At 71.3% G+C, this 56,659-nt stretch carries 54 protein-coding genes (2 of these 54 only partly in view); 31 read left to right on the plus strand and 23 right to left on the minus strand.

Features of this window, described 5'->3' with window-relative positions:
• Positions 1-630, plus strand: the 3' portion of a protein-coding gene (locus tag ACWC5C_RS24070) for an alpha/beta hydrolase family protein (RefSeq protein WP_450878392.1). Its footprint begins 213 nt before the window's first position; the window shows 630 of its 843 coding nt (coding positions 214-843); its start codon lies beyond the left edge, outside the window; the stop codon is at positions 628-630.
• Here ACWC5C_RS24070 and ACWC5C_RS24075 read toward each other — a convergent pair whose 3' ends face one another.
• On the minus strand, positions 631-1,632 hold the full coding sequence (locus ACWC5C_RS24075) for a chitinase (RefSeq protein ID WP_450878394.1): 1,002 nt from the start codon (positions 1,630-1,632) through the stop codon (positions 631-633).
• A 302-nt stretch (positions 1,633-1,934) separates the two neighbouring features.
• Here ACWC5C_RS24075 and ACWC5C_RS24080 point away from each other — a divergent pair, with 302 nt between their 5' ends.
• The 13 genes from ACWC5C_RS24080 (at position 1,935) to ACWC5C_RS24140 (ending at position 13,867) form a co-directional block, all read left to right on the plus strand.
• Positions 1,935-2,837, plus strand: coding sequence for a hypothetical protein (locus ACWC5C_RS24080; protein WP_450878396.1), 903 nt, complete (start codon positions 1,935-1,937; stop codon positions 2,835-2,837).
• A 27-nt stretch (positions 2,838-2,864) separates the two neighbouring features.
• On the plus strand, positions 2,865-3,569 hold the full coding sequence (cpaB, locus tag ACWC5C_RS24085; RefSeq protein WP_450878398.1) for a Flp pilus assembly protein CpaB: 705 nt from the start codon (positions 2,865-2,867) through the stop codon (positions 3,567-3,569).
• A gap of 28 nt (positions 3,570-3,597) precedes the next feature.
• Positions 3,598-5,349: an AAA family ATPase gene (locus tag ACWC5C_RS24090; RefSeq protein ID WP_450878400.1), complete on the plus strand. Its 1,752-nt coding sequence runs from the start codon at positions 3,598-3,600 to the stop codon at positions 5,347-5,349.
• Positions 5,350-5,363: 14 nt separating this feature from the next.
• Positions 5,364-5,864, plus strand: coding sequence for a TadE/TadG family type IV pilus assembly protein (locus ACWC5C_RS24095; RefSeq protein WP_450878402.1), 501 nt, complete (start codon positions 5,364-5,366; stop codon positions 5,862-5,864).
• Complete coding sequence (locus ACWC5C_RS24100; protein WP_450878404.1) at positions 5,861-7,249, plus strand: CpaF family protein; 1,389 nt, start codon at positions 5,861-5,863, stop codon at positions 7,247-7,249. The genes ACWC5C_RS24095 and ACWC5C_RS24100 overlap by 4 nt, the downstream gene beginning before the upstream one ends.
• A gap of 6 nt (positions 7,250-7,255) precedes the next feature.
• Positions 7,256-8,194, plus strand: coding sequence for a type II secretion system F family protein (locus ACWC5C_RS24105; RefSeq protein ID WP_450878406.1), 939 nt, complete (start codon positions 7,256-7,258; stop codon positions 8,192-8,194).
• An 11-nt stretch (positions 8,195-8,205) separates the two neighbouring features.
• Positions 8,206-9,099, plus strand: a complete 894-nt coding sequence (locus ACWC5C_RS24110; protein WP_450878408.1) for a DUF5936 domain-containing protein — start codon at positions 8,206-8,208, stop codon at positions 9,097-9,099.
• 273 nt (positions 9,100-9,372) lie between these two features.
• The gene (locus ACWC5C_RS24115) at positions 9,373-9,537 is read left to right on the plus strand and encodes a hypothetical protein (RefSeq protein WP_179936527.1); all 165 of its coding nucleotides are present in this window, start codon (positions 9,373-9,375) and stop codon (positions 9,535-9,537) included.
• A gap of 8 nt (positions 9,538-9,545) precedes the next feature.
• Complete coding sequence (locus tag ACWC5C_RS24120) at positions 9,546-10,238, plus strand: pilus assembly protein TadG-related protein (protein ID WP_450878410.1); 693 nt, start codon at positions 9,546-9,548, stop codon at positions 10,236-10,238.
• 45 nt (positions 10,239-10,283) lie between these two features.
• Positions 10,284-10,874, plus strand: a complete 591-nt coding sequence (locus tag ACWC5C_RS24125) for a hypothetical protein (RefSeq protein WP_450878412.1) — start codon at positions 10,284-10,286, stop codon at positions 10,872-10,874.
• A gap of 8 nt (positions 10,875-10,882) precedes the next feature.
• On the plus strand, positions 10,883-11,482 hold the full coding sequence (locus ACWC5C_RS24130) for an OmpA family protein (protein ID WP_450878414.1): 600 nt from the start codon (positions 10,883-10,885) through the stop codon (positions 11,480-11,482).
• Positions 11,483-12,061: 579 nt separating this feature from the next.
• Positions 12,062-13,363 carry an SLC13 family permease gene (locus ACWC5C_RS24135; protein ID WP_450878416.1) on the plus strand — a complete coding sequence of 434 codons (1,302 nt, stop codon included), beginning with the start codon at positions 12,062-12,064 and terminating at the stop codon, positions 13,361-13,363.
• A 15-nt stretch (positions 13,364-13,378) separates the two neighbouring features.
• Positions 13,379-13,867 (plus strand): universal stress protein, encoded by a 489-nt coding sequence (locus ACWC5C_RS24140; RefSeq protein WP_450878418.1) that lies wholly within the window; start codon positions 13,379-13,381, stop codon positions 13,865-13,867.
• A gap of 7 nt (positions 13,868-13,874) precedes the next feature.
• On the opposite strand, the gene ACWC5C_RS24145 is transcribed toward ACWC5C_RS24140, so the two are convergent.
• Both ACWC5C_RS24145 and ACWC5C_RS24150 read right to left on the minus strand, forming a co-directional pair.
• Positions 13,875-14,285 (minus strand): cold shock domain-containing protein, encoded by a 411-nt coding sequence (locus ACWC5C_RS24145; RefSeq protein ID WP_385447916.1) that lies wholly within the window; start codon positions 14,283-14,285, stop codon positions 13,875-13,877.
• A gap of 53 nt (positions 14,286-14,338) precedes the next feature.
• Entirely contained in the window at positions 14,339-14,725 is a 387-nt protein-coding gene (locus ACWC5C_RS24150; protein WP_450878421.1) for a DUF192 domain-containing protein, read from the minus strand.
• Positions 14,726-14,818: 93 nt separating this feature from the next.
• On the opposite strand from ACWC5C_RS24150, the gene ACWC5C_RS24155 reads away from it, so the two are divergent.
• The 5 genes from ACWC5C_RS24155 (at position 14,819) to ACWC5C_RS24175 (ending at position 21,181) form a co-directional block, all read left to right on the plus strand.
• Complete coding sequence (locus ACWC5C_RS24155; RefSeq protein WP_450878700.1) at positions 14,819-15,565, plus strand: prepilin peptidase; 747 nt, start codon at positions 14,819-14,821, stop codon at positions 15,563-15,565.
• A 358-nt stretch (positions 15,566-15,923) separates the two neighbouring features.
• On the plus strand, positions 15,924-16,685 hold the full coding sequence (locus tag ACWC5C_RS24160) for an isoprenyl transferase (protein WP_450878423.1): 762 nt from the start codon (positions 15,924-15,926) through the stop codon (positions 16,683-16,685).
• A gap of 395 nt (positions 16,686-17,080) precedes the next feature.
• Positions 17,081-18,418 (plus strand): PhoH family protein, encoded by a 1,338-nt coding sequence (locus ACWC5C_RS24165; RefSeq protein WP_385447919.1) that lies wholly within the window; start codon positions 17,081-17,083, stop codon positions 18,416-18,418.
• Positions 18,419-18,850: 432 nt separating this feature from the next.
• Entirely contained in the window at positions 18,851-19,567 is a 717-nt protein-coding gene (locus ACWC5C_RS24170) for an aggregation-promoting factor C-terminal-like domain-containing protein (protein WP_450878425.1), read from the plus strand.
• Positions 19,568-19,702: 135 nt separating this feature from the next.
• Positions 19,703-21,181 carry an AI-2E family transporter gene (locus ACWC5C_RS24175; protein WP_450878427.1) on the plus strand — a complete coding sequence of 493 codons (1,479 nt, stop codon included), beginning with the start codon at positions 19,703-19,705 and terminating at the stop codon, positions 21,179-21,181.
• A gap of 71 nt (positions 21,182-21,252) precedes the next feature.
• On the opposite strand, the gene ACWC5C_RS24180 is transcribed toward ACWC5C_RS24175, so the two are convergent.
• Complete coding sequence (locus ACWC5C_RS24180; RefSeq protein ID WP_385447926.1) at positions 21,253-21,792, minus strand: alkyl hydroperoxide reductase; 540 nt, start codon at positions 21,790-21,792, stop codon at positions 21,253-21,255.
• A gap of 12 nt (positions 21,793-21,804) precedes the next feature.
• Positions 21,805-22,359 carry a peroxiredoxin gene (locus ACWC5C_RS24185; protein WP_450878429.1) on the minus strand — a complete coding sequence of 185 codons (555 nt, stop codon included), beginning with the start codon at positions 22,357-22,359 and terminating at the stop codon, positions 21,805-21,807.
• A 136-nt stretch (positions 22,360-22,495) separates the two neighbouring features.
• On the opposite strand from ACWC5C_RS24185, the gene ACWC5C_RS24190 reads away from it, so the two are divergent.
• Complete coding sequence (locus tag ACWC5C_RS24190) at positions 22,496-23,452, plus strand: hydrogen peroxide-inducible genes activator (protein WP_450878431.1); 957 nt, start codon at positions 22,496-22,498, stop codon at positions 23,450-23,452.
• 81 nt (positions 23,453-23,533) lie between these two features.
• On the opposite strand, the gene ACWC5C_RS24195 is transcribed toward ACWC5C_RS24190, so the two are convergent.
• The 5 genes from ACWC5C_RS24195 to ACWC5C_RS24215 all read right to left on the minus strand — a co-directional run bounded on the left by ACWC5C_RS24195 (position 23,534) and on the right by ACWC5C_RS24215 (position 28,570).
• On the minus strand, positions 23,534-26,056 hold the full coding sequence (locus ACWC5C_RS24195; RefSeq protein WP_450878433.1) for an FtsX-like permease family protein: 2,523 nt from the start codon (positions 26,054-26,056) through the stop codon (positions 23,534-23,536).
• Positions 26,053-26,739: an ABC transporter ATP-binding protein gene (locus tag ACWC5C_RS24200; protein WP_450878435.1), complete on the minus strand. Its 687-nt coding sequence runs from the start codon at positions 26,737-26,739 to the stop codon at positions 26,053-26,055. Before ACWC5C_RS24200 ends, ACWC5C_RS24195 begins: the two co-directional genes overlap by 4 nt.
• Entirely contained in the window at positions 26,736-27,260 is a 525-nt protein-coding gene (locus ACWC5C_RS24205) for a PadR family transcriptional regulator (RefSeq protein WP_450878437.1), read from the minus strand. Before ACWC5C_RS24205 ends, ACWC5C_RS24200 begins: the two co-directional genes overlap by 4 nt.
• A 78-nt stretch (positions 27,261-27,338) precedes the next feature.
• A complete protein-coding gene (locus ACWC5C_RS24210) occupies positions 27,339-27,632 on the minus strand; it encodes a hypothetical protein (protein WP_450878439.1) in 294 nt (97 codons plus the stop codon).
• Positions 27,629-28,570, minus strand: coding sequence for an SPFH domain-containing protein (locus ACWC5C_RS24215; RefSeq protein ID WP_450878441.1), 942 nt, complete (start codon positions 28,568-28,570; stop codon positions 27,629-27,631). The genes ACWC5C_RS24210 and ACWC5C_RS24215 overlap by 4 nt, the downstream gene beginning before the upstream one ends.
• Before the next feature lie 217 nt (positions 28,571-28,787).
• On the opposite strand from ACWC5C_RS24215, the gene ACWC5C_RS24220 reads away from it, so the two are divergent.
• On the plus strand, positions 28,788-31,034 hold the full coding sequence (locus ACWC5C_RS24220; protein WP_450878443.1) for a transglycosylase domain-containing protein: 2,247 nt from the start codon (positions 28,788-28,790) through the stop codon (positions 31,032-31,034).
• 77 nt (positions 31,035-31,111) lie between these two features.
• Here the strand turns inward: ACWC5C_RS24220 and ACWC5C_RS24225 are convergent, their stop codons facing one another.
• From ACWC5C_RS24225 to fomD, 3 genes are all read right to left on the minus strand, one after another.
• A complete protein-coding gene (locus ACWC5C_RS24225) occupies positions 31,112-33,064 on the minus strand; it encodes a SpoIIE family protein phosphatase (RefSeq protein WP_450878702.1) in 1,953 nt (650 codons plus the stop codon).
• A gap of 474 nt (positions 33,065-33,538) precedes the next feature.
• Positions 33,539-34,258 (minus strand): class I SAM-dependent methyltransferase, encoded by a 720-nt coding sequence (locus ACWC5C_RS24230; protein ID WP_450878445.1) that lies wholly within the window; start codon positions 34,256-34,258, stop codon positions 33,539-33,541.
• Between the two features lie 134 nt (positions 34,259-34,392).
• A complete protein-coding gene (fomD, locus tag ACWC5C_RS24235; RefSeq protein ID WP_450878447.1) occupies positions 34,393-35,094 on the minus strand; it encodes a cytidylyl-2-hydroxypropylphosphonate hydrolase in 702 nt (233 codons plus the stop codon).
• Between the two features lie 321 nt (positions 35,095-35,415).
• Between fomD and ACWC5C_RS24240 the strand changes: the two genes are divergently transcribed.
• Complete coding sequence (locus ACWC5C_RS24240) at positions 35,416-36,525, plus strand: RNA-guided endonuclease InsQ/TnpB family protein (RefSeq protein WP_450878704.1); 1,110 nt, start codon at positions 35,416-35,418, stop codon at positions 36,523-36,525.
• On the opposite strand, the gene ACWC5C_RS24245 is transcribed toward ACWC5C_RS24240, so the two are convergent.
• From ACWC5C_RS24245 to ACWC5C_RS24255, 3 genes are all read right to left on the minus strand, one after another.
• Positions 36,450-37,853: a class II fumarate hydratase gene (locus ACWC5C_RS24245; protein ID WP_450878449.1), complete on the minus strand. Its 1,404-nt coding sequence runs from the start codon at positions 37,851-37,853 to the stop codon at positions 36,450-36,452. The genes ACWC5C_RS24240 and ACWC5C_RS24245 overlap by 76 nt on opposite strands.
• Before the next feature lie 78 nt (positions 37,854-37,931).
• Positions 37,932-40,037 carry a bifunctional polysaccharide deacetylase/glycosyltransferase family 2 protein gene (locus ACWC5C_RS24250; protein ID WP_450878451.1) on the minus strand — a complete coding sequence of 702 codons (2,106 nt, stop codon included), beginning with the start codon at positions 40,035-40,037 and terminating at the stop codon, positions 37,932-37,934.
• A gap of 95 nt (positions 40,038-40,132) precedes the next feature.
• Positions 40,133-41,026: a hypothetical protein gene (locus ACWC5C_RS24255; protein ID WP_450878453.1), complete on the minus strand. Its 894-nt coding sequence runs from the start codon at positions 41,024-41,026 to the stop codon at positions 40,133-40,135.
• A 138-nt stretch (positions 41,027-41,164) separates the two neighbouring features.
• Between ACWC5C_RS24255 and ACWC5C_RS24260 the strand changes: the two genes are divergently transcribed.
• The gene (locus ACWC5C_RS24260; protein ID WP_450878455.1) at positions 41,165-42,232 is read left to right on the plus strand and encodes a chitinase; all 1,068 of its coding nucleotides are present in this window, start codon (positions 41,165-41,167) and stop codon (positions 42,230-42,232) included.
• Positions 42,233-42,393: 161 nt separating this feature from the next.
• Here the strand turns inward: ACWC5C_RS24260 and ACWC5C_RS24265 are convergent, their stop codons facing one another.
• Entirely contained in the window at positions 42,394-44,070 is a 1,677-nt protein-coding gene (locus tag ACWC5C_RS24265) for a fumarate hydratase (protein WP_450878457.1), read from the minus strand.
• 181 nt (positions 44,071-44,251) lie between these two features.
• Here ACWC5C_RS24265 and ACWC5C_RS24270 point away from each other — a divergent pair, with 181 nt between their 5' ends.
• On the plus strand, positions 44,252-44,926 hold the full coding sequence (locus ACWC5C_RS24270) for a DUF1707 SHOCT-like domain-containing protein (RefSeq protein WP_450878459.1): 675 nt from the start codon (positions 44,252-44,254) through the stop codon (positions 44,924-44,926).
• Positions 44,927-45,104: 178 nt separating this feature from the next.
• Positions 45,105-45,461, plus strand: coding sequence for a WhiB family transcriptional regulator (locus ACWC5C_RS24275; protein WP_361477790.1), 357 nt, complete (start codon positions 45,105-45,107; stop codon positions 45,459-45,461).
• A gap of 92 nt (positions 45,462-45,553) precedes the next feature.
• Here the strand turns inward: ACWC5C_RS24275 and glpX are convergent, their stop codons facing one another.
• Entirely contained in the window at positions 45,554-46,585 is a 1,032-nt protein-coding gene (gene glpX, locus ACWC5C_RS24280) for a class II fructose-bisphosphatase (RefSeq protein ID WP_385448967.1), read from the minus strand.
• A 167-nt stretch (positions 46,586-46,752) separates the two neighbouring features.
• On the opposite strand from glpX, the gene ACWC5C_RS24285 reads away from it, so the two are divergent.
• A complete protein-coding gene (locus ACWC5C_RS24285; RefSeq protein WP_450878706.1) occupies positions 46,753-47,295 on the plus strand; it encodes a DUF4245 domain-containing protein in 543 nt (180 codons plus the stop codon).
• Between the two features lie 110 nt (positions 47,296-47,405).
• On the opposite strand, the gene ACWC5C_RS24290 is transcribed toward ACWC5C_RS24285, so the two are convergent.
• The 3 genes from ACWC5C_RS24290 to xseA all read right to left on the minus strand — a co-directional run bounded on the left by ACWC5C_RS24290 (position 47,406) and on the right by xseA (position 49,878).
• On the minus strand, positions 47,406-48,017 hold the full coding sequence (locus ACWC5C_RS24290) for a malonic semialdehyde reductase (RefSeq protein ID WP_450878461.1): 612 nt from the start codon (positions 48,015-48,017) through the stop codon (positions 47,406-47,408).
• A gap of 345 nt (positions 48,018-48,362) precedes the next feature.
• Complete coding sequence (locus ACWC5C_RS24295) at positions 48,363-48,629, minus strand: exodeoxyribonuclease VII small subunit (protein WP_450878463.1); 267 nt, start codon at positions 48,627-48,629, stop codon at positions 48,363-48,365.
• Between the two features lie 10 nt (positions 48,630-48,639).
• Positions 48,640-49,878: an exodeoxyribonuclease VII large subunit gene (gene xseA / locus ACWC5C_RS24300; protein WP_450878465.1), complete on the minus strand. Its 1,239-nt coding sequence runs from the start codon at positions 49,876-49,878 to the stop codon at positions 48,640-48,642.
• 53 nt (positions 49,879-49,931) lie between these two features.
• On the opposite strand from xseA, the gene ACWC5C_RS24305 reads away from it, so the two are divergent.
• Together ACWC5C_RS24305 and ppgK are read left to right on the plus strand one after the other, a co-directional pair.
• Entirely contained in the window at positions 49,932-50,969 is a 1,038-nt protein-coding gene (locus ACWC5C_RS24305) for a 4-hydroxy-3-methylbut-2-enyl diphosphate reductase (RefSeq protein ID WP_450878467.1), read from the plus strand.
• Positions 50,966-51,763 (plus strand): polyphosphate--glucose phosphotransferase, encoded by a 798-nt coding sequence (ppgK, locus tag ACWC5C_RS24310; RefSeq protein WP_450878469.1) that lies wholly within the window; start codon positions 50,966-50,968, stop codon positions 51,761-51,763. The genes ACWC5C_RS24305 and ppgK overlap by 4 nt, the downstream gene beginning before the upstream one ends.
• Here the strand turns inward: ppgK and ACWC5C_RS24315 are convergent.
• A complete protein-coding gene (locus tag ACWC5C_RS24315) occupies positions 51,657-52,313 on the minus strand; it encodes a DUF6542 domain-containing protein (RefSeq protein WP_450878471.1) in 657 nt (218 codons plus the stop codon). The genes ppgK and ACWC5C_RS24315 overlap by 107 nt on opposite strands.
• Positions 52,314-52,535: 222 nt before the next feature.
• Between ACWC5C_RS24315 and ychF the strand changes: the two genes are divergently transcribed.
• Entirely contained in the window at positions 52,536-53,624 is a 1,089-nt protein-coding gene (ychF, locus tag ACWC5C_RS24320; protein ID WP_450878473.1) for a redox-regulated ATPase YchF, read from the plus strand.
• 161 nt (positions 53,625-53,785) lie between these two features.
• Complete coding sequence (locus ACWC5C_RS24325) at positions 53,786-55,096, plus strand: MFS transporter (RefSeq protein WP_450878475.1); 1,311 nt, start codon at positions 53,786-53,788, stop codon at positions 55,094-55,096.
• 42 nt (positions 55,097-55,138) lie between these two features.
• On the opposite strand, the gene ACWC5C_RS24330 is transcribed toward ACWC5C_RS24325, so the two are convergent.
• Positions 55,139-56,149 carry an Lrp/AsnC family transcriptional regulator gene (locus ACWC5C_RS24330; RefSeq protein WP_450878477.1) on the minus strand — a complete coding sequence of 337 codons (1,011 nt, stop codon included), beginning with the start codon at positions 56,147-56,149 and terminating at the stop codon, positions 55,139-55,141.
• Positions 56,150-56,273: 124 nt separating this feature from the next.
• Here ACWC5C_RS24330 and ACWC5C_RS24335 point away from each other — a divergent pair, with 124 nt between their 5' ends.
• A protein-coding gene (locus ACWC5C_RS24335; protein ID WP_450878478.1) for an amidohydrolase family protein crosses the window boundary here: on the plus strand, positions 56,274-56,659 show its beginning. 1,138 nt of this gene lie beyond the right edge of the window; 386 of the gene's 1,524 nt are visible here — the first part of the coding sequence; its start codon is at positions 56,274-56,276; the stop codon falls past the right edge of the window.

Below are 56,659 nucleotides of genomic sequence, written 5' to 3' on the forward strand. Positions count from 1 at the left end.
CAGGGCGCCTCGGCGGCCCTCGGGCTGGCCAGGTCGCTCCAGGCGGGTGAGGACCGCTGGTTCCGGCTGGGCGCGCTGGCGCCGGTGAGCGGGGCGTACGACTTCGGGGGGACGGAGCGCAGGGCGCTGCTCGGCGGGGAGCTGGACGCCACGTCGAGCGCCATCTACGTGGCGTACACGCTGGTCGCCTTCAACCGGCTGCACGAGGTGTACGACCGCCCGGAGCGGGTGTTCCAGGGGGACGCCCGGCACATCGAGTCGCTGTTCGACGGCGAGCACACCGGGCTGGAGATCAAGAACGGCATCCCGGGGACGGTGAAGGACCTGCTCACCGACGAGGGCATGCGGCTGCTCGAACATCCGACCGGGGAGTTCGCGGCGGCGCTGCGGACGGCGAGCCGCGTGTGCACCGGCTGGGCGCCTCGGGTACCGGCGCGGCTGTACCTGGCGGACGGGGACCAGGAGGCGGCGGTGGGGAACACCGCGGTCTGCCGGGCGGAGCTGCGACGCCGAGGGGCGGACGTCCCGGTGGTCGACGTAGGTCCCGTCGACTACCAGGGCTCCCGCCACCTCGGCTCGAACGTCGCCGCCACGGCGTCGATCGTCCGCTGGCTCAGCGATCTCCCGTAGCTACGGGAGGCCGTGGACCTTGGGGCCGACCGTCTTCGACCAGGCGTTCCCGCTCGCCGCGTCCCAGTTCGTGGACCAGGTCATCGCGCCGCGCAGGCCGGGATAGGTCTTGGACGGGGTGAAGCCGCCGCAGCCGGTGCCCTTGGTGAGGCAGTCGAGGGCCGCGTTCACGACGGCCGGTTCCACGTAGCCGGAGCCCGCGCCGCTGGGCGAGGCGGGGACGCCCAGGCCGACCTGGGACGGGGCGAGGCCGTTCTCCAGCTGGATACAGGCGAGGGCGGTGAGGAAGTCGACCGAGCCCTGGGAGTAGACCTTGCCGTCGCAGCCGTTCATCGAACCGCTGTTGTAGTACTGCATGTTGACGACGGTCAGGAAGTCCTTGATGCCCAGGGCGGTCTTGAAGTACTCGGTGGACGGCGACTGCATGTCGATCGTCTGCGGTGCCATCGTCACCACGACATCGCTCTTCTTGTCGTGGACGGCCTTCAGCGCCTTGGTCATATAGGTGGCGTTGAGGCCGTTCTCGAGGTCGATGTCGACGCCGTCGAAGCCGTATTCGTCCATGAGGCCGGTGATGGAGGCGGCGAAGGTGTTCGCCGAGGCGTCGTCGCTGACCGAGACCGTGCCGTTCTGGCCGCCGACGGAGATGATGACGGACTTGCCCGCGGCCTGCTTGGCCTTGATGTCGTCCTTGAACTGCTGCTCGCTGCCGTAGCCGACGGCCGGGTCGAGGGTGAAGTCGACGGCACCCGGTGTCCCGGCCGCGTCCGCGAAGGCGACGGCGATGATGTCGTAGTCGTCCGGGACGTCGGCGAGCTTCTGCACGGTCGCGCCGTTGTCGAAGTTCTGCCAGTACCCGGTGACCGCGTGCGCCGGTACGGCGGCGGTCGCGTGTGCGGTGCCGGTCGCCTGTGCGGTGCCGGTGGATATCAGTCCACCGGAGGCGAGCGCGGCGACCGCCGCGGTTCCGAGCAGCTTGTTCCTGAACTGTGCGCGTGCCACGACAGCCTCCGAGCGTGGGGGGAGAAAAAAGGGAGGTGGTGCCAGTGCGCGTCCAGGGGCCCCTGAGGCGTGCGACCAAGGTGGTCCAGACCAATGCGGTTGTCAAGTCCATGGCACATATCCGCTGGTCACGGGCTACTCCCCGCCACGAACCGGGGGTGCGCGCGGACCAGGGGGGTGTAACTCAGAGGAACTGTTCTCTCACGCGGCTTTCGTGGATAAAGTGACGATGCACCAGCCAGGGGCAGTTCACGAACTGCGGCCGCCGCCGCTCGGCGACGACGTGAGACGGGGTAGCCGACGTGCCCACCGCGATAGCAGTCACCAGCCGTGAGCTGGTGCTTCCACCGCCCGACGGGCAGACCCCGTCGGCCGTAGTGCTCCGGCCGCCGGAGGAGCAGTCGCTCGACGACGCGCTCGCCGAGGTCGGGGCGCTCCTCGACGCGCAGGGCTATCTGGTGACGGTCTATCCCGCCGCCACCCCGCCGCCCTTCATCCGCAGACTGCACACCGTGCGCTCCGTCCTGGAGAGCGACCGGATGGCGCTGTGCCCGCTCGAACTGCCGCCGCTGGCCGTCGCCGTGATCGCTCGTCAGCTGCGCCAGCTGTCCGTGTCCGACTTCAGCCCCGGCGTGCTGGCCTGCTCCGCCCGGCTGCTGGCGCACTACGTGCACGCGGGCGCGCTGCTCGGCAGCGTCGCCAGGCTGGACCGGGTGCCGGTGAGCCTCACCTCGCACGTCAAGTCCTGGATGCCGGGCACCCACTTCGGTGTGCTCGCCCACCCCGAGCCGCGGTTGGTCAAGGTGGGTGGCGGCGGGGCGCTGCCCGGGCCCGCGTACGGCACCGAGATGACCGTCGCCCGGGGCCAGCTCACCAGCCACGGCCATGGGACGGCCCCGCGCGACGACTGGGTCAGCGGGGCGCTGGCGCCCTCCTGGGGCGTCCGGGGCGTCCAAGAGGTGCCGCTGGCTCCCGAGTCGGTGCGCTGGTGGGGCACCCCGAAGGTGATCGAGTTCGCGGCGGCCATCCCGGACCTCTCGGTGCTCTACCAGCTCGTGGCGTCCGTACGGAGAGAGGAATGCCACTGGTGCGGCTTCGAACTCATCGGGGACCGCTGCGCGTTCTGCTCCTGTCCGGTGCCGCGCGGCGATGAGATCCCCGCCCTGAACCAGTCCGCCGAGCGTCCTGCCCTGACCAGCCGGTAAACGTCCCACTCACGAGGTTGTCCGTCCATGAATTCTCGCCAGCGCCGCGGAGTCATCCTGCTGGTCCTGTCGGTCCTGTGCGCCGGTGGCGCGTTCGCCGGCGTGCTCTCCGTCGTCAACGACGTGGAGTCGAAGGTCGGCCCCGAGACGACCGCGTACAAGCTCAAGTCGGACATCAAGCCCTACGAGGCCCTGGAGCCGGGGGCGTTCGAGGCGGTCTCGATGCCCGAGCGCTGGGTGCCCGACGCCGCGATCACCGACCTCGACGAGGTGCGCGGCAAGATAGCCGTGACCGAGCTGACCAGGGGCTCGCTCCTGCAGAAGGGCATGATCGTCGACCGGCCCGCGCTCAAGTCCGGACAGCAGGAGATCGCGATCATGGTCGACGCGGCGACGGGGGTCGCGGGCAAGATCACCCCCGGCTCGAAGGTCAACGTCTACGCGACCTTCGAGGGCAAGACGCAGGGTGAGACGCCGGTCTCCAGGCTGATCGTCCAGGCCGCGGACGTCATCGACGTCGGCGAGCTGAAGGCCCTCCAGCCGGACGAGGACGACGAGCGCCGCGTCGACCAGGCCGTGCCGATCACCTTCGCGCTCGACACGAAGGACGCCCAGCGCGTCGCGTACGCCGAGTCGTTCGCCTCCCACGTACGGCTCGCGCTGATCGGCCCCGGCGGCGACGCCTCCGTATCGCCGCGCGACCGCACCTACACCCTCGACGGCGACAAATGACCCCCGTGAAGAGTGAGGAGGTGGAGCGGTGACCATCAGGATCCTCCCGGCCGTCGGCGACGCCGACGCGGCCCGCGCCATCGGCGGGCTGCTCGGCCAGTTGCCCGGCGTCGAACCGTCGGCGCCGGTGGGCGACTCGACCCGGCTGCTGGACACCCTCGCCGCGCTGGCCGCCGCCTCCCTGGAGGAGCTGCCCGAGGTCGTCCTCGTCCACGAGCGGATCGGCCCGTCCCCCGCCCTGGAGCTGATCCGGGAGGTCGCGCTGCGCTTCCCGGCGGTGGGCGTGGTGCTGGTCACCGGCGACGCGGGACCGGCCCTGTACTCGGCCGCCATGGACGCGGGCGCGCGCGGCATCGCCGGGATACCGCTGTCGTACGACGAGCTGGCGGCCCGCGTGCAGGCCGCCAGCCAGTGGGCCAGCGGCGTACGGCGCCACCTCGGGGGCGGCGGCGACGTGGCCGCCACCGGTCCCGGCGGCACGCTGGTCGCCGTCGCGGGCGCCAAGGGCGGGGTCGGTACGACCGTCACCGCCGTGCAGCTCGCGCTGGCCGCGCGCGCGGCGGGGCGCACCGTCGCCCTGGTCGACCTGGACCTCCAGTCCGGCGATGTGGCCTCGTACCTCGACGTCCAGTTCCGGCGCTCCATCGCCGACCTGGCCCAGATCACCGACATCTCGCCGAGGGTCCTCCAGGACGCGGTCTTCACCCACCACACCGGCCTCGGGCTGCTGCTGGCGCCGGGCGACGGCGAGCGCGGCGAGGAGGTCACCGACCGGGCGGCCCGGCAGGTCGTCGGGGCGCTGCGGACCCGGTTCGAGCTGGTGGTCGTCGACTGCGGTACGCAGATGACCTCGGCGGGCGCGGCCATCGTCGAACAGGCCGACACCGCGCTGCTGGTGACCACCCCGGACGTGGTCGCGGTGCGGGCCGCCAAGCGGATGGTGCGGCTGTGGGACCGGCTCCAGGTCCGCAAGGCCGAGGAGACCGTGACGGTCGTCAACCGGCACAGCCGCAGCGCCGAGATCCAGCCGCAGCTGGTCGCGCGCGCCACGGGCACGGCGGTCGCGCGCACCGCGATCCCGGCCGGGTACAAGGAGCTGCAGCCCGCCGTCGACTCGGGGCGGATGCAGGACCTGGACCCCAAGTCCGCCGTCAAGCAGGCGCTGTGGGGGCTCGCCGGGGAACTGGGCCTGGTGGACGGCGCGCGGGGCACGCCCCCGCCGGGCCGCCGCGCCCCCCACCGGGGCCATCAGGCGCAGGGCGGCGACCGCACCCTGCCCGGGACGCGGCGGCGCCGTGCCATAGGAGCCGGGCCGTACGACGAGGGCGACAGCGGCGGCGAGGCGGGCCCGGGGACGGACGCGCTCAACGAGATCCCGCCGTCCGGCACCGGCCGCTTCCTGCGCAAGCGGGGCGGCGACCGGGGCCAGGTCACGGTGGAGTTCATCGGCGTCCTGCCGCTGGCGCTCATCGTGCTCGCGGTGGTCTGGCAGGTCGTGCTCGTCGGCTATACGTACTCGCTCGCGGGCAACGCGGCCGACAAGGGGGCCAGGGCGGGCGCGGCCGGGGGAGCCGGTGCCTGCCAGTCCGCGGCGCAGGACGACATCCCCGGCTCCTGGAGCGCCGAGGTCGACTGCCCCGGCGGGGGCGACGGCGCGGTGTACCGGACGACGGTGAAGCTGACCGTCCCGATCCTGTTCCCGGGCGCCGCCGACTTCCCGTGGATGGTGACCGGCAGTGCGGGCGCCGCCGACGAGACGGAAACCGCGGCGGGGCAGTGAGGGGGCCTGGAGCGATGACCCGACGGACCAGGTCGGCCCTTCTGGCCCGCCGTGCCGCGCCGCCCGGAGCGGCGGGGGCCGTACGTACGCGGGGCGAAGCGGCCGACCGGGCCGGGCGACGCGGCCGAAGGGGGCGCGACCGGGGGCAGGCGTCGATCGAGTTCCTCGGCTTTCTGCCGGTCCTGATCCTCGTCGCGCTGGCCGCCGTACAGCTGGGCATCGCCGCGTACGCCGTCCAGCAGGCGGGCACGGCGGCGCGGGCGGCGGCCCGGATGGGGTCGCTGGACGAACCGGGCACCAGCCCGGCGGCCGCCGGGCAGGCGGCGATCAGCGGCTGGCTGGCCGACGGGACGAACATCAGCGGGGGCGACTGCGGCGGGGGAGAGGCGAGCGCGACCGCGTCCGTCAAGATCCCCTCGGTCATCCCCGGCTTCGACATCTTCGGCAGCGCGGAGAGGAGCGCCACCATGCCGTGCGACGAAGGATCCCTCCAGGCGGCGGGAGGCGGCTCATGAGCCTGCGGTCCCGTATCAACACGCCCGAGGGGCCGTCCGAGGGCCGCCAGGACGGGCATCTCGTCGCCGTCTACCGCGCCAAGCTGCTGGAGGAGATCGACCTCGCCGAGATGTCCTCGCTGGCCGCCGCCGAGCGCAGGACCCGGCTGGAGCGCGTCCTCGGCCACATCATCAGCCGCGAGGGCCCGGTGCTGTCCACCGGCGAACGGTCCCAGCTCATCCGCCGGGTGGTGGACGAGGCACTGGGCCTCGGCGTGCTCGAACCGCTGCTGGAGGACGCCTCCATCACCGAGATCATGGTCAACGGACCGGACCAGATCTTCGTGGAGCGGGCGGGCCGGGTCGAGCTGGTGCCCGTCCGGTTCGCGTCCGAAGAGCAGCTGATGCAGACCATCGAGCGCATCGTCTCCACCGTCAACCGGCGGGTGGACGAGTCGAATCCGATGGTGGACGCGCGCCTTCCGTCCGGTGAGCGGGTCAACGTGATCATCCCGCCGCTGGCGCTCACCGGCGCCACCCTCACCATCCGCCGCTTCCCGCGCGCCTACACGCTTCATGAGCTGATCGGCATGGGCACGCTGGACGAGCAGATGCTGTTGCTGCTGGCGGCGCTGGTGCGGGGCAAGTTCAACGTCGTCGTCTCAGGACCCACCGGCTCCGGAAAGACCACGCTGCTCAACGCCCTCTCCGGGCTGATCCCGGACGGCGAGCGGATCATCACCGTCGAGGACGCCGCCGAACTCCAGCTCCAGCAGACCCATGTCATCCGGCTGGAGTCCCGGCCGCCCAATGTCGAGGGCAAGGGCCGCATCACCATCCGCGACCTGGTCCGCAACTCGCTGCGGATGCGCCCCGACCGCATCATCGTCGGCGAGGTGCGCGGCGGCGAGACCCTGGACATGCTGCAGGCCATGTCCACCGGCCACGACGGCTCGCTCGCCACGGTCCACGCCAACAGCGCCGAGGACGCGCTGATGCGGCTCCAGACGCTCGCCTCGATGTCCGATGTGGCGATCCCGTACGAGGCGCTGCGCGACCAGATCAACAGCGCCGTGGACTGCATCGTCCAGCTCGTCCGGCAGGCCGACGGCTCCCGCCGGATCAGCGAGATCGCGCTGCTCGACAGCCATGGCCACGAGGAGTACCGCATCGCCACCGTCTGCCGCTTCGACGCCCAGCCCATGGGCGCCGACCGGATCGTGCACGGGCGGTTCGCGTACTTCCCGCTCCCGGAGCGGGTCGCGGAGCGGCTGCGGATGGCCGGTGAGGCGGTGCCGCCCGCCTTCGGGGTGGCCGCCTTCCCGGCGCAGCTGACCACGCGGGGCGCCGTGTACGACAGGGGCGGGTACGACACGGGCGCGTACGGCGCGCGGGACGGGAGGTAGGAGGGCATGGACCGGCTCGCGGTGCTGACGCTCGGCACGACGCTGGTGTGCGGCGCGCTGGGCGTCGCCGGGGTGCATACGTACGCCCGGGGCACGGACCGGCAGCGCGCGCTGATCGACCGGCTGTCGGAGTCGGGCGCGGCGGAGGCGTCCGGGCGCTCGCGCCGCTTCGCCCGGGTGGACCGGCGGCTGCGCACCACCTCGCTGGGGCGCCGTCTTGAGCTGCGGCTCGCGGCGACGGGCCTGGACCTCACCCCCGGCGAGTTCTTCGTCTACACGGCCGGGGCGGCGGCCGGGCTGTGGGTGCTGGCGGCGTCGCTGCTGGCGTCGTTCTTCGGCCCGATCGCGGCCGTCATCGCCGTCTGGTCGGCGTTCGGGTTCCTGGGCTGGCAGCGGCAGAAGCGGATCGAACGGTTCATCAACCAGCTGCCCGAGCTGTCCCGCATCCTGGCCAACGCCACCCAGGCGGGGCTCGCGCTGCGGACCGCGCTGAGCATGGCGGCGGACGAGATGGAGGCCCCGGCGGGCGAGGAACTGTCCAAGGTCGCCGCCAAACTGGCGGTGGGCCACTCCATCGACGACGCGCTCGGCGAGCTGGCCGAGCGGCTGCCGTCCCGGGAGCTGGTGGTGCTGGTCACCACGCTGGTGCTGTCGAACCGCGCGGGCGGCACCGTGGTCAGCTCGCTGCGCAACCTCACCCACACGCTGGAGGAGCGGAAGGAGACCCGCCGCGAGGTCCGCACCCAGCTCTCCCAGGTGACCGTCACCGCGTATGTGGTGCCGCTGATGGGCATCGGGACGCTGCTGCTGATGGACCGGATCTCACCGGGCTCGCTGGACCGCATGACCGCGTCCTTCTGGGGGCAGGCCGCGGTGATCGGGGCGTTCGTCCTGTACGGGATCGGCTTCTTCCTCATCCGCCGCATGTCGAAGATCGACGTCTAGGGGTACCTCGCATGGGTTTCGGACTGCTGCTGGCGCTGGCCGCGGGCCTGTCGGTGGCGGGCCTCGCGTACGGCATCGCGCTGTACCGCAGCGAGGCCAAGCTGCCGAGCGACCTCGCGGTCGCGCTGGAGGTCGGGGCGACCCGTACGAACGCGGTCGGCTCGGCCGTCGACCGGCTCGGCATGCGCTACGCCCCGCTGGTGCTGCGGCTGATGGGCGAGAAGCGGGTCGCGCGGGTGCGCCGCCGTATCGATCTGGCGGGCCATCCGGGCGGGCTGACGGTCGACCGGTACGCGGCCCGCCGGGCGGTCTACGGGATGCTCGGCTTCGGCGGCGCGCTGGTCATGCTGGTGCGGGGCCAGCTGCTGCTGGCCGTGTTGCTGGTCGTGTTCGGCCTGTTCTGGATCGAGGTCGGCATCTGGGCGGCGGTGCGGGAGCGGAAGGACGCGATCGACCGGACGCTGCCCGACTTCCTGGACGTGCTGGCGGTCGTGGTGAGCGCCGGTCTTGGCTTCCGGCAGGCGCTGGACCGGGTGTCCGAGAAGTACGAGGGCCCGTGGGCGGATGAACTTCGCATCACACTTCGGCAAATGGACATGGGGGTCAGCCGCCGCCAGGCGTTCGAAGAACTGCGGAAGCGGAACGACTCCGAACAGGTCGCCCAGTTCGTCACGGCGCTTCAGCAGGGCGAGGAACTGGGCGCTCCGATCGTCGAGACACTGATCGCCATCGCGAACGATATGCGCCGCACCGACGCCCAGAACGCCCGGCGCCGCGCGGCCCGCGCCGTCCCCAAGGCGACCATGGTCATCACCACCTTCATGGTGCCCGGGACGATGGTGCTGCTCGTGGCGGGGTTCTTCATCGGGTCCGGCACGGACTTCGGTTCGGTCACGGGAGATTGACGGTCATTTGGGCGAATATGCTTCGCGATCGCAACCGGTTGTGGGACAGTCGTCGACGGTGAACTCCTCGGCGGCGGGAGGGGGTGAGAGGGATGGGCCGCGACGGCGGAGGTCCGCGTACAGGGTTCGAACACCGTGTATCAGGAAGGCAATGCCCCCTGGGACACTGTTCCGAGGCAGCTGTTTCGGCGTACTTTGCTCGTGTCGCGAGCGACACCACGGGGGTTGAGTCGCCGGACCAGAGTGGGACGGCCACCCATGGAGGGGAACACGATGGGGAAGCGCGTTATGGGGAACGACCGGGGGCAGACCTCGATCGAGTACCTGGGGATCATCGCCGTGGTGGTCGCGATCGTTTTGGTACTGGCGACGACGGACTTCGGAAGCATGATCGCGAACGCGATCTCCGACAAGATCGCTCAGGTCGTCGGCATCTGACCAAGCGCGTGAGCGAGCGCGTGAAGGCTCGCGGCTACCGTAACGGCGATGCCGGGCAGGCCTTTCCGATCTACCTCACCGCGGTCGCGGCCCTGCTCTTCCTCGCCCTCGCCTTCTTCGCGGTGGGCCAGGCCGGGGCCACCCGCAACGGCGGTCAGACCGCCGCCGACGCGGCCGCCCTCGCCGCCGCCCAGGACTACCGCGAGCAGCTGGGCACGGCGCTGCTGGACGCGGTGGCGGACGGGAGCGCGCTGGAGGACCTGCTGAACGGGCGGGGGATCGGCGCGACGGGCGCCTGTGACGAGGCGACGTGGTTCGCCCAGCAGAACGGCGCGGACGTCACCGGCTGCGAGGGCCCGGACTTCCTCCCCACCTCCTTCACCGTCACCGTCAAGACGCAGAAGCCGGTGGGCAAGACCGTCATCCCCGGTACGGAGGGCCAGTACGGCGAGGCGGAGGCCAAGGCGGTCATAGGACCGCGCTGTACGCTCCAGCCGCCCGACGACGAGCCGTCGCCCCTCCCGACTCCAACAGGTGACGAGGACGACGGCGACGACGACGGCGGCAACGACGACGGAGACGGAGACGAGAAGCCCGCCATCGATCTGGACTGCGATGGCGAGACCGTCACCATCGACCCGGCGCACCCGGAACTGCTCCCGGACGTCAAGGAACTGTTCTCCGTGCACCTTGCCGACTGAGCGAACTGAGCGACCGACGAGTAGACGAGCAAAGGACAGCGAGCGATGAGCATTCGGCACACGACGAAGGCCCGGAGGGGGGCTGCCGCGGCGGCGCTCGCAGCGGCCCTGGCCCTCGCCGTGGCCGGGTGCGGCAGCGGTGACGGGGGCGACGGGAAGGACAGCGGCGCCCCGCACAAGTCCACCGAGGCCAAGACCGACGACGGGCAGGGGGAGACGGAGCCCGCCGCGGACTCCGAGAAGGTCATCGGCGAGATGAAGGGGCCGAAGAACATCGTCGTCACCCTCCACTCCGCGGAGCGCGACAGCGGCGGCTTCGTCACCGTCAACGGGACGGTGACCAACCGGGGCAGCACGCTGTTCAACCCGATCGACTGGCGCTCCCCGGAGGTGGAGCTGGCCAAGTCCCGTTCGTCCGTGTCGGGTGCGACGCTGGTCGACGCGAAGGGCAAGAAGCGGTATCTCGTGCTCCGGGACACCGATGGGCAGTGTCTGTGCACCACGGGGCTCTCGGGGATCAAGGAGAACGAGAGCCGCCCGTTCTTCGCGCAGTTCCCGGCCCCGCCCAAGAGCGTCGCCGAGGTCGACTTCCAGCTTCCGACGATGCCGTCCGTCAGCATCAAGCTGTCCGGGTGAGCCCCGCCATGACGACACGTGCGACAGCCTGCCGCGCCGCGACGGCCCTGGCCGCCCTGGCCCTCCTCCTCACCACCCCGGCCCACGCCGACAGCGGCCCCGGCGCCCCCGCCGACACCCGGCCGCCCCTCAAGATCGACACCGACGACCCGGATCTGCGGATGCCGGAGGGCGCGAAGCTCGCGGCCGGGCGGGTCCTGGACATCAAGTCGGTCGTCGAGACGGACAACGGCGACGAGCGGCGCGAGGACACCAACACCAAGGTGAGCTTCGCCCTCCAGGCCGAGGTGCTGTTCGGCAAGGACAGCGCGAAGCTCGGCCCCGAGGCGAACGCCCGTATCCAGCAGATCGCGGACGAGGCGGAGCGGCAGAACGCGAAGAGCGTCCGGGTCTTCGGCTTCACCGACAACCTGGGCTCGGCCGCCCACGGCCTCGAACTCTCCCGCAAACGCGCCGACGCGGTGCAGCAGCGCCTGGCGTCCAGCCTGGACTCCTCGGTCGCGTACCAGATCCGCGGCTACGGCGAGCAGTACCCGATCGCGGACAACGCGTCGGAGGAAGGCCGCAAGAAAAACCGCCGAGTAGAAGTCAGCTTCCCCCGAACCTGAGCGACCACCCTGGTGTCATTTCCCCACCCCGCCCCTTCCCGATCCCAAGGGCTCCGCCCCTGGACCCCGCTCCTCAATCGCCGGAGGGGCTGGGGGTAGGGCACGTCCGCCCCGCGCTCCCGTTCGTCAGTCGCTGGGGAGGGGCTGGGGGTAGGGCACGTCCGCCCCGCACTCCCGTTCGTCAGTCGCTGGGGAGGGGCTGGGGGTAGGGCACGTCTGCCCCGCACTCCCGTTCGTCAGTCGCTGGGGAGGGGCTGTGGGGGTAGGGCACGTCTGCCCCGCGCTCCCGTTCGTCAGTCGCTGGGGAGGGGCTGGGGGTAGGGCACGTCCGCCCCGCGCTCCTGGTCGTTAGTCGCTGGGGAGGGGCTGGGGTAGGGCGTGTTCGTCCCGCACGGCCGCTGCTCAATCGCCCCTGGGCCCACCCAGAAACCGCTGCCCGTGTCACCCACTGCCGGGGCTGCGGGCGGTTCGTGGCTCGCGTGCGTCTTCAGCCTCTCCGGCGATTGAGGAGCGGGGTCCAGGGGCGGAGCCCTTGGGATCGGGAAGGGGCGGGGTGGGGGAAAGACCCCCGGCGGGCACATGGCGCATCATGGGGGCGTCGTTCCAGCCCGCGCGGGAGTTCCCCTGAATACCACCGTCGCCGCGATCCTCGCCGTCACCCTGCTGCTCGCCGTGCTGGCGTTCGCCGTCGCCCGGCCCCGGGGCTGGCCCGAGGCCGTCGCGGCGGTGCCAGCCGCGGCGGTCGTGGTGGGGGCCGGGGCCGTGACACCGGCGGCGGCGTGGGCGGAGACGCGGAGCCTGCTGCCCGTCGTCGGGTTCCTGGCGGCCGTGCTGCTGCTGGCGCAGATGTGCGCGGACGAGGGGGTGTTCGAGGCCGCCGGGCAGGCCGTGGCACGGGCCTGCCGGGGGCGTACGGACCGGCTGCTGGGCGGGGTGTTCGCGGTGGCGGCGCTGGTCACCGCCGTACTGAGCCTGGACGCGACGGTCGTCCTGCTCACCCCCGTGGTGTTCGCGACAGCGACCCGGCTCGGGGCCCGCTCCCGCCCGCATGTCTACGCCTGCACCCACCTGGCGAACTCCGCGTCGCTGCTGCTGCCGGTCTCCAACCTGACCAACCTCCTCGCCCTGGAGGCGAGCGGGCTGTCGTTCATGCGGTTCGCGCTGCTCATGGCCCCGGCCTGGCTGGTGTCCATCGCCATCGAATTCCTGGTCTTCCGCCGCTTCTTCGCCACGGACCTGGCCGCCGGGACGACGAAGCCGCCGCCCGCCGAGTGGCCGCCGGTGCCGGTGTTCGCGCTGACCGTGCTGGGGCTGACGCTGGCCGGGTTCGTGGTGACGTCGCTCGTCGGGCTGGAGCCCGCGTGGGCGGCGGGGGCGGGGGCGCTGGTGCTCGCGGGGCGGGCGCTGCGGCGGCGGACGACGACGGTACGGGGCGTGATCGGCGCGGCGGGCCCGCTGTTCTGCCTGTTCGTGCTCGCCCTGGGCGTCGTCGTACAGGCGGTCCTGGACAACGGCCTGGAGTCGGCGCTGTCCCGGGTGCTGCCGACCGGCACCGGCCTGCCCACCCTGCTCGCGATCGCGGGCGTCGCGGCGGTGCTGGCGAACCTCGTCAACAACCTGCCCGCCACGCTGGCGCTGCTGCCGATCGCCGCCGAGGGCGGCCCGGGCCCGGTGCTGGCCGTGCTGATCGGGGTCAACCTGGGCCCCAACCTCACCTACGTCGGCTCCTTGGCCACGCTGCTGTGGCGGCGTATCGTCCGCCACCACGGGGCGGACGCCGACTCCGGACTGGGCGAGTTCACCCGCCTCGGGCTGCTCACCGTGCCGACCACGCTGGTGGCTGCGACGGTGGCGCTATGGGCCATGCTGGCGACGCTATGACGCTATGAGGAACCCATGATCGTGCTCATCTGGATCGCCGAGGGCACCTGGCAGTCCGCCGTGGACGCCGCCCGCGATCATCTGCCGGAAAGCGCGGACGCCGAGATCCGTCTGCTGCACGTCACCGACGACCACGTGGCGGGCGCCGCGCACGGCGCCTTCGCCGGGCTGCTGGGCCGGGGCCGCCCCGGGCGGGACCCGGGGGATCGGCTGGAGGAGCTGGCCCGTACGGCGGCGGCCGAACTGCTGGACGCCGCCGCCGAGCGGCTGCACCGCCCGGTGGCCCGGCTCCAGCGGCACGGCCGGGTCGAACACGAGGTGGTGCGCGAGGCGGACGGCGTGGACCTGCTCATCTGCGCCCGCGACGGGGACCGCGACCGGCTGGGGCCCCACAGCCTGGGGCCCGCCGCCCGCTTCGTCGTGGACCACGCGCCGTGCGCCGTCCTGCTGGTGTGGCCAGAGGCCGCGCCCGGTATCGAGTCGCTGCCGCCGCCACCGCCCTAGCGACCTGTCAGGACTCGATCCAGTTGTGTGCCTGGGCCAGTTCGATGACCCGGCGGCGCACCTGCTTGATCTGGTCGGCGGTGAGACTGCCGCCCATCTCGACCAGCGTCTCCGTCAGCTCCTGCCGGAACTCGCCCACCGAGAGCACATCGCACATCGTGTCGTCGCCCGAGTCCGGCGCGGAGGGCCGGACGACCGGGGGCGCGGTGTTGTGCTCCAGGATGCGGACCTCGGACGCCTTGGGACCCTTGTCGCCGTACTCGGGGACGAACCGCACCTTCGAACCGGGCTGGAACAGGTGCTTCTCGTCCAGGAGGTCGTTCGCGTGCATGAACACGTCTTCGCCACCGTCATCCGGGGCGATGAAGCCGTAACCGCGAAACTCGTCGAACCGCAGAATCTTGCCCGTCGTCGTCAACGTGCCACCCCTACCCCTATACCTCTACCTCATGTACCTCATGAACAGCGCGTTCAGCGTACAGAAGCCGGTGGAGCCGAAGAAGGGCCGGGGTGGACCGCGACCCGGACACCCGGCCGCAGGCCCCAGCCCGCCATCGCGCCCGCCTCGGCCTCCAGGACGTGCCGCGCCCGCGCACGCGGCAGCCCGAGCCGCCCGGGGCGCAGGGTGGTGACGGCCAGCACGGTCATCCGGCGGTCGAGATAGGCGACGTCGATGGCGAAGCGCATCCGGAAGGTGTGCACCCCGCTCGCGGGGGACAGCAGGATCGCGCCGGTCAGCCCGGACCGGCCGAGCAGCCCACGGGCCCGGGCACGGTACGAGGCGGCGATCTCCAGCGGTACGCCGGATACGCCCCCATCGACGCGGAGCGTTCCGGTGCCGTCCCGCCAGCGGCCCATGTGTGTCCCCTTCACCACCCGGTGTCCACCCTTGGGATGAGTGTTCCACCGATGGGTCCCCCGGGCGGACGGCTTCCGTAGGCTCGGGCCGTGCTGCAACCGCTGCTGATCGTCCTCGCCGCCGCGTACGGCGCCGCCGCCGGGCTGCTGGTGCCGCGCCCGCTGTACCGGCTGGCGGTCGAGTCCGGCGAGCCGTGGCGCGCGGACTGTCCGCGCGGGCACGCGTTCACCGGCCCGGCGCGCGGCTGGCTGGGCCCCGCCCGCTGTCCGCGCTGCACACAGAGCGAGGCGGCGTACGGACCGGGCCCGCTGCTCCCCGTCCTGCTCACCGCGCTGGTGTGCGCGGGCCTGACGGCGGCCGTGGGGCCGCGTCCGGAGCTGGCGGTGTGGCTGCTGCTCACCCCGCCCGCGGTGCTGCTGGCCGGGGTGGACCGGGCGGTGAACCGGCTGCCGGACGTACTGACCCTGCCGATGGCGGGCTCAGCCGCGGCGCTGCTCGGCGCCGCCGCGCCGCTGCCGCACAGCGCCGGGTCCTGGCCCCGGGCGCTGCTGGGCGGGGTGGTGCTGGGCGGGGCGTATCTGGTGCTGTTCCTGATCAGCCCGCGCGGCATGGGCCTGGGCGACGTCAAGCTGGCGCTGACGCTGGGCGTGGCGCTCGGCTGGTACGGCTGGGCGGTGCTCTTCTGGGGCGGGTTCGCCGGGGTGCTGCTGGGGTCGCTGTACGCGATGGCGCTCGTCCTGGCGCGCAAGGCGGGCCGGGGCACGCCGCTGGCGTTCGGCCCGTTCATGATCCTCGGCGCGGGCGCGGGGCTGGTACTGGGGGCGCTCGGCACCGGCTGACGCGCCAAGGCGTCGGCGCCGCGCACATCCTCACCCCGCCGATGCATGGACAACCGCTCACGAAGGGTTATGGTGGAAACCCCCCCTCGGGCCGGTCCGTACTCCCCCCCACGGACCGGCCCGCTCTATTACGGGGATCTGTACGGTTTATCGCGGTGCGACGGCGGTACCCAGCCCGCACAGTGCGTCACGCAACGTGACGATGGAGGGTTCCGTACGGCGTTCGGGCGTCTGTGCGGCGTCTCGATACCCCGTCCGACCGGCTCGGTTAGCCACCCCCGCCGCCCCGCAGTAGGGTGCTGCCCTTGGGGCGGACAGCCGTGGCGAGCCATGCAAAAGCACTGAGGGGCTGGAAGACGTGAAACTGCGCGACCTGGTGTACGGGCTCTACGCACGCCGGGTGGAGGGCCGTCTCGACCACGACCAGGTGCCCAAGCACATCGGGGTCATCCTCGACGGCAACCGCCGCTGGGCGCGCGCCTCCGGCGGCACCACCGAGCAGGGTCACCAGGCGGGCGCCAGCAAGATCCGGGAGATGCTGGGCTGGTGCAGCGAGACGGACGTCGAGGTCGTCACGTTGTGGATGCTCTCCACCGACAACCTGGACCGCCCGGCAGAGGAGCTGAAGCCGCTCCTGAACATCATCGAGGGCGCCGTGCGCGACCTGGCCGCCGACGGCCGGTGGCGGGTGCACCACGTGGGGAACCGGGACCTGCTGCCCTCCCATACCCAGACGGTCCTCAAAGAGGCCGAGCGGGACACGGAGCACATCGACGGAATACTGGTCAACGTCGCCGTCGGCTACGGCGGCCGCCAGGAGATCGCCGACGCGGTGCGCTCGCTGCTCCTGGACCACGCCACCAAGGGCACGTCCTTCGAGGAGCTGGCCGAGGTCGTCGACATCGACCTCATCGCCGAGCACCTGTACACCCGTGGCCAGCCCGATCCGGACCTGGTGATCCGCACCAGCGGCGAGCAGCGGCTGTCGGGCTTCATGCTCTGGCAGAGTGCCCATTCGGAGTACTACTTCTGCGAAGTTTTCTGGCCCGCCTTCCGCAAGGTCGACTTCCTCCGCGCCCTGCGTGACTACGCGGCGCGGCATCGCCGCTACGGCAACTAATCGCCTTATCGCACAAAGCAGTTCACCGGCCGGGGCCGGACGCGACACCGCGTCCGGCCCCGGCCGCCGTGTAGCACGCCCGTTCCTCAACGTTCATGTGCGGGCCGTCATATGCCGTTGCATGGCTCCGCACCTTCGAGGGAATATCCCTTCCAGGTCGACGCCCTGTTCCACTGTCCAGTGGGTGTCGAACTGCCAGCGGACGGCATCGGGCCGTTCGTCCGGGAGGCCCTTTGCACACGGACGACTGTGCGGATCGTGCGTATGACGCGGAGGGCCGGCGCTCGGCCCGTTCCGCGGGGCCTGAGCCCGGTCCGCTCCCCGCCTGCGGCGGGGAGACATCACTCCCGCGACGCCGTCGCACCCCAACCTCTCCCGAGGGGGTTCGTCCACCCGTGGTGACCAGCAAGAAACGCCGCGAGCACGACCGGCGCACCTATGTCCTCGACACCAGCGTCCTGCTTGCCGACCCAGGCGCCATGTCCCGCTTCGACGAGCACGAAGTCGTGCTGCCGGTCGTGGTGGTCACGGAGCTGGAGGCCAAGCGGCACCATCCGGAGCTGGGGTATTTCGCCCGGCAGGCACTGCGCCTGCTGGACGAGTACCGCGTCCGGTTCGGCCGCCTGGATGCTCCGATTCCGATTGGCGACCTGGGCGGCAGCCTGCGCGTCGAGCTCAACCACTCCGACCCGGGAATCCTCCCCGCGGCCTTCCTGACCCATGGCGGCCGGGTAGGGGACAACGACGCGCGGATCCTCGCCGTCGCCCGGAACCTGCAGGCCGAGGGGTACGACGTCACGGTCGTCTCGAAGGATCTGCCCCTGCGCATCAAGGCGTCCTCGGTGGGGCTGCTCGCCGAGGAGTACCGCGCGGAACTGGCGATCACCGATTCGGGCTGGACCGGGATGGCCGAGCTGGCCGTCTCGGCCGAGCAGGTGGACGACCTGTTCGCCGCCGAGACCGCGTACATCCCCGAGGCCGCCGAACTGCCCGTGCACACCGGACTGGTCCTCCAGTCCGAGCGCGGCAAGGCGCTGGGCCGGGTCACCCCGGACGGGCAGGTACGGGTGGTGCGCGGCGACCGTGAGGCATTCGGCATCCACGGGCGCAGCGCGGAGCAGCGCATCGCGCTGGACCTCCTGCTCGACCCCGAGGTCGGCATCCTGTCCATGGGTGGCCGGGCCGGTACGGGCAAGTCGGCGCTCGCGCTGTGCGCGGGCCTGGAGGCGGTCCTGGAGCGGCGGCAGCACCGCAAGGTGATGATCTTCCGCCCGCTGTACGCGGTGGGCGGTCAGGAGTTGGGCTATCTGCCCGGCAGCGAGGCCGAGAAGATGAGCCCCTGGGCTCAGGCGGTCTTCGACACGCTGTCCGCGGTGACCAGCGCCGAGGTGATCGAGGAGGTGGTGGAGCGCGGCATGCTGGAGGTGCTTCCGCTCACCCACATCCGCGGCCGTTCGCTGCACGACGCCTTCGTGATCGTCGACGAGGCGCAGTCGCTCGAACGGAATGTGCTGCTGACCGTTCTGTCCCGGATCGGCGCCAACTCCCGGGTGGTGCTGACCCATGACGTGGGGCAGCGCGACAACCTCCGCGTCGGGCGGTACGACGGGGTGGTGGCGGTCGTCGAGAAGCTGAAGGGGCATCCGCTCTTCGCGCATGTCACCCTCAACCGCTCGGAGCGGTCGCCGATCGCGGCACTGGTGACCGAAATGCTGGAGGACGGCCGCATCTGATCCGGTTGCGTCCGGTACGCGAGTAACGCGTCGCGCGGAAAGGCCAAAGAGCCTAGCTGTGCGGCGCGTTCTCGCGCGTGGATTTCCAAAAACCCTAGGGCGTAAACGGCCTGTGAGCTTTCACACCTGCCAGGGAATTGCCTACGGCTATCCGTGTCCGGCAGTCTGTGGGTTCTGTCAGGCCTCGCATACGGCACACCAGTACCGCCAGCGGTACAGAACCACAGCAGTACCAGAACTGAAGAGAGTTCGCCGTATGCCGCCCGAGCACCTCGCGACCCTCCTGCGGGAGGACGCACCGGGCCAGTGCCTCCCGTGACCAGTCGTTCCCATCGAGCAGTACTCGGGGACGGAACAAGGGGGGGCCAGCGCACAGGGGCACGATTGCGCCCGCGAGGTCACCTAAGCGGGCGACGCTGGAAGGAAAACCGAGTGAGCCGGATTTCGGTCCGGGGATTCGCAGTGGCCTCGGCCACCGCGGTCACCACTGTGGGCGCCGTCGTCGGTGTCGCCGCGGGTGGCGAGCAGCAGAGCTCGTCCGACCCGATCGAGGCGACCGCCGCCGACTCGACGCTCCTCGCGGACATACCCGCCGGCCAGCAGGCCGTGGCGCAGACAGCATCCCTGACGCAGCAGGCGGACGTTCAGTCCACCGCGGCCGACGCGGAGGCGAAGAAGTCCGCTGAGGAGGCGGCCCGCAAGCAGGCTGCCCAGGACGCGAAGGCCAAGAAGGCCGCCGCGGACAAGGCGGCTGCCGAGAAGCTGGCCAAGGAGCGCGAGGCCAAGGAGAAGAAGCAGGAGATCGCGAGCCGTTCGGCCACGCGTGACGCCGGTGACTTCCCCGCGAAGACCTCGTACTCCATCTCCGAGGTCCAGGCCATGGCCCGGCAGATGATCCCGGGCGACCAGTTCCAGTGCTTCAGCAACATCGTGGACCACGAGAGCGGCTGGAACTACCAGGCCACCAACCCGTCCTCGGGTTCGTACGGTCTGGTGCAGGCGCTGCCCGCCTCCAAGATGTCCTCGGCCGGTGCCGACTGGAAGACCAACCCGGCCACCCAGATCAAGTGGGGTCTGGGCTACATGAACGAGCGCTACGGCAGCCCGTGTGAGGCCTGGTCGTTCTGGCAGGCCAACAACTACTACTGATCGGTCCGGGCCATCCGGCCGCTCAGTGACGTAAGCTTCGCGAAACCCCCGTCCGGCAGGTCGGGGGTTTCGCGCGTCCGCAGCCGGTAACGTCATGCCGACGACTACGGGGGAACCGGGGGTAGGGAAAGCTGAATGTCCAGATTGCCAGATTGGGTCGGCAGGTTGGGGGCCGGACTGACCCGGCTCGCCGCACGGCTCGAACGCGAAGAGGCCGCGGCACGCGGTGACGAGAGCGGCGGCGGAGGAGCCGGTCGGCCGCCCGAGCCGCCCGAGCCGGATGCGACGCCCGAGACGCCCGAGCCGGATGCGCCGGACGCGTCGCGGCAGGAGCCATCAGCGCGCCCCGGGCCGCCGCCCGAACCGCCGGGACCGCCCGGGCCGTCCGCAGCGGCCGAGGCGGCCGAGGCCGCCGCCGTGCCCGCCCCGCCCGCGTACGCCCCGGCCGTCGCCGCCCGGCCGAGTCCGGCCGACGCCGTCCCCTGGGGCATGCGTGTCGCCGCCGAGGCCGCCTGGCGGTTGCTGGTGCTGGCCGGAATGCTCTATGTGCTGATGCAGGTCATCAGCTCCGTCCAGCTGGTCGTGTTCTCCTTCACCGTGGCCCTGCTCATCACGGCCCTGCTGGAGCCCACCGTCACCCGGCTGCGCCTCAAGGGCGTCGCGCGCGGCCTCGCCACGACCATCGCCTTCATCGGCGGCTTCATCATCATGGGGCTGGTCGTGTGGTTCGTGGTCTGGCAGGTCATGGAGAACATCGACGAGCTGTCCGACAAGCTCCAGGACGGCATCGACGATCTGCGGCGCTGGCTGCTGCACAGCCCGTTCCATGTGACCGAGAAGCAGATCAATCATGTCGCCAAGAGCCTGCGCGAGGCCGTCGGCGCCAACACCGAGGAGATCACCTCGGCCGGGCTCGAAGGCGTCACGGTCGTGGTCGAGGTGCTGACCGGCATCCTGCTGACCATGTTCAGCACGCTGTTCCTGCTGTACGACGGGCCGCGGATCTGGGGCTGGGTGCTGGGGCTCGTCCCCGCGGCGGCCCGGCCGGGCGTGGCGGGCGCGGGGCCGCGCGCCTGGGCCACGCTGACCGCCTATGTGCGGGGCACGGTCATAGTGGCCCTCATCGACGCGATCTTCATCGGCGTCGGGCTCTTCTTCCTCGACGTCCCGATGGCCGTGCCGCTCGCCGTCTTCATCTTCCTCTTCGCCTTCATCCCGCTGGTCGGTGCCGTGGTCTCCGGCGCGCTCGCGGTCATGGTGGCGCTGGTCACCCAGGGCGTGTTCACGGCGGGGATGGTGCTGGTGGTAGTGCTGGCGGTGCAGCAGATCGAGGGCCATGTGCTGCAGCCGTTCATCCTCGGCCGCGCGGTGCGGGTCCATCCGCTGGCCGTGGTGCTCTCCGTCGCGGGCGGCTCGCTGATCGGCGGCATCGGCGGCGCCGTGGTGGCCGTACCGCTGGTGGCGGTCGTCAACACGGCGGTCGGCTATCTGCGTTCGTACAGCAGGGAGAGCGCCCTGCGCGCCGGTCCGGGCCCGCACGGCGCGACCGCCGTGGCCGCCGCGCCGGTCCGGCCGCCGGTGCCGCCGCGGCCTCCGGGCGAGGGCGGTACGTAACTCCCGCGCCGACAACGCGAAGGGGCGCCCCACCGGATCGGTGGGGCGCCCCTTCGCGTTGCCAGGTGGCGTCAGCCGTTCTCGGCCAGGACGCCCTCGGCGTCCAGGGTGGCGCCGACCGCCTGCAGCACTGCGGCGATCTTGAAGGCTTCCTGGACCGTGTCGCGGTCCACGCCCGCCTTGCGGAGCACCTGCTCGTGCGAGTCCAGGCACATGCCGCAGCCGTTGATCGCGGAGACCGCGAGCGACCACAGCTCGAAGTCGGTCTTGTCCACGCCCGGGTTGCCGATGACGTTCATCCGCAGACCGGCGCGCAGGTTGCCGTACTCCGGGTCGGACAGCAGGTGCCGGGTCCGGTAGTACACGTTGTTCATCGCCATGATGGCGGCCGCCGACTTGGCGGCGGTGTACGCCTCGGCCGACAGGTTGGCCTTGGCCTCCGGCTCCAGCTCGCGCAGCACCTGCGGCGAGCGCGAGGCGATCGCGCAGGCCAGCACGGTGCCCCACAGCTGCTGCTGCGGAAGCTCGGAGTTGCCGATCACCGAACCGAGGTTCAGCTTCAGGTCCTTGGCGTAGTCCGGCAGAGCGGACTTCAGGGTGTCGAGTGCCATGGTCAGTTCACCTCACTCGCCGGAAAGGAGCGCGACCGGGTCGAGGGTGTCCTCGCCCTGCGTCCAGTTGCACGGGCACAGCTCGTCGGTCTGCAGGGCGTCCAGCACCCGCAGGACCTCCTTGGGGTTACGGCCCACGGAACCGGCCGTCACCATGGTGAACTGGATCTCGTTGTTCTGGTCCACGATGAAGACGGCGCGCTGCGCGAAGCCGTCCTCGCCCTCGATGCCCAGGTCGCGCATCAGCTCGTGCTTGGAGTCGGCCAGCATCGGGAAGGGCAGGTCACGCAGGTCCGCGTGGTCCTTGCGCCAGGCGTGGTGGACGAACTCGGAGTCGCCGGAGAAGCCCAGGATCTGGGCGTCACGGTCGGCGAACTCCTCGTTCAGCTTGCCGAAGGCCGCGATCTCGGTCGGGCACACGAAGGTGAAGTCTTTAGGCCAGGCGAAAACTACGCGCCACTTGCCCTCGTAGGACTTGTGGTTGATCTGCTCGAACTCCTTGCCGCTTTCCAGCGACACGCAGGCGGTCAGGTCGTACGCGGGGAACTTGTCACCGACAGTGAGCACGTTTCTCCTTGCAGCTTTCGCGTGGGAGGGACCCTTTGTGGGGGTTTCCCGGGGTTGGACGGTCTCCACCCTGGCACACTCCACATTGATCAGTGAAATAGCTAGACTCGCTGAAGTTGATTGGAGGTGGCTATCAGTGGCCGCGACTGCGACACCGGCCGGAAAGCCGCGGCAGCCGAGCTTGTCCCAGCTCAAGGCGTTCGCGGCGGTCGCCGAGCATCTGCACTTCCGTGATGCGGCGTCCGCCATCGGTATGAGCCAGCCCGCGCTCTCGGGGGCCGTCGCCGCGCTGGAGGACACGCTCGGGGTGCAGCTTCTGGAGCGTACGACCCGCAAGGTGCTGCTCAGTCCGGCGGGGGAGCGGCTGGCCGCGCGAGCACGCTCCGTGCTCGCCGAAGTGGGTGCGCTGCTGGAGGAAGCCGAGGCGGCGCGGGCGCCGTTCACCGGCGTGCTGCGGCTCGGGGTGATCCCGACCGTGGCCCCGTATCTGCTGCCGACCGTGCTGCGGCTGGTGAACGAGCACTATCCGCGCCTCGACCTCCAGGTGCATGAGGAGCAGACCACCTCGCTGCTGGACGGGCTCGCCCAGGGGCGTCTTGACCTGCTGCTGCTCGCGGTGCCGCTGGGCGCCCCGGGGGTGGTGGAACTGCCGCTCTTCGACGAGGACTTCGTGCTGGTCACGCCCCGGGACCACTGGCTGGGCGGGCGTACGGACATACCCCGCGAGGCGCTCAAGGAGCTGGATCTGCTGCTGCTGGACGAGGGTCACTGCCTGCGCGACCAGGCCCTGGACATCTGCCGCGAGGCGGGCCGCACCGAGGGCGCCCCGGTGACCACGACCGCCGCCGGGCTCTCCACGCTGGTGCAACTCGTCGGCGGCGGGCTCGGGGTGACGCTGCTGCCGCGTACCGCGCTACGGGTCGAGACCGCCCGCAACGAGGAGCTGGCCACCGGCGACTTCGCCGACCCGGCCCCCGCCCGCCGCATCGCCCTGGCCATGCGGGCCGGGGCCGCGCGGGCGGAGGAGTTCGAGGCGCTGGCCGCCACGCTCCGCGAGGCGGTGCGGCCGCTGCCGGTACGGGTCGCGCGCTGACGCGGGGCGCACGCTGACGCGCCGCCGCGGCGGGGTTTTCTCCCCGCCGCGACGGCGCGTTCTCTTACGTCACAGCCGGGGCTACTCGGAGCGCAGCCCCTCCGGGCGCATCATGCGCCACAGCGGAGGCAGGCTGGCCAGCGTCACCAGGACGATGACGCCCGCGCCGATGCCGGTCATCATGGCGAGTCCGGCCCAGTCCACGGCCAGCTTCTCACCGACCATCTTCAGCAGCAGCGTGCCCAGCGCAAGACCGCCCGCGACCGACAGCGCGAGCCCCAGCACCACCGGGATCGCGGTCTGCCACAGGATGGACCAGCTCAGCGTGGAGCGCCGGGTGCCGAAGGCGACCAGGACGGACAGCAGCCGCTTGCGGTCCCGCAGTTGCTCCAGGGTGGTCACGATCATGCTGGCCCCGATGAGCAGCAGCGTCGCGGTGGCGCCGATGTACAGCACGTTGCGGATCGTCTGGAACTCGGACGACTGCGATATGCCGCTGAGCTGTATCACGTCCATCGCCGGGTCGATCGCCCTGCTGGCGTTGCGTACGTACTCGTTGGCGTCCGGAACCTTCGGGTCCATCCGCATCATCGCCAGCGCCTGCGGGTCGGAAAGCTGCGCGACGTCGATGGCGCCGGGGGTGGCGAAGACGCCGGAGCGGTAGATCCCCGTCGGGTCCATCCTGGGCTTCGCCGTCGTGGCCGAACCGGGGATCGTCCACAGCTTCTGCTTGCCCGCCGTGGGCATGCCCTCCTCGTCGAAGCTCAGGTTGACCTGCGTGCCGGGCTTCGCGAAGGGGGTCTCGGGCGGCGGGTAGGCCACCTGCCCTTCGGCCTCCGCGTCGGCCGGTGGTGCGTCGACGACGAAGACGTCGCCGTCCCGGCAGCTCTTCAGGTGCGCCAGCTCACGCAGCGCGGGGCAGTCGGCGACGGTGAGGGAGTCGGTCGGGATCTCGGCCGGGTCCTTCGCCTTGCTGCGCGGGTCGGAGACGGAGTCCTGGGTGACCCCGAGCACGCTGCGCACGCCCTTGGCCGCGCCGAGCCGGGCGAAGGCGTCGCGGGCCTCGGCGCCGTCACCCACCCGCATGCCCATCGACAGCTGGGCGCGGTTCGGGTCCTGGTCCGTCTCCTCGGTGCTGTGGGACTGCACGCTCGCGAAGAGCATCTGGAGCGCGATGGCCCCGGCGACCGCCACCGTGATGCCGCTGACCGCGCGGGCGGCGGTGCCGCTGCTGAGCTGGAGCCGCCGGGTGGCGAGCTGCCAGGGCACCGGGCCCTTGCCGAAGCGCTCCACGACGGACTCGACCAGCCACGGCAGCAGCGCGGTGGTGCCGATGAGGACCAGGACGGCACCGGCCGCGGCCTGGAAGGCCTCGAGGTCGCCGCTCGAACTGGTCGCCCCGAAGCCGCCCGCGAGCGGGGCCAGCATCGCGACGCCGAGGAGCGGGAGCGCCAGCCGCCACCACAGCCTCCGCCGCTTGGGGGTGGCGTTCCGTACGACGCCCAGCGGCTCGATGGCGATGGCGCGCAGGGCGATGAGCGTGACGGCGACGGCCGAGGCGGGCACGGTCACCGCGATCGCCAGGGCGAGCGGGAAGGTGGGCGTGATGTCGGACGTGAAGAAGCTGAGGTTCAACATCGAGGCGCCGCCGACGGCCTCCCGCAGCAGCAGGAAGAGCGCGCCGCCGACCGCGAGCCCGAGGAGCGAGCCGAACAGCGACTCACCCGCGGCGATCCGCCGGGTCATCGGGATGTCGGCGCCGACCAGCCGCAGCGCGGCCAGCCTCCGGTCGCGGCGCTCGCCGCCGAAGCGGGCGGCGGTGGCGATGAAGATGAGCACCGGCAGCAGCAGCACCACACAGCCCATGACGACCAGCAGCACCAGCGCGGGGTCCAGCCCGTCCTGGCTGGTGTCTGTGGCACCCCAGGCGTCGAGGTGGTAGCTGGAGGGGACGCTGTCGAACTGCTTCGGGGTGATCCCCGCGTAGTAGCGCAGCTCGGTGGGGCCGGACAGTCCGCTGTCGCCGATCACCCCGGCGACGCGGTACGGGAAGCGGTCCCGGAGCAGCTTGCCCTCGTCGGAGGCGAGCAGCTTCTTCAGCGCGGGGGAGACGAACATCTCCCCGGCGGCCGGAACGCCGCTGACGCCTGGCGGATGGGGCGGCCGGGCGCCGTCGGGCGCCATCACCATGCCCGAGATGTCCATGTCGCGGAAGTCGGTGTCCGCCTGGGCGACGTGGACCGTGCCGGGGCCCGGCTTCGGATCCTCCCCGAAGCCGAAGGCGGCGATGGCGTTGGACCGCGCGGTGCGCTCGGCGTCCATGGTGGGGACGGAGGCGGCGAACAGCAGCAGCGTGACGCCGAGGCCGACGCCGACCGCCGTCATGATCGTCCTGGCCCAGCTCTCCCGTCCGCCGGAGACCGCGAACCGTCCGCCCATGGCGAGGTCCGCGGCCCAGCGGGCGATACCGGGGCGGCGCGGGGGCTCCTCGCGGGCCGGGGGCTGGGGCGGCGCGGACCTCAGGGTCAGCGTCGCCTGGCCGCCGCGGCTGGCTGTGCCGGTGCGGCCGCCCGCGCCGGTGTGGCCGTCGTCCGGGCCGCTCATCGGGCGCCCGCCATGTCCCGCGCCTTGCCGTCGCGTACGACGACCTCGCGGTCGGAGTACGCGGCGACCCGCGCCTCATGGGTGACCAGGACGACCGCCGTACGGGTCTCCCGGGCCGCCTCGGTCAGCAGCTCCATCACCCGCTCGCCGTTGAGGGAGTCCAGCGCGCCGGTCGGCTCGTCGGCGAACAGCACCCGTGGCGCGGTGACCAGCGAGCGGGCGACCGCGACGCGCTGCCCCTGACCGCCGGAGACCTCGCCGGGCCGCTTGGCCGCCACGACGGCGACCTCCAGCCGCTCCATCCAGGACAGCGCCCGGGCCTCGGCCTCCTTGCGCTTGACGCCGCTCAGCCGCAGCGGCAGCGCGACGTTCTCCACGCAGGTCAGCTCGGGGACGAGCTGGCCGAACTGGAAGACGAAGCCGAACTCGCCGCGGCGCAGGCTGCTGCGCTCGCCGTCCGACATGGCGGACAGCTCGCGCCCGCTGTAGTGCACCGAACCGGAGTCCGGCCGGACGATCCCGGCCAGGCAGTGCAGCAGGGTCGACTTGCCGGAGCCGGAGGGGCCCATGACGGCGACGACCTCGCCGGGGTGGATGGAGAAGTGCGCGCCGTCCAGCGCGGGAGTGCGGCCGTACGACTTGTGCAGGCCGTCGGCAATCAGCAGAGATCCTGCCGGAGTCATGAACGCACCGCCTTGGCGAGGGGGCTGAGGCGGGCCGCGGTGAGCTCAAGCCAGCGCAGATCGGCCTCAAGGTGGAAGAGGGCGTGGTCGCAGATGAGTTGGTCGCTGAGGTCGCCGCCGCGCTTGCGCTGGGTCAGCTCGCGCATCAGCCGCAGGTGCTCCGCGCGCTGGACGTCGAGCAGATCGGCGGCGTCGCGCCCGGTGAGCAGGGCGAGGACGACCTTGGTGTAGAGGACCGACTGAAGGTAGGGCTCGGGCTTCTCGGGCTGCGCGAGCCAGTGCTCCACATCGGTGATGCCCGCGTCGGTGATCGCGTAGCGCTTGCGCTCGGGACCCCCCGCGTGCTCGATGCCGTCGACCTCCACGAGGCCGTTCTTCAGGAGCCGGGACATGGTCGAGTAGACCTGCCCGTAGTGCAGCGGGCGGTCGTGCCCGAATCTCTCGTCGAAGGCGCGCTTGAGGTCGTAGCCGTGCCGTGGACCGGACTCCAGAAGCCCGAGCAAAGTGTGGCCGATTGACATGCGCGGCACTCTACACCATGCGTATACCTCGTGTGTATAGCCGAGGTGGGGAGGTCATCTGTGCTGGTCAGGGCCCTATTACTGGGTCTGGCCCCCGGATGTGCCGTCAGTTGTCATCGGGGCGTCCGCCCCGCCCGCCGCGCGGGGCGGACGGCCCCGGCGCGGGATCGGGCGGGTCGAACCGGGCAGCCGTCCCGCGTCCGACAGCGCCTTGCGGAGCAGGAATTCGATCTGCGCGTTGGCGCTGCGCAGCTCCTCGCCCGCCCATCGGGCGAGGGCGTCGTAGACCGCCGGGTCGAGCCGCAGCAGCGTCTGCTTGCGCTGCCGCCGCGGCTGCCGCCCGTCCGCGTCCCCTGTCTCCTGGTCCGTCACTGGTAGAGCGTGCCGGTGTTGAGGACGGGCTGCGGGGAGCGGTCTCCGCAGAGGACCACCATGAGATTGCTGACCATCGCGGCCTTGCGCTCCTCGTCCAGTTCGACGATGTGCTCTTCGGTGATCCGGGCGAGGGCCGCCTCGACCATGCCGACCGCGCCGTCCACGATCTGCCGCCGGGCGGCGACCACCGCGCCCGCCTGCTGCCGCTGGAGCATCGCGGAGGCGATCTCCGGGGCGTACGCGAGGTGGGTGAAGCGCGACTCGATGATGCGGACCCCGGCCGCGTCGACCCGGGCGTGCAGCTCGACCGCGAGCTTCTCGGTGATCTCCTCGGCGTTGCCGCGCAGCGACAGGCCGTCCTCGTCGTGGGCGTCGTACGGGTACTCGATGGCGATGTGGCGCACGGCCGCCTCGGTCTGGGTGGCGACGAACTCCAGGAAGTCGTCCACCTCGAACATCGCCTGGGCGGTGTCCTCGACCTTCCAGACCACGACGGCGGCCAGCTCGATCGGGTTGCCGTACGCGTCGTTGACCTTGAGCACCGCGGTCTCGTGGTTGCGCACCCGGGTGGAGATCTTCTCCCGGCTGGTCAGCGGGTTCACCCAGCGCAGCCCGTCGGTGCGGATGGTGCCGCGGTAGCGGCCGAAGAGCTGGACGACCCGGGCCTCGCCCGGCGCGACCGTGTTCAGCCCGCACATGGTGATGATCGCGGTGAGGATCACCACGATCCCGGCGACGATCAGCGCGGTGGACGCGGCGCCCTTGTTCTCGGCGGCGACGGCCGCCCCGGCGAAGATCAGCCCGACCCCGGCGACCAGCCCGATCAGGCCCAGCAGCAGGGCGAGGCCGCCGTTGATGTTCTTGGCGGGCCGCTCCCGTACCTGTGGCTCCGGGATGGCCGGTATGTCGGCACGGGTGGCGGTGGTGTCGGTCATGGGGTCCCCGTCTCTGCTCGAAGTGTCTAGCAAAGTGATAACATATTTTGGTTCCTGTGCAACCCCCGGCGGCACTGGGCCGTCAGTTCCCGTGAGAGACGTGCTCTTTGTCACGTACGGAAAAAGCTTGATCGATGAGTATTTGCCGGTAGTTGCGGTGCTAGCTTCATGAGCTGGGCTGGGGCCGGGGGGCTGATGGACTGGAGCGGCGGGAGAGATGGGTAGAGCGGACGATCGGCGGGCGCGGCAGAAGGGCGCACGCAGAGCCAAGAAGACGGCGAAGCCGGGGGGCATACGCAGGTTCTTCACCTGGAAGATGGTGCTGGGCTACTTCGTCGGGCTGGGCGCCCTGGGTATCGGGGCGTTCGCCATCCTGTACTTCAGCGTCGACATCCCCGACGCCAACGCCGAGGCCAGGGCCGAGGCCAACATCTACAAGTACAGCGACGGCTCGATCATGGCGAAGGAGGGCACGGTCAACCGCGAGTCGGTACCGCTGTCCAAGATCCCCAAGAAGGTGCAGCACACCTTCGTCGCCGCCGAGAACAAGGACTTCTACACCGACTCCGGTGTCTCCTTCTCCGGTACCGCGCGCGGTCTGATCAACACCGCTCTCGGCAGGGGCAAGCAGGGTGGTTCGACCATCACCCAGCAGTACGTCAAGAACTACTACCTCAGCCAGGAACAGACCATCAGCCGCAAGCTGAACGAGCTGGTGATCTCGCTCAAGGTCGACCAGGAGAAGTCCAAGGACTACATCCTCCAGGGCTACATCAACACCAGCTACTACGGCCGCGGCGCCTACGGCATCCAGGCCGCCGCCCGCGCGTACTACAACAAGGACGTCGACAAGCTGACGGTCGCGCAGGGCGCCTATCTCGCGGCACTGCTCCAGGCCCCCAGCCAGTACGACTACTCAACGGCGGGCCCCAACGGCAAGAAGCTGGTCGTGGCCCGCTGGAACTACATCCTCAACAACATGGTCGAGAAGGACTGGCTGTCCAAGAGCGAGCGCGACGGGCTGAAGTTCGACAAGCCCATCGCGCCCCGCCCGATTCCCGGGCTGGAGGGCCAGACCGGCTACGTGATCCTTGAAGCCAAGAAGGAGCTGTTCAAGGAGGGGGTGGACGAGAAGGAGTTCGAGGCCGGCGGCTGGACGGTCACCCTCAACATCGAGAAGAAGAAGCAGAAGGCGCTGGAGAAGGCGGTTCGGGCCGAACTGACCGACAAGCTGGACCCCAAGGATCGCCAGGTCGACAAGGACGCCCAGGTCGGCGCGATCTCCGTGGACCCCAAGACCGGTGGCATCGTGGCGATGTACGGCGGCGCGGGTGCGACCCAGCACTACATCAACAACGCGACCCGCTCGGACTACCAGCCCGCCTCCACCTTCAAGCCGCTCATCCTCGCCTCGGCCTATGAGAACGGCGCGACGACCCAGAGCGGCACGCCGATCACGGCCAGCACCCTCTACGACGGCACCAGCAGGCGGCCGGTCAAGGGCAGCGACACCGCCTTCTCCCCGCCGAACGAGGACAACAAGTCCTACGGCGAGATCAACGTCCAGAAGGCGATGAACAAGTCCGTCAACTCCGTCTTCGCGCAGATGGCGGTGGACGTCGGCCTGGACAAGGTCAAGAACACCGCCATGGACCTCGGCATGGTCGGCGACGTGAAGAACGGCTTCGACGTGCGCCCCGCGATGTCGCTGGGCGTGATGGGCGCCAGCCCCAAGGAGATGGCCGGGGTCTACGCGACCCTCGACAACCACGGCAAGAAGGTCACCCCGGCGTTCGTGAAGTCGGCCGAGAAGGGCGAGGACCAGACGGCCCAGCTGCCGGACCCGACCAACGGCCAGGCGATCAGCCGTGGCGCGGCCGACTCCGTCACCCAGGTGCTGACCGGCGTGGTCGACGACGGCACCGGCCAGGCCGTGCGCACCAAGGGCCAGGAGATGGCGGGCAAGACCGGTACCTCGGACGACAACAAGTCCGCCTGGTTCACCGGTTACACCCCCGACCTGGTCACCTCGGTCGGCATGTTCGGCGAGCGGGAGGGCAAGGGCACGCAGGTCACGCTCAAGGGCACGGCCGGCGGCGGCCGCGTCAACGGCGGTGACTTCCCGGCCAAGATCTGGGGCGCGTACATGGGCAGCACCCTGAACGGCTCGTCCACCACGAAGTTCGACCTGGACACCGAGCTGGACAATCAGCCGCAGGCGCCCCCGCCGACGACGGAGGCCGAGGAGTCCCCGACCACGTCGCCGACGCCCACGGACAGCGGCAGCCCGACCCCGACCAAGAGCGCGACGCCGACGACGCCCACCACGCCGACGACGCCCGCGACCCCGACGCTGCCGCCGACCGTGCCGCCGACCGCGCCGACCCTGCCGACCGCGCCGCCGACCGCGCCGGGCGATGAGGACGGCGGCGGCGACGGCGACGACGGGCAGGGCGGACTCTGACCGTCCGTTGACTGATCCCATACGGCCGCCCGGCACCAAAGGTGCCGGGCGGCCGTATTTCGTCAGCCAACGCGCCTCTACGGCATGGCCAGTTCGAACCAGACGACCTTGCCCGTGGACAGCCGGGTCGCGCCCCAGCGGCGCGCCATCCGGTTGACCAGGTACAGCCCGCGCCCGCCCTCGTCGGAGGGGCGCGCCTGGCGCAGCCGGGGCAGCTGCGGTACGTCGTCGCCGACCTCGCAGCGCAGCACGTCGGTGCGGAGCAGCCGCAGGGTGATGGGCCGCTCCGCGTACCGCACGGCGTTGGTGACCACCTCGCTGACCAGCAGCTCCACCGCGTCCGTCAGGTCCTCCAGGTCCCAGCGGGCCAGCGCCCGGCGGGCCAGGCGGCGGGCCTGCCCCGCGGTCTGGGCCTTCGGGTCGAGGAACCAGTACGCGACGTCGCTGGGCGCGATGCCCTCGAAGCGGGCCGCGAGCAGCGCCACGTCGTCGTCGCGGTCGCCGGGCCCGAGCATGTCGAGCACCTCGTCGCACAGCGGCTCCAGCGGCGGCGGGTTGGGGCCGGTGAGCCGGGCGGTGGCGGTCAGCCGCTCGCGCAGCTGCTCGATGCCGGTCCATACGTCGCGCATCCGCGACTCGACCAGGCCGTCCGTGTAGAGCATCAGGGTGGCCCCGGCGGGCGCGTCCAGCTCGACCGCCTCGAAGTCGACGCCGCCGACCCCGATCGGCGCCCCCGGCGGCACCCGCAGCACCTCGGCGCGGCCTCCCCGGTGCAGCAGGAGCGGCGGCGGATGGCCCGCGTTGGCGACCACGATGCGGTGCGCGACCGGGTCGTAGACCGCGTACAGGCAGGTGGCCATGCGGTCGGTGCCGAGCCGCTGGGCCTGCTCGTCGAGGTGGTGCAGCACCTCCTGCGGCGGCAGGTCGAGACCGGCCAGGGTCTGGGCGGTGGTGCGCAGCTGGCCCATGATCGCGGCCGAGGTCATGGAGTGGCCCATGACGTCGCCGACCACCAGCGCGACCCGGTTGCCGGGCAGCGGGATCGCGTCGTACCAGTCGCCGCCGACCCGCGCGGTCTCGGCGGCGGGCAGATAGCGGCTGGCCAGCCGGACACCGGTGGGCTGCGGCAGCGAGTCGGGCAGCATGGTGCGCTGCAGCTCGTCCGCGATGTAGACCTCGCGCCCGTACAGCACCGCCTTGTCGACGCCGAGCGCGGTGTGGGTGGCCAGCTGGGCCGCGACCAGCAGATCGTCCGGTTCGAACGGCGGCCGGTCCGGGCGGCGTACGAAGACGGCCGCGCCGATCACCCGGCGGCGGCCGCGCAGCGGGGCCAGCACGGTGCGCTGGCCGGTCGCCACCGACGGTCCCTCGCCGAGGAGTTCGGGCAGCGCGGCGCGGGCGGCCTGCGAGTCGCCGAACACCGGCCGCACCCCGCGCAGCACCTCGGCCAGCGGACCGCCCGCCTCCACCTCGCACAGCTCGGCCGCGGGGCCGCCGCCCACGGCGGGCGCGAGGTCGGACTGCGAGGACATCAGCGGCAGCCGTCCGCTCTCGGTGTCCGCGTCCATCGGGATCCGGTCGGTACGGCGCAGCCGCAGCACCACCGGGCCCACCGGGCGCTCGTCGCCGACCGGCAGCGGATCGCGCAGATAGACCAGGATCGCGTCGGCGAAGGTGGGCACGGTGGCCCGGCACAGGCCGAGCACGATCTCGTCGAGGTCGATGCCGCGCGCGATGCGCCGCGTCGCCGCCCCGACGAACCGCAGCCGGTCCCCGCTGCGGTCCCGCAGGGCGGCGGTGCCGTCGGCGCCGGGCGCGTTCGAGGGCGGCACGGCGGGCATTCCGCCCTCGGGGGCGCTGTACGCCACCTCAGCGGCCGACGCCACCTCACCGGCGGTCGCGGCCTCGTTCACGGCCGGGCCGGGCCGCGCCGGGGCCGGGTGTCCGCCCGCCGCGCTGCTGGGGGCGTCGTCCCGGGCCCCGGGTCGGCTCGCCGCGCCTCTGGCGGCATTGCGGTCCGCGTCCCACACAGGTTCGCCCTCCGGTGTGCCGTGCTCCGGCTGCTCGCTCTCCGCCGCTCCTCGGCGCTGCGTCCCGCCACCGGCGCGCTTCGCCGTGCCGCCGCCGCGCGGCGTTCCCCCGCCGCCGCGTGGTGCGGGCTTCGCGGCCCCGCGGCCGCGGCGCCGTGGCCGGGCGTCTCCCTCGGCCGCGGCGCCCTCCGGCTCCTGGGCCGGGGCGTCGCCGGAGTCCGGGGCGGCCGCCGGGCCGTCCGCCGGGAAGGCGGGACGCGGCCGGCCGCCGCCCGGCTCCTGGCCGGGGGCGGCCGTCTGCCGCACGGCGGTCCGCGGGTCCGGGACCGCGCCGTGCGCGTCCTCGGGCGTGCCCGAGGCGGCGGCAGTGCTGGCAGCCTGTCGCCTGTTGTGGGAGGTGGGGTGCTCCGTCACGCGTGGGTTTCCATCCGTCCGGGGCCGTGCGCCCCCGTCTCGTCGGGGGCGCACCGAGTGTCAGGCACGTCGTCGGCAGTTCAGATAGAGCTGGATCTCGGGTGGTACGTCCGTGCTGGCCGGGGCGTACGCGTGCGAGTCCTCCCCGGCGATCTCGAAGCCCGCATCGCGTACGACCTGTCGAAGTTCGTCCCGCAGATAACCGGATACCCGGACCGAGTTGCCGAGGAACGGGATGGCGAAGTCGTCGACGTCCGCCTCGACCATGCCAAGGCCCAGCAGCCCCCCGGGTCTCAGTACGGCGTGGAGGGCGCGCAGCGCGTACGGGATCTCCGGGCGGGGCAGCAGCAGCAGCGAGAAGTAGGCGGCGATGCCGTCGAACGGTCCCAGTTCCCGGGAGCCCCCGGGGCCGTAGCGGCCGCCCATCCGCAGGTCGACGATGTCCACCTGCTGGAAGTCGGCGCCCGGCACATTGTCCCGGGCCAGCTTCAGCATCCCGGGGGAGATGTCGATGCCGGTCACCCGGTGTCCGGCCGCGGTCAGCTGATGGGCCGTGGGCAGCCCCGTACCGCAGCCGACGTCGAGCACGCGGGAGCCGGGCGGAAGCGTTTCGGCCAGCCACTGACCGGCCGTGACCTGGCCTTCCTTATGGGGGAAGGCGTCGTCGTAGCGCTCGCCTATCGCGTCGAACGCCTCTGCCTGACCGCTGCGGTCGAGCGCCAGGCGGTCGAAGTCCTCATAGCCCGCATAGCCGTCGCCGTAGTCGTCCTCACCGCTCACGACTCCCGCCCCTCCTGTGACATTGCGTCAGTTCGCGCGCATCGTCCGTGAGTTGCGCCTCTGTCCTGTTTCCCGCATGTGCAGTGTTCCGGACGACGATCCTACGTTTGAAACACCGGGACACAGCAAGAGGTTCAGGACCTTGAGTGCGCGGACGTACGCCCCCTGTCGATACGGTCCCAGTCCGCCGGGAGGACGGGTACCGTCCACGACGGGTCCGGACGCCACTCCTCCCACCCCTCCCGGAACGGCGCGTCCCAGGATTCGATGAGCCGCACGGCGGCCCGGCCCGCCGCCCGTACCCGCTCGGCCTGCTCACCGGGCATCAGACCGGCCCGCTGCGCCTGCCCGAACTCGTCCTCGTCCTTCCATTCCCAGCTGCGGTCCGGGTAGACCGCGATGTCCAGGAAGTGGTCCTCGGAGTCCACCCCGCCGCTCCAGCGGGACAGCGGCTCCTCCAGGTTCACGTACCAGTTCTTGAACTGCCAGCCCGGATCCCAGAACAGCCACACCGACCAGGGCTCACCGGGCCGGGCGAGCTTGAGCACCCCGGTGCCGAACCACTGGGACAGCGCGGTGGTGCGCGGCTTGGTGTAGCGCGTGGACAGCGGCTCGCGGTGCACCTGCGTACCGTCGGCGAGCTGCGGCTTGACGCACGCCGTACCGGGCGCGAGCCAGACGGCCAGCACGTCCGGGGTGTCCCGGACGACGGTCACCGGACGGCAGATGTGGATGGCGTCGGAGGCGTTGGCGCGATAACGCCAGAGGATGTGGTCCCCTGGCGCCCATCGGGCGCCGTCCGCCGTTCCCGTCGTCTCCACGATGTCCGCTGTCATGAGCAGATCTTAGGTGCGACCGGGCCGCCGTGCCGTGACCTATGCCGCACGCACAGTACAACAGGGGCTTACAGATAATCTTGTGTCGGGAGTCTTTGCCCTCCTGTCAGTGCACCTCTCGCTGTCGCGTCGGCACTTGGTCACAAGGACGAGAGGAACGCGCATCTCCGAAACGTATGCCTGCCTTTATGGACTTCGCCCTCGCAGTCTGTGAGGGCGAACGTACGATCGCATCCGTGCAGCTCCGCTACAACTACCGGGTCCACCCGGACACCCCGCAGCGCCGCGCGCCAGGCCAAGCGCACCACCGAGCGCGCTTGGCTGGCCGAGGTGTCGGCGGTCGTGCTCCAGCAGTCCCTGCGCGACTTGGATGCCGCTTACAAGAACTTTTTCGACTCCCTGAAGGGTCAGCGTAAAGGCCGCAAGGTCGCACCGCCCCGGTACAAGACGAAGAGAGACACCCGGCAGTCCATTCGCCTGAACACCAACGCGTTCTCCCTCCAGGACGACGGCACGGTCTATGTGGCCAAGGTCGGCACTATCAAGGTCACCTGCTCCAGGCCGCTGCCGACCGCACCCACTTCCCTGACCGTCACCAAGGACTGTGCGGGCCGGTACTTCATGAGCTTCGTGGTGGACACCGGACCGCACCTTCTCCCCGAGCTGGATACCGAAGTCGGCATCGATCTGGGACTGTCCACCTTCGCCGTCCTGTCCGACGGCACCCGGATCCGCTCCCCGAAGTTCCTGCGCCGCGCGGAGAAAAAGCTGAAGCGGTTGCAGCAGGATCTCAGCCGGAAGGACCGGGGATCTAAGAACCGGGCCAAGGCCCGTATCCGGGTCGCGCGGCAGCATGCCCGGGTGGCCGACCGGCGGCGGGACTGGCACCACAAGGTGTCCACACAGATCATCCGTGACAACCAAGCGGTGTATGTGGAAGACCTCGCGGTGTCCGGCCTCGCGCGGACCCGGCTGGCCAAGTCCGTGCACGACGCCGGATGGTCGGCGTTCGTGCACATGCTGGAGTACAAGGCGGTCAAGCACGGCCGGTACTTCGGGAAGATCGGACGCTTCGAGCCGACCTCTCAAAGGTGCTCCGTGTGCGGCGTTATGGACGGCCCCAAACCCCTCCACGTCCGCCAATGGACGTGCGCAGGGTGCGGGACCGTCCACGACCGCGACGACAACGCCTCGAAGAACACCCTGGCCGCCGGACGGGCGGACAGGCTAAACGCCTCGCAGAGCGCAGGTAGGACCAGGACGAAAGTCCCGGCACAGCGCGTTGAAGCAGGAAGCCACCTAGACGGTCACCCGACCGTGGCAGGGAACCCCGGGACTTCGGACCGGGGAGCACGTCAAGGATGTGTCATACGCAGCACGTCCAGCGCCTCGTCCAACTGCTCCCGGGTCAGCAGCCCGCGCTCCACGTAGCCCGACTCCAGCACCACCTCGCGGATGGTCTTCCGCTCCGCGAGCGACTTCTTGGCGACCTTCGCGGCCTCCTCGTAGCCGAGGTAGCGGTTGAGTGGCGTGACGACGGACGGCGAGGACTCCGCGTACTCCCGGGCGCGCTCCGCGTCGGCGGTGATCCCGTCGATGGTGCGGTCCGCCAGCAGCCGGGAGGCGCTGGTCAGCAGCCGGATCGACTCCAGCAGATTCTTGGCGATCACCGGGAGCATCACGTTCAGCTCGAAGTTCCCGGCGGCCCCGGCCGTGGCGACGGTCGTGTCATTGCCGGTGACCTGGGCCGCGACCATCAGGACCGCCTCGGGGATCACCGGGTTGACCTTCCCCGGCATGATCGACGAACCGGGCTGGAGGTCGGGCAGCGCGATCTCGGCGAGGCCGGTGCGCGGACCGGACGCCATCCAGCGCAGATCGTTGGCGATCTTGGTGAGGCCGACCGCGATGGTCCGCAGCTGACCGGACGTCTCCACCAGCCCGTCCCGGGCGCCCTGCGCCTCGAAGTGGTTCCGGGCCTCGGTCAGCGGCAGCCCGGTGGCCCGCGCCAGTTCGGCGATGACGGCGGCCGGGAAGCCGGGCGGGGTGTTGATGCCGGTGCCCACGGCGGTGCCGCCCAGCGGCAGTTCCGCCAGCCGGGGGAGCGAGGCGCGCAGCCGCTCCGCCCCGTACCGCACCTGCGCCGCGTAGCCGCCGAACTCCTGGCCCAGCGTCACCGGGGTGGCGTCCATCAGATGGGTACGCCCCGCCTTGACCACCTCCGCGAACTCGGCCTCCTTGCGCTCCAGCGCCGCCGCCAGGTGCTCCAGCGCCGGGATGAGGTCGGCGGTGACGGCGGCGGTGGCGGCGACGTGGATGGAGGACGGGAAGACGTCGTTGGACGACTGGCTCGCGTTCACATGGTCGTTGGGGTGCACCGGGCGGCCCAGACGCTCGGTCGCGAGCGTGGCCAGCACCTCGTTGGTGTTCATGTTGGACGAGGTGCCGGAGCCGGTCTGGAACACGTCCACCGGGAAGTGGTCGTCCCAGCGGCCCTGGGCGACCTCCGCGGCCGCCTCCGCGATCGCCGCCGCCATGTCCTTCTCCACCACGCCCAGCTCGGCGTTGACCAGCGCCGCCGCGGCCTTGATCCGGGCCAGCGCCTCGATGTGCGCCCGCTCCAGGCGCTGCCCGCTGATGGGGAAGTTCTCCACCGCGCGCTGGGTCTGGGCCCGCCATTTGGCGTGGGCGGGGACCCGTACCTCACCCATGGAGTCGTGCTCGGTCCGGTAGTTCTCTTCGGCCCTGTCTTCGGTCATGGTGACACCTCCGTCCAGCACAGCGTCGTACCGCTGTGCCGTCTTCCCGCGCCGCCGGGAGCGGACCGGTGAGGTGGGTCACCGTACGGTCTCGGCGGTGCGCGGGGCCTCCACCTCACCGGTCCGCTTGAGCTTCTGCCAGGGCAGCAGGGCGCCGGTGGCGGCGGTCACGCACGAATGCAGCAGCACCAGATACATCAGCTGGCGGTAGACGATCTGCTGGAGCGGCAGGACGGCCAGCGCCCGGTACCGCTCCCGGTCCAGCCGGAAGGCGTACGCCGCCCCCAGCAGCTGTACGAGCAGCAGCGCGCACCACGCCGCGAGGGAGCGCACCGGGTCCACGAAGATCACCCCGTACAGCGTGAACAGGTCGATCAGCGGCGCGAACAGCGGCGTGACGATCTGGAAGAGCACCACCAGCGGCATCCCCACCCGCCCGAACCGCCCCGAAGGGCCCCGGTCGATCAGCGAGCGGCGGTGCTTCCACAGGGCCTGCATGGTGCCGTAGCTCCAGCGGTAGCGCTGCTTCCACAACTGGCCGAGGGTGCCCGGCGCCTCGGTCCAGGCGCGGGCGTGCTCCTGGTACACCACCCACCACCCGGCCCGGTGCAGCGCGATGGTGATGTCGGTGTCCTCGGCCAGGGTGTCGGCGCTCATGCCCCCGGCGTCCAGCAGCGCGCGGCGGCGGAAGGCGCCGATCGCGCCGGGGATGGTCGGCATGCAGCGCAGCAGGTCGTACATCCGCCGGTCGAGGTTGAAGCCCATCACGTACTCGATGTGCTGCCAGGCGCCGATCAGCGAGCGCCGGTTGCCGACCTTGGCGTTGCCCGCGACCGCGCCGACCCGGGGGTCGGCGAAGGGGCGGACCAGCTCACGGATGGTGGTGGGCTCGAAGACGGTGTCGCCGTCCATCATCACGATCAGCTCGTGGCGGGCGTTCGCGATGCCGTTGTTCAGCGCGGCGGGCTTGCCCGCGTTGGGCTGGCGCAGTACGCGTACGTTGGGCAGCCCCATCGCTTCCACGATGTCCGCCGTACCGTCGGTGGAACCGTCGTCCACCACCAGGATCTCGATGGGATGGGTGGAGGCGGCCAGGGAGTTCAGGGTGTGGGCGATGCACTCCTTCTCGTTGTACGCGGGCACGATGACGCTCACCGGATCGGTCACCTCCTGCACCAGCGTGTAGCGGCGCCGGTCCCGGGTGCGGCGGTGCCACCAGGCGAGCCCCAGCATCAGCAGCAGCCGCCCGAACACGGCGATCCCGACGACCCCCAGCATCCCGATGAGCACCGGCAGCGCGTGCTGGGTGGCCAGCGCGGCCCAGATCAGCGTCCGGCCCTCCCACACCCGCAGGGCGGGGGCGGGGTGGTTGGCGCTCTTGGCGTGGAGGGCGCCGGTGATGGTGGTGAAGGAGTAGCCGCGCGCCGCCATCCGGTCGATGTAGCGCTCCAGCGCCTGCACGGTCCGCGCGCGGTTGCCGCCCGCGTCGTGGAAGAGCACGGACGCGCCCTTCGTGCCGCGCGGGGTGGCGTTGTGGACGATCTCCTTGACCGGGGGCCGCCGCCAGTCCTCGCTGTCGGTGTCCACGAACGCGCTGACGTAGCCCTTGGCGCCCACATGCTGCTGGACCGGCCAGGTGCGGTCGTCCAGCGCGGAGACCTCCGAGGCGTACGGCGCCCGGAACAGCGAGCTGGTGACGCCCGCCGCGCCCGCCAGCGCCAGCTGCGACTGGGCCAGTTCGCGGTTCATCCGGTGCTTGTCCTGGTAGGACAGGTCGACATGGGAGAAGGTGTGGACGCCGATCTCATGCCCGGCGGCCACCATCTCGCGCACCAGCCCCGGGTGGCGGACCACCATCTGGCCCAGCACGAAGAACGTCCCCGGGACGCGGTGCTTGTGCAGCACGGCGAGGATCTCCGGGGTCCAGCGCGGGTCCGGGCCGTCGTCGAAGGTCAGCGCGATGGTCTTGGCGGGGATGGAGTGCTCGGTCGCCCTCCCCTTCCGGTCGAAGGTGATGACCGGCCCGCCGCTGCGCAGCCGCTCGGGGACGCTGCGGTACGAACGTGAGGCGTGCACCCGGGCGTCGTTGCCGATCTCGGCGTACAGATAGCCGTCCAGCAGCAGGGCGCAGACCAGCGCGAGCAGCGTGGCCAGCGCGAAGGCCATCCGGGTGCGGGCGCGCATCTTGAGGCGCCCCCGAAAGCGGGGCCTTCTGCCGCTCTTTCCCGTGGCCGGGAGTCCGCGGCCGCGCGGCCGGGGCAGCTTCAGCGGTCTGCCGCTCATGACACCCTGCTGCGGAACTGCGGGATCGCCTGCCAGTTGATGCCGCCGGGGGTGCTCGGGCCCCATACCGGGGTCTCGGGCTCGTTCGCCGGGGGCTTGGTGTTGCCGTTGCCGTTGCCGGGGTTCTGGGGGCGGTCGGGGCCGGGCTCGGTGGGCTTCGCGGGCGCGCCGGGCTTGCCGGGCTTCCCTGGCTTGCTGGGCCTCGCGGCCGGGGGCCGCTTCACCGGATCGGGCGCCTGGCCGACCGGCTTGCGGGGCGGCTTGTGGGGCTCCGGGCGCGCGGGCGACGAGGCGGGCTCGTGGGGCCGCGCGTGATGCGGCGTACGGCCGGGCTGGTGGGCCCCGGGCCGCTGGTGCCGTGCGGCGTGGTGTCCGCCCGCGCGGCGGCCGGGGCGTGCGGCGTGCTCGCCGCGCCCCGCCCGCTCGCCGCGCGCCCCGGACGCGCGGTGCGACTGGGGCGGGGCGGGCCGGGCGAGCGCGGTGGGTTTCCGGGCGCCCGCGGGGCGTACGTGCGCGGGCGGATGCGGAAGGGGATGGTCCGGTCCGTCGTGGCGATACCGGGGGTGGTGGTCGCCCGACGGGTGCTCATACGTGTCGTCATGCCCGCCGGAGTGCCCTTCCGGGGCGACCCTCGGCTCCCGGCCGAACGCCTCGGTGGTGACGGGGCGTCCCGGGATCAGCGTCTCGGGAGCGATGGCCGTACCGCCCGCGAACCCCATCCCGAGGACCGCCGAATAGCCGAAGCAGACGGCCCCCGCGAGCGCGCCCGCGTGCCGCATCAGCCGTCCGCGGCGCCCGGAGAGGTCCACGAACACGGGCCCTCTCCTGGCCACGTCGGAGCGGACGGGACGCGAGGGCGCACGCTCGGCCACATCTGACTGATGATCCATGCGTCAGAGGCTAGTGCAGAAAATACGACATACAACCTATGTGTCAAACATGCGGTGTGTCATAGTCCGTCACTTTTAATCGAATATGCGAGGTTGGCGGGGAGGCCATCCCTCACCCCGGAGCGGAAGGAAGAGCGCGTGCGATTGAAGGCCAGCCCCCGCATGAGCGGAATCGCCATGGCCGGAGCCGTGCTCTGCGCCACCGTCGCCGTCTGGGCGGGCAGCGAGCGGTCGTCCGACCCGGACCACGCGACCTCGCACGCCGCCCCCCGCCCGGAGCCGCCCCCGGCCGACTTCGTGCCGTACGTCAGCGCCTGGGCCAGCTCGCGCTACGACATGCCCGCCGCGGCGGCGCGCGGCGTCAAGGAATTCACGCTGGGCTTCGTCGTATCGGGTGACGGCTGCACCCCGGCCTGGGACAGCGGCATCCCGTTCGACGACCCGGCGCTGACGGCCCGTATCGAGGCCACCCGGCGGGCCGGGGGCGACGTACGGATCTCCTTCGGCGGCGCCGACGGCACGGAGCTGGGGACGGCCTGCGAGGACCCCTCGCAACTCGCCGCCGCGTACACCGAGGTGATCGAGCGTTACGGCATCATCCGGGCCGACTTCGACATCGAGGGCGACGCCCTCGCCGACGCCGCCGCCACCGCCCGCCGGGCCCAGGCCATCGCCCTGGTCCAGCGCACCCACGAGGGGCTGAACGTCTCCTTCACGCTGCCCGCCATGCCGGACGGGCTGACCCCCGGCGCCCTCGCCCAGCTGACGGCGGCGCAGCGGGAGGGCGTCACCGTCTCGTCGGTCAACGTCATGGCCATGAACTACAGCGGCGACCACACGGGCGACATGGGCCGTTACGCCATCCAGGCGGCCACCGCCGCCCAGGAGAAGGTCCGCCGGGTGCTCGGGCTGTCCGACGCCGCCGCGTGGAAGACCCTGGCCGTGACGCCGATGATCGGGGTCAACGACGTGACCGGCGAGGTCTTCACGCTGGAGGACGCGGCCGGACTCGCCCGCTTCGCGGCCCGCAAGGGCATCGGGCGGCTGTCGATGTGGTCGGCGGAACGAGACCGTCCGTGCGCCGCCGAGGGCGCGGGCGCCGCGGCCCCGGACCCCGCCGCCGAACAGCCCGCCGCCGCCCCGAGCACGTCGTGCAGCGGCGTCCCCCAGCGCCCGGGCGCCTTCGAGGCGACCCTCTCGGGCTGAACGCCGGATGGCCCCCGGTCACGACCGGGGGCCATCCGTACCCCTCTCGATGGTCGCCCTCGCATTGCTCGGCCCCGGGGGGCCTCCCAAGCTTCGGGCGCCTGCGCCGGACTCCGTCCGTCGAGCGGGGCGCCGCACAGGTCTCCGGCTGAGCTGCGGCGTCAGGCGCCGGGCCGGACCGGGATGCTGGTCACGAACGGCTGGGCCGGACCCGGGTCCGTGAAGAAGTCGTTCCCCTTGTCGTCCACCACGATGAACGCCGGGAAGTCCTCGACCTCGATCCGCCAGACCGCCTCCATGCCCAGCTCCTCGTACTCCAGGACCTCGACCTTCTTGATGCAGTCCTGTGCCAGCCGCGCCGCCGGGCCGCCGATCGAGCCCAGGTAGAAGCCGCCGTGCGCGGCACACGCGTCCGTGACCTGCTGGGAGCGGTTGCCCTTGGCCAGCATGACCTTCGAGCCACCGGCCGCCTGGAACTGCTCGACGTACGCGTCCATCCGGCCCGCCGTGGTCGGCCCGAACGAGCCCGAGGCGTACCCCTCCGGCGTCTTGGCCGGGCCCGCGTAGTACACCGGGTGGTTCTTCAGGTACTCCGGCATCTCCTCGCCCGCGTCCAGCCGCTCCTTGATCTTCGCGTGCGCGATGTCACGGGCGACGACCAGCGTGCCGGTCAGCGAGAGCCGGGTCTTGACCGGGTGCTTGGTCAGCTCGGCCAGGACGTCGTCCATGGGCCGGTTGAGGTCGATGGCGACCGCGTCCAGGTCCGGGCCCGCGCCCTTGGTCAGCTCCTCCTCGGTGGTGTCCGGGAGGAAGCGCGCCGGGTCGGTCTCCAGCTGCTCCAGGAAGACGCCCTCCGGCGTGATCTTCGCGAGCGCCTGGCGGTCGGCCGAGCAGGAGACGGCGATCGCGACCGGGCAGGACGCGCCGTGCCGGGGCAGCCGGACGACCCGTACGTCGTGGCAGAAGTACTTGCCGCCGAACTGCGCGCCGATCCCGATCTTCTGCGTCAGCTCGAAGACCTTCTCCTCCAGCTCCTGGTCGCGGAAGCCGTGCCCGGTCGGGGAGCCCTCGGCGGGCAGCTCGTCCAGGTAGTGCGCGGAGGCGTACTTCGCGGTCTTCAGCGCGTACTCGGCGCTGGTGCCGCCGACCACGATCGCCAGGTGGTACGGCGGGCAGGCGGAGGTGCCCAGCGAGCGGATCTTCTCCTCCAGGAACTTCATCATCGATGCCTCGTTCAGCACCGCCTTCGTCTCCTGGTAGAGGAAGGACTTGTTCGCCGAGCCGCCGCCCTTGGCCATGAAGAGGAACTTGTAGGCGCCCCCGTCGGTCGCGTACAGCTCGATCTGCGCGGGCAGGTTGGAGCCGGTGTTCTTCTCGTCCCACATGGTCAGCGGGGCCATCTGGGAGTAGCGCAGGTTGAGCTTGGTGTACGCGTCGTAGACGCCGCGCGACAGGGCCTCCTCGTCGCCGCCCTCGGTGAGCACGTTCTGGCCGCGCTTGCCCATGACGATGGCGGTGCCGGTGTCCTGGCACATCGGCAGCACCCCGGCCGCCGCGATGTTGGCGTTCTTCAGCAGGTCCAGCGCCACGAAGCGGTCGTTCGCGCTGGCCTCGGGGTCGTCGAGGATGCGGCGCAGCTGCGCGAGGTGGTCCGGGCGCAGATAGTGCGAAATGTCGTGCATCGCCTCGGCCGCGAGCTGGCGCAGCGCCTCCGGGTCGACCTTGAGGAAGGTGCGCCCGTCGGCCTCGAAGGTGCTCACGCCCTCGGAGGTCACCAGACGGTACGTCGTCCGGTCTTCTCCCAGGGGCAGCAGGTCCGAATAGGCAAACTCTGGCATCGCGGCCATTCCTTACTCGACGGGGGGACTACGGCTGACTTCGTCGACAGCGCGTGCATAAGCGTAGAACGGGGCGGGAGGTCCGGGGCTTGTGAGGTAAGGCTCACTAGACGCCCGCCCCGGCGCGAGGTCGCCGCACACCACTAGTCGCGATCTATCGCGACTGGGTAGTCTGCCGGGTGTGGATGAGCAGCAGCCGGTTTCCTTGACCAAATCCTCCTCTTCTGTCGCCCCCGTCCCCGCCGCCGCCCCCGTGCCCGTCGCGGAGGCGGAGATCCGTGCGTCCGACGCGGATCGCGACCGGGTCGCGGACATCCTGCGGGAGGCCCTCGCCGAGGGGCGGCTCGAACCCGAGGAGCACGCCGAGCGGATCGACGCCGTCTACCGCGCCAAGACCCTCGGCGAGCTGGAGCCCCTGGTCCGGGACGTGCCCTCGGGCCCGGCCCGGGCCACCGCGGGCCTGCCCTCCGGCGCGGCGCCCGACGCCGTCTCCAGCCCGGAGAACCTGATCGCGGTGTTCGGCGGTGCCGTGCGCAAGGGCCGCTGGCGGCCCCGCCGCCGTACCCACGCCTTCGCGGTCTTCGGCGGCGTCGAGATCGACCTCACCGAGGCGGTCTTCGAGCAGCGGGAGATCGTCATCCAGGCCTGGGCCGTGTTCGGCGGTGTGGAGATCAAGGTCCCGGAGAACGTCTCGCTGCACGGTTCGGGCTCCGGCGTGTTCGGCGGCGTGGACGTCGCGGAACGGGAGGCTCCGGACCCCGACGCGCCGGTGGTCCGGGTCAGCGGATTCGCGCTCTTCGGCGGGATCGACGCCAAGCCGAAGCGCGGGAAACGTGTGAAAAACCTGAGGTCATAAGGGCTGAACAGCCGCTGTGCATACGGAATTTCCGGGCAGGGCAACCGTGTGCATAAGCGTGCGCACAGCGGGTAAGGCTTGGTGCATCGTCTCTCGTACGGCTGATGGGGGTGCACAGGGGGCCGTACGGCGGGAGGCGGGCAAGGGTGAACACCGGAGCCGTCGTCAGGAGTAGACCGTGCTGCAACCGCATCAGCCCCTGCTGGACGCCGCCGTGCCCCCGCAGCGCACCCCCGCTCGGGAACAGGCCGGCCCCTGGCACTCGGAGGCGGTGTGCCGCCGGGACGAGGCCGGGCTGTTCTTCGCTCCGTCCAAGGAGCCGACGGCTGCCAGGCTGTCGCGGGAAGAGGCCGCCAAGCGCGTCTGCGCGCGCTGCCCGGTCATGGTCGAGTGCCGGGAGCACGCGCTGCTCCAGCCCGAGCCGTACGGGGTGTGGGGCGGGCTGACCGCGGCCGAGCGCCGGGTGGTGCTGGCCCGCCGCCGTCGCCGCGAGGCGGAGCTGCAGCGCGCCGTGCGCGTCGCCGCCGCCGGGTGAATTCTTCGGGACACGGGCCGGGCCCCGCCATACGGCGGAGCCCGGCCCGTGTCGTATCCGACGTATGACGCGTGTGACGCGTGTGACGCGTTCTAGCGCGGGCGCTCGAAGTCGACCGAGGCGTAGGCGCGCAGCTTGGACAGCCGGTGGGTGGAGTCGATCTGCCGGATCGTCCCGGACTTCGACCGCATGACCAGCGACTGCGTGGTGGCGGTGTCCGCGCGGTACCGCACCCCGCGCAGCAGGTCGCCGTCGGTGATGCCGGTGGCGACGAAGAACACGTTGTCGCCGCTGACCAGGTCGTCGGTCTGGAGGACCTGGTCGAGGTCGTGGCCCGCGTCGATGGCGCGCTGCCGCTCCTCGTCGTCCTTGGGCCACAGCTTGGTCTGGATGGTGCCGCCGAGGCATTTGATCGCGCAGGCCGCGATGATGCCCTCCGGCGTACCGCCGACACCCAGCAGCAGGTCGGCGCCGGTGCCCTCGCGCACCGCCATGATCGCACCGGCCACGTCGCCGTCGGAGATGAACTTGATCCGGGCGCCCGCCTCCCGGATCTCCTTGACCAGGCCCTCGTGGCGGGGCCGGTCCAGCACCACCACGGTGACGTCCTCGGGGCTGGACTTCTTCGCCTTGGCGATCCGCCGGATGTTCACCCCGGGCGGCGCCGTGATGTCGACGAACTCGGCGGCCTCGGGGCCGGTGACCAGCTTGTCCATGTAAAAGACGGCCGACGGGTCGAACATGGTGCCCCGCTCGGCCACGGCGAGCACGGAGACGGCGTTGGCCATGCCCTTGGCGGTCAGCGTGGTGCCGTCCACCGGGTCCACGGCCACGTCGCACTCGGGGCCGGTGCCGTCGCCGACGCGCTCTCCGTTGAAGAGCATCGGGGCTTCGTCCTTCTCGCCCTCGCCGATGACCACGACGCCGTTCATCGACACGGTGTGGACGAGGGAGCGCATGGCTTTCACGGCGGCGCCGTCCGCGCCGTTCTTGTCGCCGCGGCCCACCCAGCGGCCGGAGGCCATGGCGCCCGCCTCGGTGACCCTGACCAGCTCAAGGGCGAGGTTGCGGTCGGGAGCCGCGGGACTGACCTCGAGCTGGGACGGCAGATGATGCTCGGTCATCGGAGCGCACCTTTCTGTACGGCGACGAACCGGAAAGTGAGGGTGCTCATGACCTTATCCGTTCATTGCGAAAGTGAGCAGAGGACCCCACGCATGAGCGCCACCCTGATGCGGCCCTGTTGCCGGGTGCCGAGAGGCGATGAGGGACGATAGGGGGCGTGGCAGGTATGCGTGGCAAAGAGACGGTGCGGGACATGGTCCTGTCGCTGACGGTGATTGGTGTCGTCGCGGCGGCCATCTACGTCTTCGGCATTCCGCATGACGACAGTGACCCGGGCAAGGGCGTCCAGACGGTCGACTACCGGGTGGAGGTGGACACCGCCCGGCGCGCGGCGCCGTACCCGGTGGCCGCCCCCGAGAAGAGCAGCCTGCCCAAGGGGTGGCGCGCGACCTCGGTGACGTACCAGCCCGAGACCACCCCGGACAAGGGCGCGGCCTGGCATCTGGGCTTCCTCGACCAGGACGAGGAGTACATCGCCATCGAGCAGAGCGACGGCAAGCCGGTCCCCTTCATCGAGGACGTCACCCAGCAGGCGCGGGAGACGAAGACCAAGCAGAGGATCGGCGGCCATGAGTGGGTCCGCTACGAGGGCGACAAGTACGACGCCCTGGTGCGCCGCGAACCGGGTGTGACCACGGTCGTCACCGGCACGGCGTCGTACGGGCAGCTCGCGAAGATGGCGGCCGTGCTGAAGGCCGAAAAGGGCTGACGCGCTGACGCGCTGACCGAACAGCAGTGCGCCCCTCCGGCACGGATGCCGAGGGGCGCGCTGCTAGTTGATCACCGGGGCGGACCACCGAGGTGGACTACCGGGGTGGATCAGACGGTGGTGACCACCTGGTCGTAGGCCAGGCGCGGGCTGCGCGGCTTCCAGGCGTCCTCGCCCGGCTTGCCGATGTTGACGATCATCAGCGGGGTGTGGTTCCCGTCCAGGAACTCCTTCTGGACCCCTGCCGGGTCGAAACCGGTCATCGGACCGGCGGCCAGCCCGGCGGCGCGGACGCCCACGATGAAGTAACCGGCCTGCAGCGACGCGTTCAGCGCGGCGGCCTGCTCGCGGGTGTCGCGCTCGCTGAAGAAGACGTCCTTGATCTGCGGGGCGTGCGGGAAGAGCGAGGGCAGCTCCTCGTGGAACTCGTTGTCCGCGGCGAGGATCGCGACCAGCGGCGCGGAGGCCGTCTTGGGCCGGTTGCCCTCGGCCATGTGCGGAACCAGACGCTCCCGCGCCTCGGCGGAGCGGACCAGGACGATGCGCAGCGGCGACTGGTTGAAGGCGGTGGGCGCGTACTTCACCAGGTCGTAGATGGCCTGCACCTGCTCCTCGGAGACCGGCTCGTCGGTGAAGGCGTTGGCGGTGTGGGCCTCACGGAAGAGCAGATCCTGGGCGGCCGGGTCGAGTGCGAGCGTCGTCACGGTAAACCTCCTGGTCATGGTGGGGATATTGAAGTGCGCTGACTCCACTGTACGAGTTTTATATTAATCTTCAACTAAAACCGGACCACGGTGCTCCGAATCACAACCGCCCGGCCTGCCCTCTAGCTCGGGGAGCGCGCCCCGGGTCGGAGCCAGCCCAGCGGGTCGCCCAATCCCAGCCCCGGTCGCCACATCCCAGCCCCGGTCGGCACATCCCAGCCCCTCCGGCGTTTGAGGAGCGGGGTCCAGGGGCGGAGCCCCGGCGGGGTCCGGGGCGGAGCCCCGCATCGGGGGCCGGGGGCTTGCCCCCGGTTTCGGGAAGGGGCGGGGTGGGGGACGGCCCGCCGCAGGCGCCCCGCCCCGTCAGCCCTCGCCGTCGCCCTCCGCACCGCCGCCCCCGGACTCGGCCAGCGCCGCGTCCAGCCGCGCCCGCGCCCCCTCCAACCAGCGCCGACACACCGTGGCCAGCTCCTCGCCCCGCTCCCACAGCGCCAGCGACTCCTCCAGGCTGGTGCCCCCCGCCTCCAGCCGCCGCACGACCTCGACCAGCTCGTCCCGCGCCTGCTCGTACCCGAGCGTCGTGTCCTCGGCCCCGGTCCGCCCGTCGGCCTTCTCGTCCGTCTTCGCCATATCCCTCACCCTATTCAGCTGGTCCGACACCCTCGCCCGCTCCAACAACTGCCCGCACCGCGAACTCCCCCTCAGCCACCCGCGCCCGCAGCTCCTCATCCGCCGACACCTCGGCCGCCGCCCGCACCACCGACCCATCGGCATGCTGCAGCACCGCATAGCCGCGCCGCAGCGTCGCGGCGGGGGAGAGGGCCACCACCCGGGCCTGGGTGTGGGCCAGCTCCGAGTCCGCGCGGTCGAGCAGATGCCCCAGACAGCGCCGCGCACGGTCCAGCACCGACGCGATCTGCTCCTCGCGCTCGTCCACCATCCGCCGAGGCTGCCGCAGACACGGCCGGGCGAGCGCGGCCTCAAGACCCCGCTCCTCGCGGTCCAGCAGCCCGTTCACACTGCGCAGCGCGCGCTCGCGCAGATGCTGGATGCGCACCAGTTCCTCGCCCACGTCCGGCACGGTCTTCTTCGCCGCATCGGTTGGGGTGGAGGCCCGCAGATCCGCCACCAGATCGAGCAGGGGCGAATCCGGCTCGTGCCCGATCGCCGAGACCACCGGCGTACGGCACGCCGCGACCGTCCGTACCAGCTGCTCGTCCGAGAACGGCAGCAGATCCTCCACGCTGCCGCCGCCCCGCGCGACCACGATCACATCCACCGCGGGCAGTGCGTCAAGCTCCTTGACCGCCTCGATCACCTGCGGCACCGCATGCGTCCCCTGCACCGCGACGTTGCGCACCTCGAAGCGGACGGCGGGCCACCGCAGCCGGGCGTTCTCCAGCACATCGCGCTCGGCGGCCGAGGCACGGCCGCAGACCAGCCCTATCAGCTGCGGCAGGAACGGCAGCGGCTTCTTGCGCTCGGCGGCGAACAGCCCCTCCGCCGCCAGCGACTTCTTCAACTGCTCCAGCCGCGCCAGCAGTTCACCGACGCCCACCGGCCGGATCTCGACGGCCCGCAGCGACAGCTGGCCGCGTGGCGCGTACCACTCCGGCTTGGCGTGCACGACGACCCGGGCGCCCTCCGAGACCGTGTCCGCGATCTTGTCGAAGACGGCGCGGAAGCAGGTGACGGTCAGCGAGATGTCGTAGCTGGGGTCGCGCAGGGTCAGAAAGACCACACCGGCCCCCGGCCGCCGGGACAGCTGGGTGATCTGCCCCTCGACCCACACCGCCCCGAGGCGGTCGATCCACCCCCCGATCAGCCGGGATACCTCGCCGACCGGGATCGGCGCTTCCGCGGACGTGTTGACAGCCATGCCCGCGAGCGTATCGGCCACCACCGACAGAGCCCGCCGTCATCGCCCCTACGATGGGGGACATGACTGCAACCTCCGCCCGCCGGGTCCTGCTCGCTGCCCCGCGTGGCTACTGCGCGGGCGTCGACCGTGCCGTAATCGCCGTCGAAAAGGCCCTGGAGCAGTACGGCGCGCCGATCTACGTGCGCAAGGAGATCGTCCACAACAAGTACGTCGTCCAGACCCTGGAGAAAAAGGGCGCGATCTTCGTCGACGAGACGGAGGAGGTGCCCGAGGGCGCCATCGTGATCTTCTCGGCGCACGGCGTCGCCCCGGTGGTCCACGAGGAGGCCGCGCAGCGCAAGCTGGCCACCATCGACGCGACCTGCCCGCTGGTCACCAAGGTCCACAAAGAGGCCGTCCGCTTCGCCAATGAGGACTACGACATCCTCCTGATCGGTCACGAGGGCCATGAAGAGGTCATCGGCACCAGCGGCGAGGCGCCGGACCACGTCACCCTGGTCGACGGCCCGGGCGATGTGAAGAACGTCGAGGTCCGCGACGAGTCCAAGGTCGTCTGGCTGTCCCAGACCACCCTCTCGGTGGACGAGACGATGGAGACCGTGGACGCGCTGCAGGACCGCTTCCCGCAGCTCATCAGCCCGCCCAGCGACGACATCTGCTACGCCACCCAGAACCGCCAGATCGCGATCAAGCAGGTCGCCGCCGAATCCGACCTGGTCATCGTCGTCGGCTCCAAGAACTCCTCCAACTCGGTGCGGCTGGTCGAGGTCGCGATCGGCGCCGGTGCCAAGGACGGCCACCTGGTCGACTACGCGAGCGAGATCGACGAGGCCTGGCTGGAGGGCGTGACGACGGTCGGCGTGACCTCGGGCGCCTCCGTACCGGACGTGCTGGTCGACGGCGTCCTGGAGTGGCTGGCCGAGCGCGGCTACGGGGACGTGGAGGTCGTGCAGCCCATGAAGGAGACCATGACCTTCTCGCTGCCCAAGGAGCTGCGCCGGGACCTGCGGTCCGAGGCGGCCGCGTCCGCGTCGGCTGCGACGGCTGGGGCCCCCGCCGCCACCGGGACGGACGGCGCGGAGCGGTGACCAACGGCAGCGGCGGCGGCCCGTCCGCCCGCGTATTCGGCGTGGACATCGGCGGGTCCGGGATCAAGGGCGCGCCGGTGGACCTGGACCGCGGCGACCTCGCCGAGGAGCGCCACAAGGTCCTCACCCCGCATCCGGCCACGCCCGAGGCGGTCGTGGACGGCGTGGTCGAGGTCGCCGGGCACTTCGGCTGGGCCGGGCGCCCGGTCGGGGTCACCTTCCCGGGCGTGGTGACGGACGGGACGACCCGTACCGCCGCGAACGTCGACAAGAGCTGGATCGGCACCGACCTGGCCGGTGTGCTCGGCGAGCGGCTGGGCGTCCCGGTCACCGTGCTGAACGACGCGGACGCGGCCGGGGTCGCCGAGATGACCTTCGGCGCGGGCCGTGGCCGCCGGGGCACCGTGATCGTGCTCACCCTCGGCACCGGCATCGGCAGCGCGGTCTTCACCGGCGGTCGGCTGGTGCCCAACACCGAGCTGGGCCATCTGGAGCTGGACGGCCACGAGGCGGAGAAGCGCGCCTCCACCAAGGTCCGCGAGGACCACGACCTGAGCTGGCCGCACTGGGCGCACCGGGTGCAGACGTACCTGGCGCATCTGGAGATGCTGTTCTCGCCCGAGCTGTTCGTGATCGGCGGCGGGGTGAGCCGGAAGGCGCACAAGTTCCTGCCGCTGATCGAGGGCGTCAGGGCCGAGATCGTCCCGGCTCAGCTGCAGAACAACGCGGGGATCGTGGGTGCCGCCATGGCCGCGGCTGCCGCTGCTGACGGCGGCGCCGCTGCCGCCCCATGAGGGCGATCTTGCGGACGAGGACGATCACGGCGGTGAGCAGCGTACCGGCGTAGAGCCAGCCCGCGTTCAGCGACAGCGCGGTGAAGACGCCCAGCGCCTGACCCGCGAACCCCGCGCCGCCGTCGTTGATCGGCAGCAGCCCGGCCGTGAAGGCGATCGGCACCCCGATCGCCCCCGGGAACAGGTCGGCGGGCCGTACCCACATCCCGCAGCCCGCGCACGCCAGCAGGAAGAACACTCCGTACGCGGTGGGCGACCCGGAGAACAGCAGCGCGTCCAGGCAGCCGAAGGCGAGCATCGCGAGCGCGGTCAGCAGGCCCGCGCCCAGGGCGGTGAGCCGGGCGCTGGGCACGGTGAACGGCCGGTCGCGCAGCGCGGCGGCCGCGCCCAGCAGCCCGCCGCGCGCGCTCGGGCGCGCCACCGGCCGCGCGCCGCGCGCCGCGCCGCCCGCGCCCTGTCTTCCGCCCTGGCCCGGGTACGTGTCGTCCGCCGCCGTACGGGGCGAGGGGGCGGCCGCCCGGCGGGGCGTACGTGTCCTGTAGTGCTCCACCAGACCAACGTAGGTGGGCGGAGGGCTGGAATCCGGACTGGGACACGCCCTTCGCGGGACCTTGGCAGTCTGTTCGACTGATTGTCAGCCCGGGAGGGTGACGGTCCGCCCGGGCGGGTGACGGGAGGCGGCCCCGTAGACTGGTGGACCGGCCCTCGCGCGGGCCGGTCCACCAGTCCTCACATTCGATCCCGCTACGGGAAGCTACGGGAAGTCGCCAACGTGTCGCTCACGATCGGAATCGTCGGTCTGCCGAATGTCGGCAAGTCGACCCTGTTCAACGCCCTGACCAAGAACGACGTGCTGGCGGCCAACTACCCGTTCGCCACCATCGAGCCCAACGTCGGCGTCGTGGGCGTCCCCGACCCCCGCCTCGACAAGCTCGCCGAGCTGTTCGGCTCGGCCCGCAAGCTCCCCGCCACCGTCGACTTCGTCGACATCGCCGGGATCGTCAAGGGCGCCTCGGAGGGCGAGGGCCTGGGCAACAAGTTCCTCGCGAACATCCGCGAGTCCGACGCGATCTGCCAGGTCATCCGCGCCTTCAAGGACGAGAACGTCGTCCATGTCGACGGCAAGATCTCACCCAAGAGCGACATCGAGACGATCAACACCGAGCTGATCCTCGCCGACCTCCAGACCATCGAGAAGGTGCTGCCCCGCCTGGTCAAGGAGTCCCGGATCCAGAAGGACAAGCAGGCCCAGGTCAAGGCCGTAGAAGAGGCCAAGGCCATCCTCGAAGAGGGCGACACCCTCTTCTCCGCGGGCATCGTCCAGGGCAGCGAGCGCGCCGCCCTCCTCCACGACCTGCACCTGCTCACCACCAAGCCGTTCCTCTACGTCTTCAACGTCGACGAGGACGAGCTGACCGACGACGACTTCAAGGCCGAGCAGCGCTCCCTCGTCGCCCCCGCCGAGGCGATCTTCCTCAACGCCAAGCTCGAAGCGGACCTCGCCGAACTCGACGACGAGGAAGCCCTCGAACTCCTCCAGTCCGTAGGCCAGACCGAACCCGGCCTCGCCACCCTGGCCCACGTCGGCTTCAACACCCTCGGCCTCCAGACCTACCTCACGGCCGGCCCCAAGGAATCCCGCGCCTGGACCATCCCCAAGGGCGCCACGGCCCCCGAGGCGGCCGGTGTCATCCACACCGACTTCCAGAAGGGCTTCATCAAGGCCGAGGTCATCTCCTTCGACGACCTGGTCGAAACAGGCTCCGTCGCCGACGCCCGCTCGGCGGGCAAGGCGCGCATGGAAGGCAAGGACTACGTGATGCGCGACGGCGACGTAGTGGAGTTCCGCTTCAACGTCTGAGCCCCACATCCGGTGTTCGCTCGGAAGCCCCGGGCGGACGCCGGGCGTCCGAAGGCTGCGCGTGTACGGCCTCGGAAGACCGGTTCCTGCATTGCGGGCCCTTCTTCGGCCCCCTCATCCACGGTGATAGCCGCAATCACCGCCGACGGAGGAGGAGCCAGATGAAGACCGACCTCACTGATGCAACGGACGCGGATCACGGCGCCGTGAACCCCGGCCCCGGTCGTCGGCAGGGGATGCGCACGATCGTCGGTACCGGGACGGGCAATGCGCTCGAGTGGTACGACTGGAACGTCTACGCGCTCTTCGCGCCCTTCATCGCCGTGCAGTTCTTCGACCAGGAGAACGCGTTCTCCGCGCTGCTCGCGACGCTCGCGGTGTTCGCCGTGGGGTTCGTGATGCGTCCGCTCGGTGGGCTTCTGTTCGGCTGGATCGGCGACCGGTACGGACGGCGGGTGGCGCTGCTGCTGTCGATCGTCCTTGGCGCTGTCGGTTGTTTGCTGATCGGCGTCGCTCCCTCGTACGCGAGCGTGGGCGTGATGGCGTCGGTGGTGCTCCTGATCGCCCGGCTGCTGCAGGGGCTGGCGTACGGGGGTGAGGCGGGGGCTTCGTACACGTACATCTCCGAGTCGGCTCCCGCGCACCGCCGGGGGCTGTGGTCGAGCGCGATCTATGTCTCCGGCGTCGCGGCCATTCTCCTGGGGACGCTGCTCGGCGCTTCGCTGACCAGCGTGCTTTCCGAGCAGCAGATGTCGGCCTGGGGCTGGCGGGTGCCGTTCCTCGTCGGTGGGGTGCTCGGCGTCGTCACCCTCTTCCTGCGCCGCACGCTGAGCGAGACGCCGCAGTATGAGCAGGAGCGGACCAAGGCCCGTGTCCCGATCGCCCGGGGCCTGTGGGAGAACCGGGTGGCGGCCCTCCGGGTCGTCGGGCTCGTGGTCGGCGTGACCACGTTCTTCTACGCGTGGGTGGTCGCCGCACCGGCGTACGCGATCAGCGTGCAGCACATGGACGCGTCCGCCGCGCTGTGGTCGGGCGTCATCTCGTCCGCCGTGACGATCGCGGCGCTGCCGTTCGCCGGAGCGCTGTCCGACCGGTTCGGGCGGCGGCCGAACTTCCTCGTCTTCACGCTCGGCGCCGCGGCCCTGTCGTTCCCCCTGAACCGCCTCATCCAGGGCGAGATGTGGCAGCTCACCCTGGCCATGTCGATCGCGGGCGTGCTGCTGGCCGTCGTCACGTCGATCCTGCCGGCGTTCCTCGCCGAGCTGTTCCCCACGCATGTGCGCGCCTCGGGGATCGGGCTGCCCTACTCGGTCGCGGTGGGGCTCTGCGGCGGCACCGCGCCGTACCTGCAGACCTGGCTGGGCAGCACGGGCCACGGCGATCTCTTCATCGGCTACACCATCGTCCTGCTGCTGATCGGGGCCGCTGTTGTCCTGACCACGCCCGAGACCAAGGGCAAGCCGCTGGAGTAGCGGGCGACAGGCGGGAGGCAGGCGGGCGACAGGCCGGGGGCATCAGGCCTGGGCGGCCCACGGGTCGATCGGGACCGCCTCCACCGCCCGGCCGGACGCGTCGAGAACGCGCCCGTAGAGCTTCTCCTGGCGCAGCACGATGTTGCGATCGAGGATCCGCGCGTAGGGCACGTCGTGCAGGATCTGGACAATGTGACCGTGCAGGTCGGAGATCTGCCGCAGGCCGATGCCGAGCATGAGGTTGCGCTCGTCGGCGATGGCGGCGCACGTGCGGACCTCCGGTCGGCGGCCCAGCACCCGGCCCGCCTCGTCGAGCCGGTCCTCGGGCACGTTCAGCCAGATCACCGCGGAGCTGGGCCAGCCGACCAGGCCCCGGGCGACGTCACAGCGGAACGCCACCTCACGGCGGGACATCAGCGCGTTCAGCCGCCGCTGCACCGTACGGGCGGATACGCCCAGCACCTCGCCCACCTCGGCATGGGTGCGCCGCCCGTCGGTACTCAGCTCACGGAACATCGCGCGGTCCGTGGCCCCGAAGGGCCGCGCGCCCTCCGATGACCGCTCCGGAAGCGCCTCGCGCAGCCGGCGCACCTGGCCGGGGCCGAGGACGTGCAGCCGCCAGCGCCCGGTCGCCTCGAACAGCCGGGTCACGAAGTAACTGCGGGTCCGGGCCACGCCCTCCAGCTCGGGCAGGCCGACGAGCAGCAGCTGCGACATCGTCGGGAAGTCGGCCGTGACCAGCAGCGCCCAGAGGTCCTGGCGGCCCGCCGTGTACTGCACGGTGAGGGCACTGTTCCACCCGGCCATGGACGCGGCGACCGCCGCGCTCGCTCCCCGCTCGCACTCGACCTCGACGACCACCACGCACAGTTGCCCCGCCTCGTGCGGGCCGAACGCGACCGACACCCACGCCAACCCGTTCTCGCGCAACCGTGCCCAGCGTCGCGCCGCGGTGACCGGGTCGATCTCCAGGACCCGGCCGATCAGCGTCCAGGAGGCGCGGGGGTTGACCTGGAGCGCGTCGAGCAGCTGGAGGTCGATTTCACTGAGCATGGGGGCCGCTTTCCGGCGTTTGGAGCGCTCCGTCTGTCTATTTGCTGCAGGTTCAGCCCGTTCATTATCCGCGCTGGCACGGTGCGGAGACAACCATTGAAGTGCGGAAGGAGAGGCAGCTGATATGGATACGGAGCCGAGCGCGGCCGCGGCGGACGGTGCGCCGCAGGGTGTCCACGACCTCGTGCTGTCGGGAGGCCGGGTGATCGACCCGGAGACCGGCCTCGACGCCGTGCGGCACGTCGCGGTGGACGGCGGACGCGTCGTCGCCGTCGCCGAGGAACCGCTTCGGGCCCGTCGCGTCGTCGACGTCACCGGACAGGTGGTCGCTCCCGGATTCATCGACCTGCACAGCCACGCCCTGGCCCCGGCGTCGATGCGGCTGCAAGCGCTGGACGGTGTGACGACCACTCTGGAACTCGAAGCCGGTGCCCCCTGGCTGGAGGGGGCCTACCGTGACGCCGCGCTGGACGGACTCCCCATCAACTACGGGTACTCCGCTTCCTGGGC

This window comes from Streptomyces sp. NPDC001700, assembly GCF_053596435.1.

What these genes read in the sequence shown, in the direction of transcription:
- cpaB (WP_450878398.1), top strand. Translation starts at nt 2,865, where the DNA reads ATGAATTCTCGCCAGCGCCGCGGAGTCATCCTGCTGGTCCTGTCGGTC.
- ACWC5C_RS24095 (WP_450878402.1), top strand. Translation starts at nt 5,364, where the DNA reads ATGACCCGACGGACCAGGTCGGCCCTTCTGGCCCGCCGTGCCGCGCCG.
- ACWC5C_RS24100 (WP_450878404.1), top strand. Translation starts at nt 5,861, where the DNA reads ATGAGCCTGCGGTCCCGTATCAACACGCCCGAGGGGCCGTCCGAGGGC.
- ACWC5C_RS24105 (WP_450878406.1), top strand. Translation starts at nt 7,256, where the DNA reads ATGGACCGGCTCGCGGTGCTGACGCTCGGCACGACGCTGGTGTGCGGC.
- ACWC5C_RS24110 (WP_450878408.1), top strand. Translation starts at nt 8,206, where the DNA reads ATGGGTTTCGGACTGCTGCTGGCGCTGGCCGCGGGCCTGTCGGTGGCG.
- ACWC5C_RS24115 (WP_179936527.1), top strand. Translation starts at nt 9,373, where the DNA reads ATGGGGAAGCGCGTTATGGGGAACGACCGGGGGCAGACCTCGATCGAG.
- ACWC5C_RS24125 (WP_450878412.1), top strand. Translation starts at nt 10,284, where the DNA reads ATGAGCATTCGGCACACGACGAAGGCCCGGAGGGGGGCTGCCGCGGCG.
- ACWC5C_RS24130 (WP_450878414.1), top strand. Translation starts at nt 10,883, where the DNA reads ATGACGACACGTGCGACAGCCTGCCGCGCCGCGACGGCCCTGGCCGCC.
- ACWC5C_RS24135 (WP_450878416.1), top strand. Translation starts at nt 12,062, where the DNA reads ATGGCGCATCATGGGGGCGTCGTTCCAGCCCGCGCGGGAGTTCCCCTG.
- ACWC5C_RS24140 (WP_450878418.1), top strand. Translation starts at nt 13,379, where the DNA reads ATGATCGTGCTCATCTGGATCGCCGAGGGCACCTGGCAGTCCGCCGTG.
- ACWC5C_RS24150 (WP_450878421.1), bottom strand. Translation starts at nt 14,725, where the DNA reads ATGGGCCGCTGGCGGGACGGCACCGGAACGCTCCGCGTCGATGGGGGC.
- ACWC5C_RS24175 (WP_450878427.1), top strand. Translation starts at nt 19,703, where the DNA reads ATGTCCAGATTGCCAGATTGGGTCGGCAGGTTGGGGGCCGGACTGACC.
- ACWC5C_RS24180 (WP_385447926.1), bottom strand. Translation starts at nt 21,792, where the DNA reads ATGGCACTCGACACCCTGAAGTCCGCTCTGCCGGACTACGCCAAGGAC.
- ACWC5C_RS24195 (WP_450878433.1), bottom strand. Translation starts at nt 26,056, where the DNA reads ATGAGCGGCCCGGACGACGGCCACACCGGCGCGGGCGGCCGCACCGGC.
- ACWC5C_RS24200 (WP_450878435.1), bottom strand. Translation starts at nt 26,739, where the DNA reads ATGACTCCGGCAGGATCTCTGCTGATTGCCGACGGCCTGCACAAGTCG.
- ACWC5C_RS24205 (WP_450878437.1), bottom strand. Translation starts at nt 27,260, where the DNA reads ATGTCAATCGGCCACACTTTGCTCGGGCTTCTGGAGTCCGGTCCACGG.
- ACWC5C_RS24215 (WP_450878441.1), bottom strand. Translation starts at nt 28,570, where the DNA reads ATGACCGACACCACCGCCACCCGTGCCGACATACCGGCCATCCCGGAG.
- ACWC5C_RS24220 (WP_450878443.1), top strand. Translation starts at nt 28,788, where the DNA reads ATGGGTAGAGCGGACGATCGGCGGGCGCGGCAGAAGGGCGCACGCAGA.
- fomD (WP_450878447.1), bottom strand. Translation starts at nt 35,094, where the DNA reads ATGACAGCGGACATCGTGGAGACGACGGGAACGGCGGACGGCGCCCGA.
- ACWC5C_RS24245 (WP_450878449.1), bottom strand. Translation starts at nt 37,853, where the DNA reads ATGACCGAAGACAGGGCCGAAGAGAACTACCGGACCGAGCACGACTCC.
- ACWC5C_RS24250 (WP_450878451.1), bottom strand. Translation starts at nt 40,037, where the DNA reads ATGCGCGCCCGCACCCGGATGGCCTTCGCGCTGGCCACGCTGCTCGCG.
- ACWC5C_RS24255 (WP_450878453.1), bottom strand. Translation starts at nt 41,026, where the DNA reads ATGGATCATCAGTCAGATGTGGCCGAGCGTGCGCCCTCGCGTCCCGTC.
- ACWC5C_RS24265 (WP_450878457.1), bottom strand. Translation starts at nt 44,070, where the DNA reads ATGCCAGAGTTTGCCTATTCGGACCTGCTGCCCCTGGGAGAAGACCGG.
- glpX (WP_385448967.1), bottom strand. Translation starts at nt 46,585, where the DNA reads ATGACCGAGCATCATCTGCCGTCCCAGCTCGAGGTCAGTCCCGCGGCT.
- ACWC5C_RS24285 (WP_450878706.1), top strand. Translation starts at nt 46,753, where the DNA reads ATGCGTGGCAAAGAGACGGTGCGGGACATGGTCCTGTCGCTGACGGTG.
- ACWC5C_RS24290 (WP_450878461.1), bottom strand. Translation starts at nt 48,017, where the DNA reads ATGACCAGGAGGTTTACCGTGACGACGCTCGCACTCGACCCGGCCGCC.
- ACWC5C_RS24295 (WP_450878463.1), bottom strand. Translation starts at nt 48,629, where the DNA reads ATGGCGAAGACGGACGAGAAGGCCGACGGGCGGACCGGGGCCGAGGAC.
- xseA (WP_450878465.1), bottom strand. Translation starts at nt 49,878, where the DNA reads ATGGCTGTCAACACGTCCGCGGAAGCGCCGATCCCGGTCGGCGAGGTA.
- ACWC5C_RS24305 (WP_450878467.1), top strand. Translation starts at nt 49,932, where the DNA reads ATGGGGGACATGACTGCAACCTCCGCCCGCCGGGTCCTGCTCGCTGCC.
- ACWC5C_RS24325 (WP_450878475.1), top strand. Translation starts at nt 53,786, where the DNA reads ATGAAGACCGACCTCACTGATGCAACGGACGCGGATCACGGCGCCGTG.
- ACWC5C_RS24330 (WP_450878477.1), bottom strand. Translation starts at nt 56,149, where the DNA reads ATGCTCAGTGAAATCGACCTCCAGCTGCTCGACGCGCTCCAGGTCAAC.